Origin of the sequence: Lactobacillus gallinarum (genome assembly GCF_002160635.1) — a bacterium.
GTDB lineage: Bacteria > Bacillota > Bacilli > Lactobacillales > Lactobacillaceae > Lactobacillus > Lactobacillus gallinarum.
In genome coordinates this window covers 1-44,478 of the sequence record NZ_NFKZ01000011.1, presented here as the reverse complement: position 1 = coordinate 44,478, position 44,478 = coordinate 1, and the positions used below count along the sequence as shown (strand labels likewise).

At 37.7% G+C, this 44,478-nt stretch carries 46 protein-coding genes, 1 tRNA gene and 1 riboswitch; of the genes, 33 read left to right on the top strand and 14 right to left on the bottom strand.

Features of this window, described 5'->3' with window-relative positions:
* Positions 1-156: 156 nt before the first annotated feature.
* Positions 157-254, top strand: a riboswitch (purine riboswitch).
* Between the two features lie 77 nt (positions 255-331).
* From B5E95_RS05580 to B5E95_RS05530, 11 genes are all read left to right on the top strand, one after another.
* Entirely contained in the window at positions 332-1,642 is a 1,311-nt protein-coding gene (locus B5E95_RS05580; RefSeq protein WP_087235775.1) for an NCS2 family permease, read from the top strand.
* A gap of 126 nt (positions 1,643-1,768) precedes the next feature.
* Complete coding sequence (locus tag B5E95_RS10895) at positions 1,769-1,996, top strand: hypothetical protein (protein ID WP_223875999.1); 228 nt, start codon at positions 1,769-1,771, stop codon at positions 1,994-1,996.
* Positions 1,997-2,138: 142 nt separating this feature from the next.
* Positions 2,139-2,495: a helix-turn-helix domain-containing protein gene (locus B5E95_RS05570; RefSeq protein WP_060462121.1), complete on the top strand. Its 357-nt coding sequence runs from the start codon at positions 2,139-2,141 to the stop codon at positions 2,493-2,495.
* Positions 2,496-2,505: 10 nt separating this feature from the next.
* Complete coding sequence (locus tag B5E95_RS05565) at positions 2,506-2,763, top strand: hypothetical protein (protein WP_087235774.1); 258 nt, start codon at positions 2,506-2,508, stop codon at positions 2,761-2,763.
* A gap of 68 nt (positions 2,764-2,831) precedes the next feature.
* A complete protein-coding gene (locus B5E95_RS05560; protein ID WP_087235773.1) occupies positions 2,832-3,689 on the top strand; it encodes an IS982 family transposase in 858 nt (285 codons plus the stop codon).
* Positions 3,690-3,699: 10 nt separating this feature from the next.
* Positions 3,700-4,206, top strand: a complete 507-nt coding sequence (locus B5E95_RS05555) for a DUF4097 family beta strand repeat-containing protein (protein ID WP_241146320.1) — start codon at positions 3,700-3,702, stop codon at positions 4,204-4,206.
* Positions 4,207-4,322: 116 nt separating this feature from the next.
* Positions 4,323-4,763, top strand: coding sequence for a CopY/TcrY family copper transport repressor (locus B5E95_RS05550; RefSeq protein WP_054832713.1), 441 nt, complete (start codon positions 4,323-4,325; stop codon positions 4,761-4,763).
* A gap of 15 nt (positions 4,764-4,778) precedes the next feature.
* Complete coding sequence (locus B5E95_RS05545; protein WP_005726656.1) at positions 4,779-5,156, top strand: cupredoxin domain-containing protein; 378 nt, start codon at positions 4,779-4,781, stop codon at positions 5,154-5,156.
* A gap of 12 nt (positions 5,157-5,168) precedes the next feature.
* Complete coding sequence (locus B5E95_RS05540) at positions 5,169-5,456, top strand: cupredoxin domain-containing protein (RefSeq protein WP_005724722.1); 288 nt, start codon at positions 5,169-5,171, stop codon at positions 5,454-5,456.
* A complete protein-coding gene (locus B5E95_RS05535) occupies positions 5,456-7,378 on the top strand; it encodes a copper-translocating P-type ATPase (RefSeq protein WP_087235772.1) in 1,923 nt (640 codons plus the stop codon). Before B5E95_RS05540 ends, B5E95_RS05535 begins: the two co-directional genes overlap by 1 nt.
* A 127-nt stretch (positions 7,379-7,505) precedes the next feature.
* Positions 7,506-8,864: an MFS transporter gene (locus B5E95_RS05530; protein ID WP_087176526.1), complete on the top strand. Its 1,359-nt coding sequence runs from the start codon at positions 7,506-7,508 to the stop codon at positions 8,862-8,864.
* Between the two features lie 40 nt (positions 8,865-8,904).
* On the opposite strand, the gene B5E95_RS10710 is transcribed toward B5E95_RS05530, so the two are convergent.
* The 10 genes from B5E95_RS10710 to rpmH form a co-directional block, all read right to left on the bottom strand.
* Positions 8,905-9,057: an SPJ_0845 family protein gene (locus B5E95_RS10710; RefSeq protein ID WP_013642612.1), complete on the bottom strand. Its 153-nt coding sequence runs from the start codon at positions 9,055-9,057 to the stop codon at positions 8,905-8,907.
* A 64-nt stretch (positions 9,058-9,121) separates the two neighbouring features.
* On the bottom strand, positions 9,122-10,225 hold the full coding sequence (locus B5E95_RS05520) for a hypothetical protein (protein ID WP_087176523.1): 1,104 nt from the start codon (positions 10,223-10,225) through the stop codon (positions 9,122-9,124).
* Positions 10,226-10,320: 95 nt separating this feature from the next.
* The gene (locus tag B5E95_RS05515; RefSeq protein WP_087235771.1) at positions 10,321-11,880 is read right to left on the bottom strand and encodes a ClC family H(+)/Cl(-) exchange transporter; all 1,560 of its coding nucleotides are present in this window, start codon (positions 11,878-11,880) and stop codon (positions 10,321-10,323) included.
* A gap of 100 nt (positions 11,881-11,980) precedes the next feature.
* Positions 11,981-13,384 (bottom strand): NADP-dependent phosphogluconate dehydrogenase, encoded by a 1,404-nt coding sequence (gene gndA, locus B5E95_RS05510; protein ID WP_087176521.1) that lies wholly within the window; start codon positions 13,382-13,384, stop codon positions 11,981-11,983.
* 173 nt (positions 13,385-13,557) lie between these two features.
* Positions 13,558-15,366, bottom strand: coding sequence for a pyruvate oxidase (spxB, locus tag B5E95_RS05505; RefSeq protein WP_087176520.1), 1,809 nt, complete (start codon positions 15,364-15,366; stop codon positions 13,558-13,560).
* Positions 15,367-15,739: 373 nt separating this feature from the next.
* Positions 15,740-17,638, bottom strand: coding sequence for a tRNA uridine-5-carboxymethylaminomethyl(34) synthesis enzyme MnmG (gene mnmG / locus B5E95_RS05500; protein WP_087176519.1), 1,899 nt, complete (start codon positions 17,636-17,638; stop codon positions 15,740-15,742).
* A 9-nt stretch (positions 17,639-17,647) separates the two neighbouring features.
* Positions 17,648-19,033, bottom strand: coding sequence for a tRNA uridine-5-carboxymethylaminomethyl(34) synthesis GTPase MnmE (gene mnmE, locus B5E95_RS05495; protein ID WP_087176518.1), 1,386 nt, complete (start codon positions 19,031-19,033; stop codon positions 17,648-17,650).
* A 110-nt stretch (positions 19,034-19,143) separates the two neighbouring features.
* Complete coding sequence (locus B5E95_RS05490) at positions 19,144-20,040, bottom strand: YidC/Oxa1 family membrane protein insertase (protein WP_162606876.1); 897 nt, start codon at positions 20,038-20,040, stop codon at positions 19,144-19,146.
* Positions 20,021-20,389, bottom strand: a complete 369-nt coding sequence (gene rnpA, locus B5E95_RS05485; RefSeq protein WP_087176516.1) for a ribonuclease P protein component — start codon at positions 20,387-20,389, stop codon at positions 20,021-20,023. The genes B5E95_RS05490 and rnpA overlap by 20 nt, the downstream gene beginning before the upstream one ends.
* A 52-nt stretch (positions 20,390-20,441) precedes the next feature.
* A complete protein-coding gene (rpmH, locus tag B5E95_RS05480; protein WP_003549412.1) occupies positions 20,442-20,582 on the bottom strand; it encodes a 50S ribosomal protein L34 in 141 nt (46 codons plus the stop codon).
* Positions 20,583-21,056: 474 nt separating this feature from the next.
* On the opposite strand from rpmH, the gene dnaA reads away from it, so the two are divergent.
* From dnaA to B5E95_RS05395, 17 genes are all read left to right on the top strand, one after another.
* The gene (gene dnaA, locus B5E95_RS05475; protein ID WP_087235770.1) at positions 21,057-22,424 is read left to right on the top strand and encodes a chromosomal replication initiator protein DnaA; all 1,368 of its coding nucleotides are present in this window, start codon (positions 21,057-21,059) and stop codon (positions 22,422-22,424) included.
* 156 nt (positions 22,425-22,580) lie between these two features.
* Entirely contained in the window at positions 22,581-23,711 is a 1,131-nt protein-coding gene (gene dnaN / locus B5E95_RS05470) for a DNA polymerase III subunit beta (RefSeq protein WP_087235769.1), read from the top strand.
* A gap of 222 nt (positions 23,712-23,933) precedes the next feature.
* The gene (gene yaaA / locus B5E95_RS05465) at positions 23,934-24,158 is read left to right on the top strand and encodes a S4 domain-containing protein YaaA (protein WP_025006343.1); all 225 of its coding nucleotides are present in this window, start codon (positions 23,934-23,936) and stop codon (positions 24,156-24,158) included.
* Complete coding sequence (recF, locus tag B5E95_RS05460) at positions 24,158-25,285, top strand: DNA replication/repair protein RecF (RefSeq protein WP_087235768.1); 1,128 nt, start codon at positions 24,158-24,160, stop codon at positions 25,283-25,285. The genes yaaA and recF overlap by 1 nt, the downstream gene beginning before the upstream one ends.
* Complete coding sequence (gene gyrB / locus B5E95_RS05455) at positions 25,286-27,250, top strand: DNA topoisomerase (ATP-hydrolyzing) subunit B (RefSeq protein ID WP_087235767.1); 1,965 nt, start codon at positions 25,286-25,288, stop codon at positions 27,248-27,250.
* A gap of 10 nt (positions 27,251-27,260) precedes the next feature.
* The gene (gene gyrA / locus B5E95_RS05450) at positions 27,261-29,744 is read left to right on the top strand and encodes a DNA gyrase subunit A (RefSeq protein ID WP_087235766.1); all 2,484 of its coding nucleotides are present in this window, start codon (positions 27,261-27,263) and stop codon (positions 29,742-29,744) included.
* Positions 29,745-29,962: 218 nt separating this feature from the next.
* A complete protein-coding gene (gene rpsF / locus B5E95_RS05445) occupies positions 29,963-30,259 on the top strand; it encodes a 30S ribosomal protein S6 (RefSeq protein WP_025006345.1) in 297 nt (98 codons plus the stop codon).
* Positions 30,260-30,304: 45 nt separating this feature from the next.
* A complete protein-coding gene (gene ssb / locus B5E95_RS05440; RefSeq protein WP_087235765.1) occupies positions 30,305-30,826 on the top strand; it encodes a single-stranded DNA-binding protein in 522 nt (173 codons plus the stop codon).
* Between the two features lie 27 nt (positions 30,827-30,853).
* Entirely contained in the window at positions 30,854-31,090 is a 237-nt protein-coding gene (gene rpsR, locus B5E95_RS05435) for a 30S ribosomal protein S18 (RefSeq protein ID WP_003549366.1), read from the top strand.
* A gap of 135 nt (positions 31,091-31,225) precedes the next feature.
* Positions 31,226-33,247 (top strand): DHH family phosphoesterase, encoded by a 2,022-nt coding sequence (locus tag B5E95_RS05430; protein WP_087235764.1) that lies wholly within the window; start codon positions 31,226-31,228, stop codon positions 33,245-33,247.
* Positions 33,248-33,258: 11 nt separating this feature from the next.
* A complete protein-coding gene (gene rplI / locus B5E95_RS05425) occupies positions 33,259-33,714 on the top strand; it encodes a 50S ribosomal protein L9 (protein WP_014917990.1) in 456 nt (151 codons plus the stop codon).
* 31 nt (positions 33,715-33,745) lie between these two features.
* A complete protein-coding gene (dnaB, locus tag B5E95_RS05420) occupies positions 33,746-35,140 on the top strand; it encodes a replicative DNA helicase (protein WP_087176507.1) in 1,395 nt (464 codons plus the stop codon).
* A gap of 225 nt (positions 35,141-35,365) precedes the next feature.
* On the top strand, positions 35,366-36,313 hold the full coding sequence (locus B5E95_RS05415) for a phosphate/phosphite/phosphonate ABC transporter substrate-binding protein (protein WP_013436851.1): 948 nt from the start codon (positions 35,366-35,368) through the stop codon (positions 36,311-36,313).
* A 104-nt stretch (positions 36,314-36,417) separates the two neighbouring features.
* The gene (locus B5E95_RS05410) at positions 36,418-37,347 is read left to right on the top strand and encodes a DegV family protein (RefSeq protein WP_087176506.1); all 930 of its coding nucleotides are present in this window, start codon (positions 36,418-36,420) and stop codon (positions 37,345-37,347) included.
* Between the two features lie 117 nt (positions 37,348-37,464).
* Complete coding sequence (locus B5E95_RS05405) at positions 37,465-38,343, top strand: ROK family protein (RefSeq protein ID WP_087176505.1); 879 nt, start codon at positions 37,465-37,467, stop codon at positions 38,341-38,343.
* Positions 38,344-38,494: 151 nt separating this feature from the next.
* A complete protein-coding gene (locus B5E95_RS05400) occupies positions 38,495-38,665 on the top strand; it encodes a CsbD family protein (RefSeq protein ID WP_087176504.1) in 171 nt (56 codons plus the stop codon).
* Between the two features lie 51 nt (positions 38,666-38,716).
* Positions 38,717-38,977: a GlsB/YeaQ/YmgE family stress response membrane protein gene (locus B5E95_RS05395; RefSeq protein ID WP_087176503.1), complete on the top strand. Its 261-nt coding sequence runs from the start codon at positions 38,717-38,719 to the stop codon at positions 38,975-38,977.
* Between the two features lie 61 nt (positions 38,978-39,038).
* Here B5E95_RS05395 and B5E95_RS05390 read toward each other — a convergent pair whose 3' ends face one another.
* Positions 39,039-40,268 carry a DUF2974 domain-containing protein gene (locus B5E95_RS05390; protein ID WP_087176502.1) on the bottom strand — a complete coding sequence of 410 codons (1,230 nt, stop codon included), beginning with the start codon at positions 40,266-40,268 and terminating at the stop codon, positions 39,039-39,041.
* Positions 40,269-40,351: 83 nt separating this feature from the next.
* Positions 40,352-41,056: an MgtC/SapB family protein gene (locus tag B5E95_RS05385; RefSeq protein ID WP_087176501.1), complete on the bottom strand. Its 705-nt coding sequence runs from the start codon at positions 41,054-41,056 to the stop codon at positions 40,352-40,354.
* 163 nt (positions 41,057-41,219) lie between these two features.
* Here B5E95_RS05385 and B5E95_RS05380 point away from each other — a divergent pair.
* The 3 genes from B5E95_RS05380 to B5E95_RS05370 all read left to right on the top strand — a co-directional run bounded on the left by B5E95_RS05380 (position 41,220) and on the right by B5E95_RS05370 (position 41,768).
* Positions 41,220-41,292 (top strand) — tRNA-Thr (locus B5E95_RS05380).
* 99 nt (positions 41,293-41,391) lie between these two features.
* Positions 41,392-41,610, top strand: a complete 219-nt coding sequence (locus B5E95_RS05375; RefSeq protein WP_087176857.1) for a DUF3923 family protein — start codon at positions 41,392-41,394, stop codon at positions 41,608-41,610.
* A complete protein-coding gene (locus tag B5E95_RS05370; protein WP_087176858.1) occupies positions 41,568-41,768 on the top strand; it encodes a hypothetical protein in 201 nt (66 codons plus the stop codon). Before B5E95_RS05375 ends, B5E95_RS05370 begins: the two co-directional genes overlap by 43 nt.
* Positions 41,769-41,823: 55 nt before the next feature.
* On the opposite strand, the gene B5E95_RS05365 is transcribed toward B5E95_RS05370, so the two are convergent.
* Positions 41,824-42,648, bottom strand: coding sequence for an AAC(3) family N-acetyltransferase (locus B5E95_RS05365; protein ID WP_087176859.1), 825 nt, complete (start codon positions 42,646-42,648; stop codon positions 41,824-41,826).
* A gap of 341 nt (positions 42,649-42,989) precedes the next feature.
* Between B5E95_RS05365 and B5E95_RS05360 the strand changes: the two genes are divergently transcribed.
* On the top strand, positions 42,990-43,313 hold the full coding sequence (locus B5E95_RS05360) for a hypothetical protein (protein ID WP_087176860.1): 324 nt from the start codon (positions 42,990-42,992) through the stop codon (positions 43,311-43,313).
* Positions 43,314-43,468: 155 nt separating this feature from the next.
* Entirely contained in the window at positions 43,469-43,717 is a 249-nt protein-coding gene (locus B5E95_RS05355; RefSeq protein WP_087235763.1) for a hypothetical protein, read from the top strand.
* A gap of 207 nt (positions 43,718-43,924) precedes the next feature.
* Here B5E95_RS05355 and B5E95_RS05350 read toward each other — a convergent pair.
* Positions 43,925-44,478 (bottom strand): transposase (locus B5E95_RS05350; protein ID WP_143437556.1); only part of this gene is annotated, 554 nt, incomplete at its 5' end.

Below are 44,478 nucleotides of genomic sequence, written 5' to 3'. Positions count from 1 at the left end.
TCATGTGTCCAAAGCAGTCACGGCATTGGCTTCATCTCCACTTTACATAGTAAAAGAAAAAGTGTTGAACGACTACTCCGTCGAGTAATCATCCAACACTAGATTAGTATGTTTTGTTTCCCAGGAAATTTGCGTAGGCCACGTATTTCTGCTAGAATACTTAACAATCAAGTTATCTATATATCGTCGAAATAAGGTCGACAGTATCTACCCTGAGCCATAAATTCAGGACTATAGGTATCAGACGTCATAATTTTATTAAGGACATCTTTTACCCATGACTTTGGGTAAGCTATGTCTTTTTTCTTTTTGTTTTTATTTTGGAGGCGCAATGGATTTTTTAAATAAAGTCTTTCATTTAGAAGAAGCTAACACTAACGTTAAACGCGAATTAATTGCCGCATTAACTACGTTTGTCAGCCTCTCCTACATCTTGTTTGTTAACCCTAATATTTTACACGCAGCTGGTATTCCTAAAGGCGCAGCCTTCACTGTAACGGCCATCGCTACAGCAATTGGTTGTTTCCTGATGGGCTTTATTGCAAACTACCCTATTGCCTTAGCTCCAACTTTGGGTAGTGGTGCTTTCTTCGCATATAACGTTTGTGTAGGGATGCATATTTCCTGGGAAACAGCTTTAGCTGCCGTTTTAGTAGCATCTATTTTGTTTATCTTGATTACCGTTTTCAAATTACGTGAAATGGTGGTTAATGCGATTCCACAAGATATGAAATATGCTATTTCTGCTGGTATCGGTTTATTTATTGCTTTTATCGGTTTGAAAAATGGTCAATTAATCGTTAATAGCGATTCTACGTTGGTTACTTTGGGCAAGTTTAGCAACTCAGCTGTTTGGATTACGTTATTTGGCTTGGTTTTGACTGTGATCTTAATGGCTTTGAGAGTGCCTGGCTCAATTTTTGTGGGCATGATCATTACCGCTATTTTTGGCATGATTATCGGTCAAATTCCATTGCCACACGACATCATTGCGGGTGCACCAAGCATTGCCCCAACCTTTGGCCAAGCCGTCTTCCACTTAAAAGACATTAATACAGCACAGCTTTGGATGGTTGTTTTAACCTTCTTGTTAGTAACTTTCTTTGATACTGCAGGTACTTTAATTGGAATGACCGAACAAGCTGGCATGGTTGATAAAGATGGCAAGATTCCACGTATCGGTCGTGCGTTCTTAGCCGATTCAACTGCCATGGTTGAAGGTGCTGTCTTCGGTACCGCTCCACTTGGTACTTCTGTAGAATCAAGTGCCGGCATCGCTATGGGTGGTCGTACTGGTTTAACTGCTATTTTTGTTGGTATCTTCTTCTTGATCAGTATGATTTTCAGTCCGCTTCTTCAGGTTATTCCAACTACAGTTACAGCACCTGCCTTGATTATTGTTGGTGTGTTAATGGCAAGCAATTTAAAGAAAATCGATTGGGAGAAGTTTGAAATTGCTTTTCCTGCCTTCCTTACTGTTGTAGGGATGCCATTAACCTACAGTATTTCAGATGGTTTGGCATTAGGCTTGATTGCATATCCAATCACAATGATTGCTTCCAAGCGTTACAAAGAAGTTAGTCCAATGATGTATATCTTGTTTGTGATATTCGTCATCTTCTTCTTGGTTACTAATTTATAACATGATATTACGACTCATTCTTTTAATTAAGAATGAGTTTTTTCTTTATAATAAAATATAGGTAGTTTCACATGAAACACACATACGAGAGGTATAATCATGAAGTTAAACAAAAAAGCACTTTGAATCATCGGAACTTTAATATTATCTGCCATTACTGGTATCTTTTTCTATTTAAATGGACATAGTGCATCTGCCACCGCTATTGGAGTTATCTTAGCAGGATTAACTTTATATTTTCTATTTCAGACCGGCCAATTATATAATAAGATCTGGCTTAAGATCTTAGTTTATCTTATTGATGCAGTTTGGATTTTAATTGTCTTGCTCACAATTAGCTTATTTATTCATTAACTTCCTTTTTCACCCCCAAAAAATAGCCTAAGTTGACAAAAAGCAAACACCATTTGACAAGATTCAGCCAAGATTTGCTCGACATTTTTAGCTAAAAAAGCCAATATTAAACTATAAATTTTCAAACGAGGAGTGAAAATGAATGATAGATATTCAAGCAATTGGTCAACGCATTAAGAGTTACCGCGAAAATGCTAAGCTAACTCAAGATAATCTTGCACAAAAGTTAAATGTTTCTCGTCAATCAGTTTCTAAATGGGAAAAAGGTGGTTCTTTACCAGATATTGACCGTTTAGTAACTATGAGTGAATTATTTGACATCTCTCTAGATAAGTTGATCTTAGGTAAAGACAAAAATGTTCAAAAAGTCGTTCTGGAAAAATCGCCCTCTACCCATCTTAATTTTTGGGATTTTTTAGCAAAATATTGGTGGATCATTCTTATTCTTTTACCATTAATCGGTGATGCTATTTCTGAAATTATTGAAGCTTTTTCGTAGGAGTTAAAAAATGAAAAAACAAATCTTCTTAATTACCTTATTATTCACAATATTAGTTAGTTTATCTGGCTGTCAATTTATCCCACATCATTACACTAATATCGGACCTACAATCAAGAAAAACATGACTCAACAAAATTTCAATGAGATTGATGCCGATGTAAGTTTATTAGACTTCAATTTACAAGTAAGTGATCATCCTAAGGTCATCTATCATGGTGGTAAAAAAATAATGCCCATACGCGTGGTGCTAGTTAAATCGTTTTAGTTATTAAAAAAGTCCAATCTTGTTAGACTCGACTTGTAAACATAATCATAGAAAAGAGTCTGACTAGATTGAACTATCCTAAGCTTAAGCGTTTTTCTCATCATTTACAAGTTAGTTTTAGCCGTTTGAACATAATTTGTCGAACTTGGTATAAGCTTTACGCTTCTGATGAAATCAAGCATCGGCGAAATATTGCTCAGTGCAAAGTATCTGATAGCTCTATTTTAGCTATGCTTATTTGGCAGGCTTCTCTAGGAATTGAATCTCAAAGAAGATTTTGTGAGCATTTAGTTAATTTATCTCACTCTCGCTTTAATCGCAGAACTCGAATGCTTTTACCATTAATCTACCGAATTCGTCATGTCTTAAATGAAGAAGTAGATTTGTCAGGTGATATTTTAATCATTGATAGCTTTCCTGTTCCGGTCTGTCAGCCCGTTCGTAATTGTCAAGCCAAGATCTTTAGTGATTATGCCAATATAGGTTATAAAGCGACCAAAAAGACATTCTATTATGGATTTAAAGTTCACGCGATTGTTAGTGATGATGGGTATTTACTTGATTATGCAATTACTAAAGCTTCAGTTAATGATGCCAGAGAAACAATAGAATTGCTTGTCAATGCTCAGCCTAAAAATCGTTATCTTCTGGGTGACGAAGGCTATGTAGGCAAAGATCTACATCACCAACTTAAAAAGATGGGCTATATACTTTGGACACCTTATCGAAAGAATATGAAGAACGCTAAAAAGCATAATAACCATTATTTGATGGCACTTAGAAGAACAATAGAGAGTGATTTTTCGTTGTTAACATACTATAATGCCGAGAATAATCGAGCTAGAAGTTTAACCGGATTTCAAGAACGGCTTGAAGTCGCCATATTAGCTTACAACATGGCATATTGCCTAGAACGATTTAACTAGCACCACGCGTATGCCCATAGTTAAAGTTAGAAATGGGAAATTAATTATTCGTGATCACCACCATGTTTTAATTAATATTAACAGCAACGAAAATAACTATTTGACTATCTATCTACCTAAAAAGCAATTAACTAAAATCAAGATTAATACCGATGAGGGCGATATTACTTGTTACGGGCAAGTGAAAACCAAAAAGCTAGCCTTCCATAGTGATGACGGAGACATCAACGCTGACTACTTTAATGTGACAAATGGTTCTGTTAGTTCCGATGATGGTGATATACAAATTAAGGATTTACGTTCACTTGCCGGATTCAAAGCGACATCTAGTGATGGAGATATTTCAATCAAAAAATGTGATGCTTCAGGCGTAGATCTGAATTCCGACGATGGAGATGTTATCTATCATCGTCATAATTATAACAATGATGATGGTGGCTCTTACCAACACAACTTGCATAGTAAAAATGTCTTAATTGCAAATAGCGATGAGGGCGACATTAAAGTAAACAATTAATAATTACGATTCTAAAATGAGAAGCATGGATGAAAACATGCTTTTTTTGTTGCTTTATCGTTTACAACCGTAAATTTAAGTGGTATAGTTACATATGTAAACGATAGGAGGAAAAAATGGTTAAACTGCAAGAAAAAGAGAGCACAATTTCTGACAGTGAGTGGGAAATCATGCGAATTATCTGGACGATAGAACCCGTGAGCTCTACTAAAATAATTCAAGAACTTCAAGCTAAGAAAGATTGGTCTGAATCAACAATTAAAACCCTATTGCGTCGCTTAGTTAATAAAAACTTATTGAATACTACTAAGGAAGGTCGTCATTTCGTTTACTCGGCTAAAGTTAATCAGGCGCAAGTAATGACTGAAGCAGCACAAGAATTGTTAGATCGGATGTGCAATATGCATAAAGGAGAGGTAATCTTGCAACTCCTAGCAGATTCTCCTATTTCTAAAAATGACTTAGCTAAAATGAAGCAGATCATTGATCAAAAAGAAAAGACTGCCCCTGAAACAGTGCCATGCAACTGTTTACCAGGAAAAGAGCATCTGTGCTAAAGAGAGGTAAATAAAATGGAAATTTCACAAATTATTACACTAATTGTAGCCATTCTACTAATTGGCTTTATCCTCTGGTGGTTCTTTGGTAAACATACAGAAACTGTCGGGACCGCTAATGTAGGCCAAGGATCACAAGAAGCAGATATCGTTGTTAAGGGCGGTTACTCCCCTTCAACGATTGTTTTAAAGCAAGGCGTTCCCGCCAAAGTGAACTTCGACATGCAGGACTCAACTGCCTGTTTATCTCATGTCGTCTTTGAACAACTTGGCGTTGACAAAGATTTAACTAAGCAAAAAGTTACTACAGTTGATATTCCGACTGATAAGAAAGGTACATATAATTTTGCCTGCGGGATGGATATGTTCCACGGTAAAGTCATTGTTAAATAAGGAGTTTACAAAATGAGTATTTTTTCAAAGAATCAAACTAAAAAAGTTGTTGTTAATGCAGAAAATCATGGTTATAAACCAAACACAGTTACTTTCAAGCAAGGTAAACCAGCTCAATTAAAGTTTATTCCATCAGATAATATGGGCTGCATGAATGAAGTAGTCTCTAAAGATTTAAATTTTGACCAAAAATTAGATGGTAAAAAAGAAGTTACGATTGACATTCCAACTGACAAGCCAGGTACTTACACCTACGCTTGTGGAATGGATATGTTCCGCGGAAAGGTTGTTGTTAAATAATGAAACTTTCAAACATTAAGCGCTTCTGGATCTCATTTATTCTAGCTATTCCAATGCTAATCCAGATGTTCGCCATGCCGTTTCACTGGATGATGCCGGGATACAATTGGATCGCTTTTATCACGACCACTATTATTATGGCAATCTCGGCTGCGCCTTACTGGTCTAGTGCTTGGGCTGCTTTTAAGCATCACCAGGCAAACATGAACACTCTGGTTGCAGTTGGTACTTCTGTTGCCTATTTCTACAGTATTTTTGCCATGTTTACTGGCCGTGAAGTTTACTTTGAAAGTGCTGCGTTTGTAACGGTCTTCGTTTTACTTGGGGATGCAATGGAAGAAAAGATGCACAACAATGCATCTAATGCCCTAGCCAAATTGATCGATTTGCAAGCAAAGGATGCCGAAGTTGAGCGTAACGGTGAATTTGTTAAGGTGCCACTTGATCAGGTGAAGCCAGGCGACATTATTCGCGTTAAGCCAGGTGAAAAAGTTCCGGTAGATGGCGTGATTGTTGACGGTTCAACTACTATTAACGAATCAATGGTTACCGGTGAAAGCATGCCTGTTACTAAGAAAAAGGGTGACGAAGTTGTTGGTTCAACTATTAACACCAATGGAACTTTTACCTTTAAGGCAACTAAGGTCGGCAGCGATACTATGCTTGCTCAAATTGTCGATTTGGTGAAAAAAGCGCAAACTAGCCATGCACCTATCCAGAACTTAACAGATAAGATTTCTAACATCTTTGTACCGGCTGTTTTAATCATCGCGATTATTACCTTCGTTATCTGGTACGTATTCTTAGGCGCTACAATCGTTAATGCCATGCTCTTTGCCGTTTCTGTAGTAGTGATAGCATGTCCGTGTGCATTGGGTTTAGCAACTCCAACAGCTTTAATGGTTGGTACTGCACGTAGCGCTAAGATGGGCGTTTTAATTAAGAACGGTGAAGTCCTTGAAGAAGTTAGCGATATTGATACTGTTGTTTTTGATAAAACCGGTACGATCACTGTTGGTAAGCCTCAAGTTACCGATATCATTGGTGATGAAAACCAAGTATTAACGATCGCTGCTAGCCTTGAAGAAAACTCAGAACACCCTCTTGCTACAGCTATTGTTAAAAAAGCTAAATTAGATAATATTGCCCTAGCAGCCGTAAAGAATTTTGCTGCAATTGAGGGTAAGGGCGTTAAGGCTAATTATGGTAAGCAAGAAGCTTTTGTAGGTAGCGATAAGCTGCTTGAAGATATCATTATTTCCCAGGAAATGAAGAAAAAGGCTATCCAGTTACAAAAAGAAGCTAAAACTGTCGTTTACGTTGGTCTAGGTCAAGATATTATTGGCTTAGTTGCTATTCAAGATGTACCTAAGCCTAGTTCAAAAAAGGCCATTGCAGAACTTAAGAAGCGTGGTTTAAGAACCGTCATGCTTACCGGTGATAATCAAAATGTTGCCGAAGCCATTGGTAAAGAGGTCGGCATTGACCAAGTAATTGCTGGTGTTCTACCAACTGAAAAAGCTAATGAAATCAAGAAGCTGCAGGATGCTGGTAGAGTAGTAGCATTTGTTGGTGATGGGATCAATGATGCTCCTGCTTTGTCTACGGCTAATGTTGGTATTGCTATGGGATCAGGGACAGATATCGCAATTGAATCAGGTGGTATCGTCCTCGTCCAAAACGATTTAATGGGCGTTGTGAAGGCACTAGAGATTTCTAAGAAGACTTTCAATAGAATTAAATTAAATCTGTTCTGGGCCCTGATTTACAACACTATTGGTATTCCTATTGCTGCCGGCCTGTTTATGGGATTAGGTTTAACTCTTAGCCCAGAACTAGCAGGACTTGCTATGGCCTTCAGTTCAGTTTCAGTTGTAACTAGTTCATTGCTATTGAATAAAACAAAAATTGCAGGTGCTTAATGAACGAAAAACCAGATTTAACATCTGGTTTTTATTTTGTCTTTTTGCAGTTTTTTTAATTTTTTGTTAACATTATATTATTGTATTAATAAAGGAGTTGATGAATAAGCAAGCTGTGCTTGCTCTTATGGAAAATAATACCCAAACTACACGCGAAAAAATTATCAAAACTAAAAAGAATTATAAACGTGCTCCGTTGATGCCGGTTCATTTAAGAGTAATGATTGCTGTTATCTTAGGTCAAATAGCCTGTGGCTATGCCTTGGGCATCAGTGGTACGGCACTTTCAAATGCCGCTAAATATATTGACATTAGCGATTTATGGACCGGTTTAATCGGAGCTGGTTCATTGATTGGATTAGCTGGTAGTCTTTTAATAGGACGACTTTCTGATAAAATTGGTCGCCGTCAGTTATTAATGATCAATATGTATATTCTGGCAGGATTAACCCTAATTCACTTATTGACAGCTAATTTATTATTGACCTTCATCATTAGAATCGGAATCGGATTAATGATTGCTGTTGATTATACTGTTGGTAATGCTTTATTAACAGAATGGTTACCTAAAGGTGAGGATAGTAAGCGCCAAAGTCATTTATTGATCTATTGGACAATCGGTTTCATCTTATCCTATATAGTTGGTACTCTCATTACTGGCTTGGGCGCTTATACTTGGCAACTGATTATAGCTACCGGTGCCGTTCCAGCAATTATTACCGCTTTATTCCGAAGTTTCTTTCCGCTTCCCGCTTCTCCTACTTGGCTCGCAAGTAAAGGTAAAGTTAAGAAAGCAAACAAAATCATTAGTAAACACATGGGACACAAATGGCGCTTGCCTAAACGATTTATGAAAAAGAATGCGCCTAAAGATATTGCCTGGGGAATTTTATTCTCTAAGAAATATTTACGCCGCACTTTAGTTGGTGGTATCTTTTATGCTTGCCAAGCATTTTCATTCTTTGGTATTAGTATTTTCTTACCAATTTTGCTTAGCAGCATGAATATTACAGGTGGCAGCATCTCCGGAATCATTTACAATGGCGGTATGTTTGTCGGCGTTCTATTCGGTATCTTTATTTTTAATAAAATTAGTCGCCGTACATTTTTAGTTGGCAATTTTTTAACTTCAGCTGTTTTAATTGGTATTATGGCTTTAGTACCTGGGTTAGATTCAATGATTAAATTATCCATTTTCACTATTTTTGCGATTATCCTTTCATCAGGATTAGTGCTTGATTACCCATATCCCACTGAATTATTTGGCATTAAAGTACGTGGGACAGGAGTTGGTACGTGCATTACAATTAGCCGTTTTGGTGCAGCCGCTGGTACATTTTTATTACCGGTTCTAACCAATATTGGTGGTGCAAAATTAGCTATGTTAGTTTGTGCAATTGTATTGCTCTTCGCATTTATCGTTTGTCTTATCTGGGCACCAGAAACATCACCGAAATTTATTAAAGCTGAACAAAATAATAATTAATTATCATAAAAAGACAGATGCATCTTCGCATCTGTCTTTTTTACTTCTTATCTTTCTTCTTTTTATCTTTAGAATCCTTATCAAGCAATTCTTCTGGATCCTTGTGTTTTGGCGTCTTTTTTGGATCTGGAACGGTCGCAAAACGATCAAGCATCTTTTGTAAATTATTAGGGTTGTCAAAAGTTAATCCCATAACTCATCTTCCTTTCGTTTTCCTCATTATATAAAAATTAATAAGCTACTAGCAACTTATTTAATTATTTATGATCAATGAAACGCTGCATTTTTATCATTTCTGAGCCAGCCAAATCAACACTAATTAGATCATCATAATTATGGTCACTAATCTCGCCTAAATCATATTCAGTTAAGATTTTTAAATCAAAGCCTTCATCGCCACGATCAGCAATTAAGCCCAATCGATCTGGATAATGATAAATAGAATCACTGATTTTTATCACATGATCATCAGGCCAATTCTCAATTACCTCGGTGATTGACTTTATCGGGCCATTAAGATTAAGTGATCGTTCCAAATAGTCAGGATCAAAGCTATGATTTTTCTGTTGCCAATTTACTAAATAATTAAAATAGTTCAGTCTTTCTGATTCTTCCGTAACGTGCGCAACATGACTCCGAGCTATCACGGCAATAGATTCTACTTGTCCCAATTCATTTAAGCTCTCAAGCAAAATATTATCTTCATCATACTTAAGCACTTTGCCAATCACAAAATTACCAAATTGATCATCGAAAGTATAATCAAAATAAATTTCTACTAATTTTAATTCATTAAACTCATAATTTTGCTTTTGCTTCAAATAATGAATAAATAAATTATTATCTATGCTGTTTACGTCAACACAAACAATATCTTGAAGAGGAATAACCGTAGCAAAATGTTCAATAGAAGTGCCGTTCTTTTCTAAAATACGGACTTCTTTTTTATCAAGCTGTGTAATCAAACCAGTGTAAGTTACGCCGGTATCAACCTCAAAAGTTACAAAAGGCTGTGCATCAGCAACATTGATCAGTAAGTCATAAATATCAGTGAAATCCCAGTTCTTTACTGAACTATTTAAGTGCCTCATGTCAAATGGATCCTTAATTTCAGTTGTCGCATAATAATGCAACACTGGTGTGTCGTCCTCTATTTTGGCTATTTGATCTTCCTTGATAAAAACAATTCCGCCTTGATTGCCAGTTTGATCAATTGATTCTAAAACGATCCAACCATGTTCACGTGCCACAATTTGACCAATATAGTAGGAATTTGCATCAATAAAAGTAATGCTCTCATCCCCATCCAAATTATATTTTTCTTGATCAGCATTCAATGTAACTTGCACTAATTTGTTCACGTCTATCCCTCTTTTCTGTATAAGTTCAAGTATCCACTAAGAAACATTTTTCTGCAAGAAAAAAAGCGGCATCTATTGATGCCGCTTAATCTCATTTACCCATCAAGTTCAACGCCTTGCAGCTGTTTCATCTTACTATAAACTACACCACGTTGACTTGAGTCAAATTCTAGAATTAACATATCGCCACCGCGAATAACCGTTTGTCCATTAGGAATAATTTCATCCCCATCACGGCGAATAGTACTTACACGCGTATCTTCAGGCCACTTAATCTCGGATACCTTTTTGTCAACCAATCTAGAGCTCTCATAAACCGGTAGAACCATTCGATCAGCTTGGCCAGTATAATTAACCTTACGATCACTATGCTTGTCCATAGCGGCCGCTAAGAGGCCGTAAATTGGTTTTCCGCCAAGAAGTTCATCAACTAGCAGCGCAATAAATGCTACAACAGCAAGTGGCATTAAATGTAGCAATGAGCCAACCATTTCAGTAATCAAAATAATTGCGGTAAATGGTGCGCGAATAATTGCGGCGAAATAGCCAGCCATTGAAAAGATTACTAAGTTAACTACTAAACGCTGAGGCAATAGTCCAAGTTGAACCATGAACAAACCATAAGTAGCACCAATTAAAGCACCCATGGTCAAAATTGGCAAAAAGATACCACTTGGTAAACCAGAGTCATAGGCCACGATTGAAAAGATAATTCTCATGACATAATAGAACGCCAACAGGCCAACTAATCCCCATCCACTTTGTGTAATTATATGGGGCATTGCCAAAATCAAGCGATTACCAGGACCTGTAATTAATGGCCAGAAGTAGGCTATTGGAATTAAGATTGCCAAAGGGATTAAGCCATGAAGCCAGCGAGGCAAAAACGTGATTCTTGCATAAACTTTTTTCAAACTAAACAGTCCGACTTTGTATAAATGGCCTAGAACACCTAATAAGATCCCTAAAATAATCAAGTGCCAATAGAGCACAATTGGAAATGAATGATTATATAAAATTCCAAGCGCTGGATGGATACCGAATAAATTGGAAACCACAAAGTTGGAAGCAATTGCTCCAGCTAATGCATTCATCCAAACAAGTGGAGAGAAATTATGGAAAACTTCTTCTAATACAAACAATGCTCCACTAAGAGGTGCACCAAATGCAGCAGATAGACCACTAGCGGCACCGGTTGCTAACAAAATTCGTGAATTAAGCTTATTTTGCTTAAAGCCTTGGCCTACACCCTGGCCGATGGTTGAGCCGAGTTGTAATGAAGGGCCTTCTGGTCCCAAGAACAAGCCTGTACCAATTACCAGAATACCCCCTATTAGCTTACGCCATAAGATTGGGAACCATTGCAGAGATAACTTTCCTTGAAGCTGTAATTTTACTTCAGGAATACCTGATCCTCCAACATGAGGATATTGTTTTACAAAATACCCTGCAATTACGGCTACGGCGATAAAGCCTATAATAATCACAATAAACCATAATGGATTGCTGTGAGCTAATTGAAATAAATGCAGCCAAAAACCTGACGTTTTTTCAATTCCAAATCTAAATAGCCCAACTACTATACCAGTAAAGATACCAACTACTAACGCTTGTAAAAGTAGTTTTATATTGGTTTTATTTCCCTCGTCTTTCATATAACCCTCTCTTTAATTGAACAATCACGACAAACTCTATTGTACAATAAAAAACCAGCTAAGATTTAGCTGGTTTTTGGTTTCATGTGAAACAGATTTATTATTTTTCTTCATACCATTCAGTATGGAATGTACCTTCACGATCATTTCTTTGGTAAGTATGTGCACCAAAGTAGTCACGTTGACCTTGAATAAGGTTAGCTGGTAAATCTGGGTTAAAGATTGATTCTAAGTAGTTAAGAGCTGCACTTAAAGTTGGAGTTGGTACGCCAGCCTTAGTAGCGAATTCAACTGACTTTCTCAAAGCTGGAAGGTTTTCTTCCATTAACTTTCTGAAGTAGTCATCTTGGAACAAGTTCATGAGCTTGTTGCCTTTAGAATACGCATTTTCGATATCTTTAAGCATTGCAGAACGAATAATGCAGCCTGCTTCCCAATCTTGAGCAATTGACTTGTAGCGCAGGTCCCAATCATAAGCTTCGGCAGCCATGGTTAATTGTTGGAAGCCTTGTGCGTATGCGACAGCTTGAGCTAATTGCAAAGTCTTTTCGAATTCATCCACTAAATCGTCAGGAATTGCACCCTTGTACTCAAACTTAGCTTGCTTAATACCGCTCTTCACTGCTAAATGAGCTTGCTTACTCATGAAACGAGCCATAACAGCTTCAGCTACGACAGTTACTGGAGCGCCAAGTGCAACACCGTCTTCAAGCATCCAGTTACCGGTACCCTTGTATGAAGCAACATTTAAGATATGGTCGATAACGTGATCTGAAGTTAAATCATCCTTTTGAGCTAATACTTTAGAAGTGATTTCACTAAGGTATGCTTCAACCTTACCATGGTTCCACTTGTCAAAAATTGCGGACATCTCATCATCACTCTTATGAGCAACATCACGAAGTAAGTTGTAAACTTCTGAGAATTCTTGCATAATTCCGTATTCGATACCGTTATGTACCATCTTGACATAGTGACCAGCACCTTCAGGCCCCATGTAGTAGACACATGGCTTGCCTTCCTTGTTCTTAGCAGCAATTGCTTCAAGAATTGGAGCAACCTTTTCATAAGCTGCTTCATCACCACCGGGCATAAGAGCTGGACCGTTAAGGGCACCCTCTTCACCGCCGGACACACCCATTCCGATGAAGTGAATGCCATGCTTTTCCATTTCGTGGAAACGACGGTTAGTGTCGTGGTAATTTGAATTACCACCATCAATTAAAATATCACCTTTATCCAAAAGTGGCAGCAATTTTTGCAAGGTTTGATCCACTGGATCACCAGCCATAATTTGGATCAAAATCTTGCGTGGCTTTTCGAGTGAATTAACAAATTCTTCCCATGTATAACATGGCTTCAACTTATCATCTTCATATTTTGCAAAAGCATCAACTTCTGGTTTATCAATTGAAAAGCCAGAAACTGAGAAGCCGTGATTTCTAACGTTTAAAGCGAGGTTTTTACCCATAACGGATAAACCGATAACGCCGAATTGTTGCATATCTTTAACATCCTCCATTTAATCAAAATTCATCATGTTTTATTATACTTTTTAAAGACAAAAAAGCGAAATTAAAAGACCGCTCTTTAGTCATTCCCTGGGAAATATTGCTACAAAAAAAGCGAGATTTTCATCTCGCTTTTTTGGTCAATTGAATTAAAACTAATTAGAAATTAGTGTTGTGACGCACCGGAAACTGTATCAGGAGCAGTATCTTCTTCTGGTTCTGGTTCTTCATGTTGAGATGCACCTGTTGCAGCGTCAGCTTCCAAGCCATACTTTTCAGCAAAGTAGCTGAATGGCTTCAAGTCTTCGGCTTGATACTTCTTGACGAATGCAGGATCGTCAAGTGAGTTCAATTCAGTTGAGTAAGGCATTTCATGGGTGTACTTAACGTCAATTAACATTGGGCCATCCATCTTCTTGAATTCGTCAACTGCTTCTTCTAATTCTTTCTTAGTGCGTACAGTAACGCCTTTCACGTTCATACCTTCAGCAACCTTAGCCCAGTCGTTGTCAGGGATAATAACGCCTGATAATGGTTGGTTAGATTCATCCTCTTGTTCAGCTTGAATGTAACCTAAAGTTTCATTAGTGAAGATAATGTTCAAAACATGCATGTTGTAGCGTGCCATAGTGAGTAATTCTTGGTTCATCATAGCAAAGCCACCATCACCAGCTAATTGCCATACTTCACGGTCTGGGTAAACAGTTGCGGCCATTAAGGCAGCTGGAGCACCGTAGCCCATTGTTGCGTGCAAGCCTGAAGTAGTCCACTTTTGATTATCATGCAAGTTCAAAAGACGGCATGAGTCAACGTTAACGTTACCAACATCGATTGCAAAGATAGCATTGTCATCAGCCTTCTTGTTGATTACATCCCAGATTGGTTCTGGACGTACAGGCATTTCATCTGAATTCTTAAAGCTATCTTGCCAAGCATCCCAATTCTCACGGTCTGCAATAGCAGCCTTGTAAAGTGGTGATTCGCTTCTAGTTTCACCAGCGTCAATAATTGCTCTCAATGCCTTCTTAGCATCAGCTAACATTGATACATCAGTTGAGTGACGCTTGCCAAACTTAGCTGGATCAACATCAATTTGAATTACCTTGGCATCCTTAGGGAACCATAATACTGAGAATGGTGAGTTATTGCCAACCCAAACAACTAAGTCAGTTGCACCTTGAACTTCTTGTGCGGCCTTCGGTCCAATACGACCGATGGTACCCATGTATGCTGGAAACTTGTCTTCTACGATACCTTTGCCTAAGTATGATGACATAATTGGAGTCTTGAATTTTTCGGCAAATTCCTTAACTTCATCACCAGCATCTTTAGCGCCTAAACCAATGTACATGGTTGGGTTCTTAGCTTCCTTCAAAAGCTTAACAGCTTCATCAACTGAAGTCTTAGTTGGTGCTGGGTAGTTTGGCTCTGGATGAGCATCCTTGTTTACACGGAAGTTATCCTCAATCTTTTGCCAACCGTAGTCCTTAGGAATGATTAAAACTGCAGGACCTTTTCTTGCGTAGGCTTGACGGATAGCTTCGTCAGTCAATACTGGAATAAGCTCTGGAGTCTTAGCTGAAGCGCACCAAACGCTAGCGTCTAAGAACCATTTATCTTCATCAAAAGCTTGGAAGAAGTCGATATCTTGTCTGCTAGTTGGAACGTTAGCTACAATAGCTACCATTGGTGTCTTATCAAACTTAGCATCGTATAAACCGTTAAATAAGTGAGCAGCACCAGGACCAGCTGAACCGAAACATACACCCAATTTACCAGTAACTTTGTATTCAGATGAAGCAGCAAGTGCGCCAGCTTCTTCGTGACGTACTTCGATAAATTTCATCTTATCTCTGAAGTCATAGATGGCATTCATACTTGAGTCGAATGAACCACCTGGGAAACCATAGATGTGGTCAATTCCCCAATCATAAATAACTTTAAGCATTGCATCAGAACCATTAATTTTTGTCATTATAAGTACATCTCCTTAACTTTTCGTTTCTTTCATAATGTATTAAAACACATTTTTTCACATTTTTAAAACGTTAAAAGCGTTGTTATTATGCAAATGAAAACGCTTTTTAAAAATAATCATTTCACAAAGATAGATAAATTTAGACTTATATATCACTCGTTGGTAGCGTTTTCTATTGTGATTTCATAAACATTATTATACTAAAAATCATTTATTTTATATACATTTATTATTACTTATAGTCATAATTTAAAGAAAAATTTTTTTCTTTTTATTCAATCGTCCATTTTTTAGGTTGCGAGTTATTTCAAAAGGGCATGAAAAAAGCATAGTGGCAGTATTTGTCAACTATGCTTTTTACTTATTCATTTTATTTGTTTACTTTGGAATAGCGACCATTTTGAATATAAACACTCAAGATAGCTAAATCAGCTGGGTTTACCCCCGAAATACGTTCGGCCTGAGCTAAAGTCTCAGGACGAATCTTTTCAAATTTCTGACGAGCCTCAGTTGCTAAGCCCTCAATCATTTCATAATCAATATCAGCTGGAATCTTTTTAGCTTCTTGACGCTTTAAACGAGCAATTCTGGTTTCTTCTTTCTTGATATAGCCCGCATATTTAATCGCAATCTCTACTTGCTCTTTGACATAACGGTCACCATCGATCTTTTCGCCAGTGAGTCGTTCGATATCATCGATCTTAACATGTGGCCGGCGTAAGAAGACGTCTGCCTTTACGCCGGCTTTCATTGGTTCCTGGCCGATACTCTTCAGATATTGCTGAACATCATCAGTCAAGTGAACCGTAATTTCATGCAATCTAGCTTTTGCATCCCTAATAGCTTGTTTCTTTTCTTCAAACTTTTCGTAACGTTCATCAGAAATCAAACCAAGTTCGTGACCGTATTCGGTCAAGCGCAAATCTGCATTATCATGACGCAAAATCAAACGATATTCGGCACGACTAGTGAGCAAACGATATGGTTCATTAGTACCCTTAGTTACCAAATCATCAATCAAAACACCGATATAAGCATCGTTTCGTCCCAAGGTAAAGCCAGGCTTGTCTTGTGCGCTTAGTGCAGCGTTAATCCCAGCAATCAAACCTTGCCCAGCGGCTTCTTCATAGCCTGACGTACCATTCATCTGTCCAGCAGTAAATAAGTGCTTGATGTTCTTAGTCTCAAGAGTGTGCTTTAATTGCCATGGTTCAACCACATCATATTCAATTGCATAACCTGGGCGCATCATCTCAGCGTGTTCAAGTCCCGCAACTGAGTGAACCATTTTAAGCTGAATTTCTTCAGGCATTGAAGTTGAAAAGTCGCCTACATAAACTTCTTTAGTAGTTCTACCTTCTGGTTCAAGGAAAATTTGATGACGATCTTTATCGGCAAAACGAACCACCTTATCTTCAATAGAAGGACAATAACGAGGGCCCACTCCCTTGATAATCCCACTAAACATTGGTGCTCGATCAAGATTATCACGAATAATTTCATGGGTACCATTGTTGGTGTAAGTCATCCAGCAAGAGATTTGATTCTTTAAATAGTCAACGTCTTTACTTTCATATGAGAAATGACGAGGAGTTTTATCACCAGGCTCTTCTTCAGTCTTGGAGTAGTCAATCGTATTACCGTTAACACGTGGAGGAGTACCAGTCTTAAAACGACGAAGCTTAAAACCAAGTTTTTCAAGGTTTTCTGACAACTTGATTGAAGGAGTTGTGTTGTTAGGACCTGAAGAATAAGTAAGTTCACCAATAATAATTTTGCCGCGTGCTGCAGTACCGGTAGTCAACACAACGCTTTTAGCATGGTATTTTGCACCTGTATTGGTAATTACACCTTTGCAAACGCCGTCTTCTACTACTAATTGATCTACAATTGCCTGACGCAAAGTTAAATTAGGCGTATTTTCAATAGTATCCTTCATATGCTCATGATATTGCCACTTATCAGCTTGGGCACGAAGAGCACGTACGGCTGGACCCTTACCTGTATTCAACATTCTCATTTGAATATAAGTAGCGTCAATGTTTTTACCCATTTGTCCGCCCAAAGCGTCAATTTCACGAACCACAGTCCCTTTAGCAGGACCACCAACTGATGGGTTACATGGCATAAAGGCAACCATATCCAAACCAATAGTCACAAGCAAGGTCTTTTGCCCCATATGTGCACTTGCCAATGCTGCTTCACACCCTGCGTGACCTGCTCCAACAACAATTACATCATATTCATTTGAATCATATGTTTTAATCATATTCTTCCCCTACTTTCCTAAACAGAATTGACTAAACAATTGCGTTACCAGTTCATCTGGCGCGCTTTCTCCAGTGATTTCGCCTAAAGTATCCCAAGCTCCAGTGAAATCAATTTGCGCGATATCTACTGGGATGCCATCATCAACTGCTTGCACTACATCCTGCAATTCTTTTTTAGCCTTAGCTAAAAGTGATGTTTGACGCTGGTTAGTAACCATTACTTGATCATTAGAATTTTCGATACCAGCAAAGAATAGTTTATTGATTAATTCTTCTAATTTATCAAGATTTTGCTCTTTCAAAATTGAGGTTAAAATAACGTCGCTGCCAGTTTGCTTCTTCATTTCATCAACTGTTATCTTTTGTCCTAAATCAGACTTATTCAAGACAATAATTCTCTTTTTGTTCTTAGTTTCTTCAATTAAAGCTCTATCTTCAGCTGTTAATTCTTGACTAGCATCTATCAACAAAAGTACTAGATCAGCACGATCTAGCGCCTTCTTTGATCTTTCTACCCCGATTTTTTCAACCTTATCGTCTGTATGGTGAATTCCGGCAGTATCAATTAATTCTAGCGGTACTCCTTTTACAGACACATATTCTTCAAGGGTATCTCTAGTGGTTCCGGCTACATCGGTTACAATTGCTTTATCACTTTGAGTCAAATAATTAAGCAATGATGACTTACCCACATTAGGGCGTCCAACAATTGCAGTCGCAAGACCATTACGCAAGATTTTACCCTCTTGTGCAGTCTTCAATAGTCGATCTATTTTCTTAATTACTGATTTAGCAGTATCAGACATTTGCTTGGCAGTAACAGTATCGGCATCATACTCTGGATAATCAATATTTACCTCTACATTAGCCAGAGTATCCAAAATCTCCTGTCTCATAGCTTGAATTTTATGCAAAAGCCCCCCAGCAAGCTGCCCTACAGCGACCTGACGTGCTTTATCTGTTTTAGCACGAACAATGTCCATCACACTTTCAGCCTGAGTTAAATCAATTCTGCCATTAACAAAGGCACGCTTAGTAAATTCACCCGGATCAGCCATACGAGCGCCATGACTTAATAAAAGTTGCAAAATATGATTTGTAACTACGATCCCACCGTGACAATTGATTTCAACAATATCCTCACGCGTAAAAGTCTTGGGCGCACGCAATACTGTGACCATTGATTCATCGATAGTTTTACCAGTATCAGGATCAATAATATGACCATAGTGAATAGTATGTGTTGGTACTTTAGTCAAATCTGCACCTTTAAAAACTTCATTAGCAATTTTAACTGCATCTTCACCCGACATCCGTACAATGGAAATTCCGCCTTCGCCAATAGGGGTGGAAATTGCAGCAATTGTATCGAACTCTGTTAAAGTTTGAGCCATAATTTCACCTTTTCTTAATAAAAAAAGTGCATTATACCACCACGAATAAACATGATGGATAAAGCACTTTGACTACTTTATCTAAAAATCATTTTAGATTGATATTCTTTTTATCTCTTTTTGCGTCCTAAACGCTTGTAAGTTTTTCTTATCTTACGTTTACGTTCGCGCTCGGCTTCTGCCTTAGCCTCTTGCTCTCTCTTAAATTTAATAGGATTTTGCAAGATAAAGGTCTGAACTGCCTGGAACAAGTTAGAAATAACCCAGTAAAGTGTAATTGCTGATTGGAAACTTAGTGCCATTACACCTACCATGATTGCCATTCCGTAAGTCATTACCTTTGTCATCCCATTTTGAGCTGACTTAGGCGTAGCTAACTGACTAATGTAGGTAGACAAGAAAGTGAAAACCATTGCCAAGATCGGCATTATGTAATAAGGATCCGGTTTACTCAAATCCATCCACAAAAAGCGACCAGTTTGCAACTGTGGCGTACGTAAAATCGCGCCATACAAAGCATACATAACAGGCAATTGGATCAAAACGGGTAAACATCCAGTATACGGATTTACTCCTGCTTCCTTATATAGTTTATTAGTTTCTTGTTGTAATAGTGTCCTTGATTCAGTGTCACGTCCTGGATATTTCTTACGTAACTCATTAATTTGTGGTTGAATGCCTTGCATCTTTGTTGTGCTTCGAATAGAAATAGCATTCAAAGGCAACAAGATAACACGAACAATAATGGTAAAGACAATAATTGCCCATCCATAGCTATTGCCCATTAACTTAGCTAACCACAAAATGAAAGCTGACATGTAATAAACAATCCATCTGTCCCACCAATTGCCACTGTTATGTGAAACTGGTGCAACATGACCGTTTGCACCTTGAGTCGCACATCCTGTCAAAACGACAGCAAGTGTAATCAAAGCTAAAACGGCAATAAGACGTTTGACATTTCTCTTGGTCAGAATGTCCTTCAATCTAATTTTCCTCAACTTCATCTGGCATTTCTTCAATAATATGAGCCAAAGCTAATGCATGAAGCAAGTTTTTTCGTACTTTGACCATATCAAAATTACGAGCATAAGGCCGGGTAATGATTAAAAAATCAGCATGTGGATCAATCTCCAACTTTTTTTCATCAATTACGGCCCGAATATAACGCTTGAGTCGATTACGTGCAACTGCAGTATGCCCAACCTTCTTGCCAACAGAAATACCTACACGAAAGTGCCTGTTTTCTGCTTTTTCTACCTTATAGATGACAAAAGCACGGTTAGCTACTGAATTACCAGACTCGAAAACTTGCTGGAAATCTTTTTCAGATTTTACTCGATAAGACTTTCTCAAAACGTTTCATTCCACTCTATGTAGACTAAAAAAACCACTGGGATTCAGTGGTTTAAGCAGATAAGACTTTTCTACCCTTTGCGCGGCGTCTTGCTAAAACCTTACGGCCATTTGATGTGCTCATACGCTTCATAAAACCATGAACACGTGAACGGTGACGCTTCTTAGGTTGGTAAGTTCTCTTAGTTGTCATTGTAAACTGCACCTCCATAAAATCTTTGTGCTAAATACACAATTTCTTATTAAGAATAGCACGAATAGCCGCAAAAACCAAGTATTTATTTAAAAAAGCATTCATGATTCATTCAAAAATAAATCCCTTAAACAGCATTTTTATGTGGATAAAAAAATAAATATTTTTTCACACGAAATAATTCACAAGATAATTCCCAATGTTTTCCACATCCCACAGGGTGTTAAAAATTAAATTCACACCATGTGGATAACGCATATGGTAATGCGCTTAAATTATTGCTACAATAGCAAAAGTAATCCACATGTCAACTGTGCATAAATTAACCTTTTGATTTGTATCATGTCAAAATGTGCATATTAGTATTAAAATAATCCACAGGCTGTTAATCATGTTAATTACTTTTACTCTTGTGGAAAACTTTTATATAAAATGATACACTTAATGTGCTTTTTACTATTGGGGGAATGCACATTGTTCGACATTGAAAAATTCTGGCAACATTTTAACGATGAGATGCGGGCTCGTTTTAATGAAGTTGCTTATAATGCATGGTTTAAAAATACTAAGCCTATTTCTTACAATAAAAATACACATGAATTGAAAATCTTAGTTCAAAATCCTGTTGCAAAGGGGTATTGGGAGAAAAATTTATCTTCACAACTGATTCAATCGGCCTATGGTTACGCCGGAATTGAAATATTACCTGTATTTCAGATAACTGAAAATAACGAAAGTCCTGAACGGATCGTCACACCCGAGCCCAAACATGATATTCAACTACAACAAGAAAAAAGAGCACCTAGACAATTCACCAAAAATTTAAAATTAAACGAAAAATATACCTTTGATAATTTCGTTCAAGGTGAGGGAAACAAATTAGCTGCCGGCGCCGCATTGGCTGTAGCAGACAGTCCTGGTAGCTTTTACAATCCACTCTTTATTTTTGGTGGTGTTGGTCTTGGAAAAACACACTTAATGCAGGCAATCGGTCACCAAATGTTAGCCGAACGTCCTAATGCAAAAGTAGTCTATATACAGAGTGAAACTTTCGTTAATGATTTTATTAATTCCATAAAAAATAAAACGCAAGACCAATTCCGCGAAAAATACAGAACTTGTGACTTGCTGTTAGTCGACGATATTCAATTTTTTGCAAAAAAAGAAGGTATTCAAGAAGAATTCTTCCATACCTTTGAGACTCTATATAATGATCAAAAGCAAATCGTGATGACCAGTGATCGCTTACCAACTGAAATTTCCGATTTGTCCGAGCGTTTAGTTTCTCGATTTACATGGGGGTTACAGGTTGAAATTACACCTCCAGATCTTGAAACACGAATTGCAATTTTACGCAAGAAGGCAGAAGCAGAGGGCTTAGTCATTGATGACAACACTCTCGATTACATAGCCTCACAAGTAGACACTAATATTAGAGAACTTGAAGGTGCACTTGTTAAAGTTCAAGCATATGCAACTATTGAAAAAGCAGACATAAATACAAATTTAGCTCGAGAGGCTCTTGTTGATCTAAAATTAGTCCAAAAAAATCGCGGGTTACAGATATCTAAAATCCAGGAAGTAGTCGCAAATTATTTCCAAACTTCAACTGCCGAATTAAAGGGTAAAAAGCGTGTACGGCAGATTGTAGTACCAAGGCAAATAGCGATGTACTTATCTCGTGAGTTAACTGATGCTAGTCTACCAAAAATTGGACAAGAATTTGGCGGCAAAGATCATACCACGGTAATGCATGCATATGATAAAATCGATAAGCAAATAAAAACAGATACAGAAATAAAAAGTGCTGTGTTTGATTTGAAACAAATGCTTGAGCATTAATTATCCACTGTGGATAACTTTAAGAGTTTTACACATAGTTTTTAACCGTTTCAATTCCGTTATTTTAAGGCTTCTACTGAGTTTTCAACAAAATTCACAGGCCCTACTACTACTAATTAAATATATAATTAATATAAATAACTTAGGAGGACAACAATGAAATTCACAATTAATCGTAATCTGTTTATAGAAAACTTGAACAATGTAATGCGGGCTATTTCCTCAAGAGCAACTATTCCTATTCTTAGTGGTATTAAGTTGGACTTGACTGAAACAGAATTAACCTTAACAGGTAGCGATACAGACATTTCAATTGAAATAAAGATACCTGTAAACGAAGACTTAAATGTGGAATCTACAGGTTCAATTGTTCTGCCTGCTAGATTCTTCAGTGAAATTGTTAAGAAATTACCAGGTAAAGACTTTTCATTTGAAGTAAAAGAAAGTTTCCAAACTCAAATCGTATCTGAAAATAGTGAATTTACAATTAATGGCTTAGATGCAAATAATTATCCACGTTTACCTGAAATCCCTGATAATGCCTCATTTACTATTTCTGGCAAAACTTTCCGTGAAATTATTAATGAAACGCAATTTGCCACATCTAACGATCAAACGAGAGCTATTCTTACAGGTGTTCGTTTCTTCTTTAATCCAACCAACATTAAGGCAGTCGCAACTGATTCTCACCGTTTATCACAGAGAACTATTACTTTAGAAAACGGACCTCAAGCAGAAACCGATCTGATTATCCCTGGTAAAAGTTTGCAAGAATTAGCTAGAATTATTGGAGAAACTGATCCAGAAGTAAAAATTTGCCCTGGTGATAACCAAGCATTGTTTGTAATTGGCAATCTTTCATTCTATTCACGTTTGCTTGATGGCAATTATCCTGACACTGATCGTTTAATTCCAACTGAAAAAACTACTAGTGTTGAATTTGATATTTCAGAATTATCTAGTGCACTTGAACGTGCAAGTTTGTTAACACACGCGGGCCGCAATAACGTAGTAACTTTAACTTTGGATACTACGAACCAAACTGCAAAGTTATCTGGTAAATCCGCAGAAATTGGTAATGTAGAAGAAGATGTAAGTTTCAGGAACTTGGAAGGAAATGACTTACAAATTTCATTCAACCCTGATTACATGCGTGATGCACTTAGAGCTTCTATTACCGATTCTGTAGTAATGAGTTTTACTAAGCCACTGCGTCCATTCGTCATTAATCCAGATAAAGATGATATTGAATTTGTTCAATTAATTACACCAGTTAGAACCTACTAATTAAGTACACAAAATTTAGGTATTAAAAAACTGCCCCATCGTGGGCAGTTTTTATTTGTTTTTCTGTTAAATGCTAAAAATCGATGCTCTAGTATTTTTTATTCGGGATAGTGTGATCAGGTTATTTGCAAAAAAACCGCAGAAAACGCCTTAAATAGCGGTTTAAGTTTGTTATTTGTTATGAAAACTAATATAATTATATAGGTAAAAAGAGTATTGAAGGTGAACATCATCAAATATTTTACAATTGTTGGCGACTGTATAACTTTAGGGCAATTCCTTAAAGAAGAGAGCGTTGTTTCGTCAGGCGGACAAGCTAAATTTTATCTCCAAGATAATCCAGTAACTTTAAATGGAGCACTTGAGAATCGTAGAGGTAAAAAAATTCGCGTTGGAGATCATTTGCTAGTTAATGGGCAAGAATATGAATTTCGGCGGGAAGAGTAATGTATCTTGATCATTTTGTAGTTCAAAATTTTCGTAATTTAAAAAAGCTTGATATCAATTTTGATCCTAACGTCAATATTTTTATTGGCAAAAATGCGCAGGGAAAAACCAATCTTTTGGAAGCAATCTATTTTTTAGCGTTGACTAGATCCCATAGAACCAATTCTGATAAAGAATTAATAGGTTTTGGTGGCGAATACACCAATTTGCTTGGTCATGTGCAAAAAAGCCAGGTTGATTTAACATTGCGTGTTTTGATCACCCAAAAGGGTAAAAAAGTATGGATTAATCGTGTTGAGCAAGCTAAGTTATCGAAGTATGTTGGCCAATTAAATGCAATTTTATTTTCTCCGGAGGATTTGGAGTTGATAAAGGGTGCTCCAGCCTTGCGGAGAAGATTTATGGACCAAGAATTCGGTCAAATAAATGCGGAATATTTATACTTTGCTAGTAAGTATCGGCAAGTTTTGCTTCAAAAAAATAATTATTTAAAGCAACTTGCCAAAGGAAAAACAAAAGATCAGGTCTTTTTAGATGTATTGTCAGATCAGCTTGCAGGTATTGCTGCAGAAGTGATTTTTCGTCGTTTTAAGTTTTTGCGATATTTAAGTCACTATGCTAGCGATGCATATGCACATATCAGTTTGGGTGGTGAGAAGCTAGCAATAGCGTACCACCCATCTGTTTCTACTATTGAAGCGGATGATACTGTTGAAGAGATTTATCAAAAAATACTAGCAAACTTTGAACGCAATAAAGCGATTGAAATGCGGAAGGGTACTACTACGTCTGGACCGCACCGAGACGATATTGAGTTTAAGCTCGATGGTAAAAATGCCCATTTATATGCTTCCCAGGGACAGCAACGTTCCATTGCTTTAAGTGTAAAGTTGGCAGAAATTCAGTTGATCCATCAATTAACTGATGAATATCCATTGTTGTTATTAGATGATGTGATGAGTGAGCTAGATCACACTCGTCAAAGTGCACTCCTTAATTATATTCATGGAAAGACTCAGACCTTTATCACTACAACAGATCTGGAAGGAATTTCCTGGGAAATAATTAAGAAGCCACGTGTGTACCACATTCAATCTGGCAAAATTAGTTTTGAGAAGGAGAATTAAATGGCTGATAAGTCAAAGAAAAATCTTGATAAGGTCAAAAAATATGAAAAAGAGGCCGACAAGTATAATGCCAGTCAAATTCAAGTCTTAGGCGGCCTGGAGGCTGTTCGTAAGCGACCAGGTATGTATATCGGTTCGACTAGTTCTCAGGGATTGCACCACTTAGTGTGGGAAATTATTGATAACAGTATTGATGAACGACTTGCTGGTTTTGCTACCAAGATTGAAATTACTGTTAATGAGGATGGTAGTGTTACTGTTCAAGATGATGGTCGTGGTATCCCAGTAGATATTCAGAAAAAGACAGGTCGTCCAGCATTAGAGACTGTATTTACTGTACTTCACGCCGGTGGCAAATTCGGCGGTGGCGGATACAAGGTATCAGGTGGTTTGCACGGTGTTGGTGCATCTGTTGTAAATGCTTTGTCCACTAAGCTTGATGTAACTGTCATGCGTGATGGTAAAAAGTATTTCATTGATTTTGATCACGGCCGTGTTAAGGATGATATGAAACAAATTGGTACTGTGCCACTTGATCAACATGGTACTATTGTTCATTTCTATCCAGATCCTGATATTTTTACTGAAACTACTACTTTTGATGACAAGATCTTAAAGAATAGAATTCGTGAACTTGCATTTTTAAACAAGGGATTAAAGCTTACTTTTACTGATAAACGTAAAGATAGTGCTGAAACCGACGTATACAAGTACGAAGGTGGTATTAAAGAATACGTTGCCTTTTTGAACAAAGGACAAGAAGTATTATTTGATGAACCAATCTATGTTGAAAGTACTTATAACGGTATTGATGTGGAAGTTGCTTTGCAATATACAAATGGCTATAAGACCACTTTGATGACTTTCGCTAATAATATCCACACCTATGAAGGTGGGATGCACGAGGCTGGTTTTAAGACTGCTTTAACTCGTGTAGTCAACGACTATGCGCACAAGGCTAAGATCTTAAAGGATAAGGATGACAATCTTTCTGGTGAAGATATCCGTGAAGGAATGACAGCTGTTGTTTCAGTTAAGCACCCAAGTCCTCAGTTTGAAGGTCAGACCAAGACTAAGTTGGGTAACTCAGATGCTAGAACAGCAGTAGATAAGTCATTCTCTGAGACTTTTAGCCGTTTCTTAATGGAAAATCCATCTGTTGGACACAAGATTGTGGAAAAGGGACAACTTGCTGAACGTGCTAGAACAGCTGCTAAGCGTGCGCGTGAAGTTACCCGTAAAAAGTCCGGTTTGGAAATTGCAAACTTGCCAGGTAAATTAGCTGACAATACCAGTAATGATCCAAGTATTTCTGAATTATTTATCGTTGAGGGTAATTCAGCCGGTGGTTCAGCAAAACAAGGTAGATCTCGTTTGACCCAAGCAATTTTGCCAATCAGAGGTAAGATCTTGAACGTTGAAAAAGCTTCAATGGATCGTATTTTAGCTAACCAAGAAATCAGATCTTTATTTACAGCTTTGGGTACAGGCTTTGGTGCAGATTTTGATGTGTCTAAGGCTCGTTACCATAAGTTAATTATCATGACTGATGCCGATGTCGATGGTGCTCACATTAGAACTTTGCTTTTGACGCTGTTTTACAATTACATGCGTCCAATGATTGAAAAGGGATATGTATACATCGCTCGTCCACCTCTGTATCAGGTTCGTCAGGGTAAGGTAATTAAATATCTTGATACTGATGAAGAATTGCATGATTACTTAGGTAGTTTGCAACCAAGTCCTAAGCCAGTTGTACAGCGTTACAAGGGGTTAGGTGAAATGGACCCAGAACAATTATGGGAAACTACTATGAATCCAGAAAATAGACGTTTGGATCGAGTAAGTCCTGAATATGCCAAGGATGCGGATGCAGTCTTTGAACTTTTAATGGGTAATGAAGTTGCTCCAAGACGTGACTTTATTCAAAAGAATGCTAAATATGTTGAAAATTTGGATGCATAGGAGAGGTTAGATGGACGATAATCAAACTCAAGATCGTAGAATTAGAAACGTCGATTTAACTAGCATGATGCGTAGTTCATTCCTGGACTATGCAATGTCAGTTATTGTAGCTCGTGCTTTGCCTGATGTTCGCGATGGTTTGAAGCCTGTACAGCGTCGTATTCTTTATGGAATGAGCGAATTAGGTGTTACGCCTGATAAGCCATACAAGAAGAGTGCCAGAATTGTTGGGGAAGTTATGGGTAAATTCCACCCACACGGTGACTCATCAATTTATTTAGCTATGGCGCACATGGCACAAAACTTTTCATACCGTTACATGTTAGTTGATGGTCACGGTAACTTCGGTTCTGTTGATGGGGACGAACCAGCCGCAATGCGTTATACCGAAGCAAGAATGAGCAAAATCGCTGTTGAAATGCTTCGTGATATCAATAAAAACACAATCGACTGGCAAAGAAACTATGATGATACTGAAAATGAACCAGTAGTATTGCCAGCTAGAATTCCTAACTTGTTAGTTAACGGTGCTAATGGTATTGCTGTTGGTATGACAACTAATATCCCACCTCATAACTTGAGCGAAGTAATTAGTGGTTTGCACATGTTGATGAAAAATCCTGATGCCACTACTAAGGATTTGATGAAAGTTATTCCAGGCCCTGATTTCCCAACTGGTGGAATTATTATGGGTCGCGGTGGAATTTATCGTGCTTATGAAACTGGTAAGGGCAACATCGTTGTACGTGCCAAAACGAATATCGAAACAGAAAAGAGTGGCCGTGAAAGAATTATTGTTAGCGAAATTCCTTTCATGGTTAATAAGGCTGAATTAGTTAAGAAGATTGCTGACTTAGCACGTGAAAAGATCATCGATGGAATTACTGGTGTTCGTGATGAATCTGACCAGACTGGTATGCGAATTACTATTGATATTCGTAGGGATGCCAGTGCCAGTGTTGTTTTGAATAATTTGTTCAAACAAACTCAAATGCAGGCTAACTTCGGCATGAACATGGTTGCCATTGTTGATGGTGCACCACACTTCTTAACCTTGAAGCAAATGTTGCAATATTACTTGGACCACCAAGAAGATGTTGTAACTCGTAGAACCAAGTTCGAATTAGCTAAGGCTGAGGCTAGAGCCCATATTCTTGAAGGGTTGCGAATTGCTCTAGATAATATTGATGAAATTGTTCATATTATCCGTAACAGTCAATCAAGTGATATCGCTAAGGCAACTTTAATTAGTCGCTTCGGTCTTGATGATAAGCAATCTCAAGCAATTTTGGATATGCGTCTTGTACGTTTAACAGGCTTGGAACGAGATAAGGTTGAGGCCGAATATAGAGAGTTGCAAGCTAAGATTGCCGATTACAAAGATATTTTGGCTAAGCCTGAACGGATCGATAAGATTATTTATGATGAATTATTAGATATCCAAAAGCGCTTTGGTGATAAGCGTAGAACCGAAATTGGTGCTAGCGAAGTTGTTTCAATTGAAGATGAAGATTTAATTGAAAAACAAAATATTCTTTTGACTGTAACTCACAATGGTTACATCAAGAGAATGCCAATTCAAGAATTTAAGACCCAAAACCGTGGTGGTAAAGGTATTAAGGGTATGGGTGTTCAAGATGGTGACTTTATCGAACACTTAATTTACTCAAGTACACATGACATGCTTTTGTTCTTTACTAATGCGGGTAAAGTTTACTCAAAGAAGGCATATGAAATTCCAGAATATGGTCGTATGGCCAAGGGATTGCCAGTAGTTAACTTGCTCCAACTTGAAAAAGGCGAAAAAGTCCAAACTGTGATCAGCGTCCCAGAAGGAGCAGATGATAATTACTTATTCTTCATCACTAAGATGGGTACTGTAAAACGCACTCATGTCAGTGAATTCTCTAACATTAGAAATAGTGGTTTGATTGCTCTTACTTTGCGTGACGGGGATGAATTAAGCAATGTCCTTACTACGGACGGTAAGCAAAACATCTTAATTGGTACTCACTTAGGCTATGCAGTAACCTTTAACGAAAATGATGTTCGTACTATGGGTAGAACTGCTGCGGGTGTACGCGGAATTAACTTACGTGATCATGATTATGTAGTTGGTTCTGGTGTATTAGGTGCAGACGACCAGGTATTAGTCATTTCTGAAAAAGGCTACGGTAAACGTACTCCAGCTGCAGAATATCCAGTTAAGGGCCGTGGTGGTAAAGGTATCAAGACTGCTAATATCACTGAAAAGAATGGCCTACTTGCTGGCGTAATCGTTATTAGTAAGGGCAAGGACATCATGGTTATCACTACTGATGGTATTATGATCCGCTTTAAGACAAAGGATGTTTCTCAAACTGGACGTAGTACTATGGGTGTTCGCTTGATTAAAGTTAACGACGATAGTCAAGTCGCAAGTTTGACCATTGTTCCATCTGAAGCTGATCAAGATCAAGTTGATGATGAAGATGACAATGACGATAATGAGTAATTAATTAAAAAATCAAAAAATTTGAAGTTTTAAAAAAATTATCAAACTTTTTTGCGTAATAAATAGTGAACAGTAAAAAACTATTTAGGATCACGTGAAAAACTGTTTGGTAATTTTTTATTTATATGCTAGAATTAGAAATTGCGAGTAATATTTCAATTACTCCTTGTTCTTGATTTTAGCAAGAACCATATAGTCCAAAAGGAGGTGCATTAGTCATGGCAACTACAAAGTACGAAGTAACTTACATCATCAAGCCTGATGTTGATGAAGAATCAAAGAAGGCCCTCGTAGAAAACTACGACAAGGTTATCGCTGATAACGGTGGTACTATGGTAGAATCCAAAGACTGGGGCAAGCGTCGTTTCGCATATGAAATTGATAAGTATCGTGAAGGTACTTACCACATCATGACTTTCACTGCAGACAACGCTGACGCAGTTAACGAATTTAGCCGTTTGTCAAAGATTGACAACGCTATCTTACGTTCAATGACCGTTAAGTTAGACAAGTAATTTTAATTTATTGTTTTCGTGATTTAGGAAAGGAAGGACATAAGTATGATTAATAGAGTTGTACTTGTTGGCCGTTTAACACGTGATCCTGAATTGCGTACTACTGGGAGTGGAATCTCGGTTGCTACGTTTACTCTTGCTGTTGACCGTCAATTTACAAATAGCCAAGGTGAGAGGGGCGCGGACTTTATCAGCTGTGTAATTTGGAGAAAATCTGCGGAAAACTTCTGTAACTTTACTTCAAAGGGTTCATTAGTTGGTATTGATGGCCGTATTCAAACCAGAAGTTATGACAATAAAGATGGGCAAAGAGTATATGTAACTGAAGTTGTTGTTGATAACTTCGCATTGCTCGAATCACGCAAGGATCGTGAAGCCCGCGGTCAAAATGGTGGTTATACACCAAATACTGGAAATGCTGGTGCTCCAAGCACTAACAACTTCCAAAATAATGGTGGATCACAAAATACTACTCAGAATACTAATAATCAATCAAACAACGCTCAAGATCCATTCGCAGGATCTGGCGATCCGATTGATATTTCTGATGATGATCTTCCATTTTAAAAATATTTAAAGAAAGGATTCTAGAACATGGCTCAACAAAGAAGAGGCGGCCGTCGTCGTCGTAAGGTTGACTACATTGCAGCTAACCACATCGATTACGTTGACTACAAGGATGTCGATCTGTTGAAACGTTTTATCTCAGAAAGAGGTAAGATTTTACCACGTCGTGTTACTGGCACTAGTGCTAAGAACCAACGTAAAGTTGCAAATGCTATTAAGAGAGCTCGTATCATGGGCTTGTTACCATTTGTTGCTGAAGACTAATTAAAATTAGATCGAATACAAACCAAAAGGACAGGATTATTTCCTGCCCTTTTTTAGTGCCATTTTTTCATTCATAACGCGTAATAATGTATAATTGATACTGATATATTTTACCTTGTAATAGGAAGGATCTTCATGAAAGATTTTTTACGTAAGCTTGAATTGCCTGAATTTATTAAAGATTCGCGATTAACAGCTTCCGTAGTAATCATTTTAGTACTTTCTTTAGTGGGAAGTATTATTGCGATGATTATGAGTCCATTATTTGGTTTAGCAATGGTGCTAATTTTTATTATGTCTGTTGCTTTTGCCATTTATGGAACCTACATTTTGGCAGGTAAGGCAACTAATTTTGCCGTTAATCTGTCTTACCGAATAAAACGTAGTGAGCAAGAAGCCATGATCAAGATGCCACTCGGTATTTTGCTCTATGATTCTGATCATCAGATTCAATGGGTGAATCCTTATTTGCAATTGTATCTTAAAGATACGGATTTAGTAGGTCACACAATTGAAGCTGTAGATCCAGATCTGAATAAATTGTTGAATGAAGCGATTGAAGCTAAAACCTCAGAAAACCATATAGTTAATTGGGATGGACATCGTTTTGAAATGGTGGTCCAAGATGATTTGGGCGTAATTTATCTGCTAGATATTACGCGTTATGCAAAAATCGAAGATAAGTATGAAGCTGAGCGTCTGGCTATTGGACAGATCTTTATTGATAATTATGATGAGTTAAGCGAAACAATGCATGATCAGGAACTGACCAGCATGAGTTCATATGTACAAAACACGTTAAGTAATTATGCTAAGAAGTTTAAGGCATATTTAAAGCGGATCGATGAAGATCACTTTTTACTGCTAGTACATATGCAAGATTTAGCTGAGATGGAAAAGGATAAGTTCTCTGTCTTAGATAAAGTACGACAAGAAACTAGCCGTAACAACACTCCGCTTACCTTGTCAGTCGGGATTGCCTTCGGCTCCGATTCACTCTCTGAAATTGCCAACCAGGCACAATCTAATCTTGATTTAGCCTTAGGTCGAGGCGGGGATCAAGTTGTGCTTCGTCAACCGGGCAAGGATGCACGCTTTTATGGTGGTAAATCCAACCCAATGGAGAAGCGAACTAGAGTCAGAGCTAGAATGGTCTCTCAAGCAATTAGTGAACTATTCAAAGATGCGGACCGTGTTTTCGTCGTTGGACATCAGCGTCCAGACATGGACTCAGTTGGTAGTGGTATTGGTGTCGTAAAGTTGGCTCGCCTTCATGGCGTAAAAGCTAATTTTGTTTTAGATACTAATAAAACAAATTATGACGTAGGGCGCTTAGTGATCAGAATGCAACAGAAGAATCAGGATAAAGATATTTTTATCAGTCCTGAGGAGGCTCTAGCTGAAGCAACTGATAAATCAATGTTGGTTATGGTTGATCACTCTAAGTATTCAATTACTTATTCTCAAGCCTTGTATGATCGTTTGAAGAATAGAATTATCGTAATTGATCACCATAGACGTGGTGAAGAGTTTCCAGAGAATCCAATGCTTACCTATGTTGAACCATATGCTTCTTCAGCCTGTGAGTTGGTTACTGAAATGATCGAGTATCAACAGCCAGCGCAAGGCAAGCGAGTTTTAACAGATCTAGAAGCAACTGCAATGCTTGCCGGTATCGTAGTCGATTCTAAAGAATTCTCGCTTAGAACGGGGACTCGAACCTTTGATGCCGCAAGTTACTTGCGGTCAATCGGCGCTGATTCAGCTGTGGTAAGTTCACTGCTCAAGGAAGATATTGATAGTTTCCTTGAGAGAACACATTTGGTTGCTACATTGAAGATGGTAAAGCCGCATATGGCTGTTTTGTGTGGACCTGATGATAAGATTATCGATCCAATTATCACGGCTCAAGCAGCTGATACGGCACTTGATTTGGAAAATGTGGGTGCTAGTTTTGCCATTACTCGGCGCACTCCAGACACTATCGGTATTTCTGCACGTTCAATGGGTAAGATTAATGTGCAGATTATTATGGAAAAGCTGGGCGGTGGCGGCCATCTTTCTAATGCGGCTACTCAGATTAAAGGTGTTACTATTGAAGAAGCAAGGGCAAAATTGCTTCAAGCAATTGATGAATACGAAAAGGAAAATGAATAAAGGAGAACAAAATGAAGGTTATTTTTACACAAGACGTTAGAGGTCGTGGCAAGCGTGGACAAGTTAAGGAAGTTCCAGATGGATATGCACAAAACTATTTAATCAAGCGTGGCTTGGCTAAGGCAGCTACCAAGGGTAACATGAATACCTTAAAGCGTGTAGAAGCTAACGAAAAGGCTGCTTACGAAGCTGAAAAGGCAGAAGCTGAAAAGATTAAGGCAGAGCTTGAAAAAGACGATACAATCGTTAACTTCAAGTCAAAGGCTGGTACAGATTCACGTTTGTTTGGTTCAATTTCAAGCAAGAAGATTGTAGAAGGCCTTGAAAAGCAATATGGTATCAAGGTTGATAAGCGCAAGTTGAACTTGCCAGAACCAATCAAGACTTTAGGTTACACTAATGTTCACGCTAAGTTGTTCAAGGGTGTTGAAGCTACTATTCGTGTACACGTTACTGAACAAGACTAATTTTATTTTTGATAAAAAGTGGTTGTGATTGATGGATAATATTGTTTCTCAACAAATTCCACACGACTCAGATGCCGAAAAGGCTGTTCTGGGTGCGATTTTTATTGATCCAGAAGCAATTGCTGATGCGAGTGCGGTAGTTCAACCGGAAGATTTTTATGAAAGAGCAAATCAGATCATCTATCAAGCGATGCTGGATTTGTCAGATCGCGGGGATGCAATTGATCCGCTGACTCTTCAAGATGAACTAAATAAGAGAAATCAGCTAGATGACATTGGTGGGATTAGTTATGTTTCAGAATTAGCACTGGCAACGCCCACCGCTGCGCACGTTACTTACTATGCGCAGATTGTGCACCGAAAGGCGTTATTGCGCAGACTGATTTCTGCTAGTCAAAAGATTATTTCTAACGCAATTGATGGTTCAGATGATGTAACTGATATTCTTGATGACGCGGAAAGCGAAATTATGAATGTCTCATCAGAAAATAATAGTGGTGGTTTCAGAACAATCAAAGAAATCGTTAATTCCACTATTAAGGATATTAATAATATCCCTGATGACGGCAACATGGTTACAGGATTGCCAACAGGATTCGCTGAGCTGGACAAGATGACGACTGGTTTTCATGATGATGAATTGATCATTATCGCTGCAAGGCCTGGTGTAGGTAAGACGTCATTTGCATTGAATGTGGCACAGTTTGTGGGGCTGCATACGGATAAAACCGTGGCGATGTTTTCTCTAGAAATGAGTGGAGAACAGTTAGTTCAAAGAATGTTAGCATCCTTAGGACTAATAGATTCTCAGCATTTAAGAACAGGTCAGCTGGATGAAGAAGAATGGCGCAAGTTAGTAATTGCGTCAGGCTCGCTTGCTAACACGGATATTTTTATCGATGATACTCCGGGTATTAAAATGAGTGAAATCCGTGCAAAAGCCAGAAGATTAGCCAAAGAAAAAGGTAATCTGGGGCTAATTGTAATCGACTACCTGCAGCTGATTGAAGGTCCACGTAGTGAATCACGGCAACAAGAAGTTTCCGCAATTTCACGTCAATTGAAAAAGCTGGCTAAGGAGCTTCACGTGCCCGTTATTGCCCTTTCCCAGTTATCACGGTCGGTTGAGCAGAGGCAGGATAAACGCCCTGTATTGTCCGATATTCGTGAATCTGGATCAATTGAACAGGATGCCGATATTGTTTCGTTCCTTTATCGTGACGACTACTATCGTGATGAACCCGAAGACAATGAAAATAGCGGTAGCAGTAGTGAAGTCGGAGCAGAAGACGATAACGGTGAAGTTGAAGTAATTATTGAAAAGAACCGTTCAGGTAGTCGTGGGACTGTTAAATTAATGTTCTCGAAGCCATATAACCGCTTCTCGAACCTGGATTATGCTCATGATGATCCTGATGGCAATTAAGCACATGTTAAAAGCATGTGCTTTTTTATTTATTAAGAGTATTCAAAATCCGAATATTAAGTGATGAACGTTGATATCACAGCAAATATAAAATAAATATCAGAACAATGGCCATAAATATAAATAATATAATTCGTATTTTATATTGAAATCTAGCATTTTTTCTGTTATACCTATTTATGTGATGAAACCTATTAATTAATTTTTTGGAGGAATTTCAGGTTTATGAAGTTTAAAAAAGTATTAGTTGGAGCTTTAGCAGTTTTAGCTACTGTTTCACTTGCGGCATGTTCGAACAATCAAAAGAGTAGTTCATCTTCATCAAATGAACCAAAAGAATTGAATGTCGAATTCGTACCAAGTACTCAAGCTAACAAGATGGAAGCTAAGGCCAAGCCACTTGGAACGCTTTTACAAAAGCAATTGCATATTCCAGTTCACGTAACAGTTTCTACAGACTACAGTGGTTTGGTTGAAGCTATGTCATCTAAGAAAGTTGACGTTGGTTTCATGCCACCATATTCTTACATCCTTGCTCATAAACGCGGAATTGCGGACGTACTTTTACAAGCTGAACGTTACGGCTATGATGAACCATCTGGTAAGATGAACCACACTTTGATGCACAAATACCGCGGTATGATCGTGGTTAAGAAGGGTTCTAAAATCAAGTCATGGAAGGACCTTAAAGGTAAAAAGATTGCTATCGGTGATCCAAGTTCTTCATCCGGTTACGTTTACCCAGTTGCAGAACTTTACAAGAAGGGCTTAAATGTTACTAAGGAATGTAAGCTTGTTAACATCAAAGGTGATGATCAAGAAGTTCTTTCAGTATTGAACGGTGACGTTGATGCTGCATTCGTCTTCTCAGATGCACGTAACATCGCAGCTCAAGACGATAAGAAGGCAATGACTGACGTTGTGCCAATCTACTTCACTAAGTGGATTCCTAACGACACCATCGCAGTTAGAAAAGACATGCCTAAGAAGTTTAGAGCTAAACTTTCTAAGGCATTCAAGAACATTGCTAAGTCTAAGAAGGGTAAGCAAATCATTGAAAGTATTTACAACCATTATGGCTATGTAAGTGCCAAAGACTCAGACTTCGATGGCTTGCGTCAATACCAAAAGATTGTTAACAAAGCTACTGGCGGCAGTAGTAATAATAACTAAAGTTGATTATTAAAAAGACCTGCTTTTTTAAAAGCAGGTTATTTTTTTGCTAAAAGCCATCTGAAATCGGTTAAAATATAAGTAACAATCAAAGGAGAAAGATTATGAAAATTGCTGTTTTAACCGATAGCTCAGCTTACTTAACTAAAGAGCAACAAGAAAAGTATCATATCGATGTTTTGCCAATTCCAATTATGTGGGGCGATAAGACTTACCGTGATATGATCGATATTGGCTATGAAGAATTTTATAAAAAATTGGCTGATGAAAGTGAATTACCTTCAACTTCACAGCCATCAATCGGTAATTTACAAAAGAAGATTGATGAATATGTCCAAGAGGGCTACACCGATGTGATTGTAATTACCTTATCTAGTGGTATTTCAAGCTACTATTCTACTGTGCATAGTATCGCTGAAGCCGAAACTAGAATTAAGGTCCATCCTTTTGATAGCAAAATTACGTGTGCTGGTGAGGCAGATTATGCTATCCTTGCAGGACGCCTTGTCGCAGCCGGAGCAGACGTTGATTTAATCATGCATGATTTAACTGACTTGCAGAAAACAATGGATGTGCGCTTTATGGTGGACGATTTAAGCCACTTGAAGCGTACGGGCCGTCTTTCTAATGCAGCTAGTTTTGTAGGTGCTTTATTAAAAATCAAGCCGATTCTTTCAATGGATGTGCAAGCTGAAGGACACATTTCCGCAATTGCTAAAGAACGTCAAACCAAGCGAGCTTATAAGCATATCCAAACAGATTTTGATAATTTAACTAAGAATATGCCATATAAGATTCAATGCACGATTTTTGATTCGCTTGATCCAGATAAAAAAGCGGAGTGGGTCAAGGATTATCAAGCTAAGTTCCCTAAGTATGAATTCAATACTAGCATCATTGGCCCAGTCGTTGGAGTGCACGTTGGACAAGGAACTATGGCGATGATTTGGTGTCGTGAGTTGGATGATTATTTTGATGAAAATGGTCAACCCATCAAAGGAATTGACTCAAAAGAAGTCATAGATAATGCGTAAGTAAAGAAATTTAATTACATATGCATGAAAGCCTTTACACATAAGGGCTTTTTTCTTTATAATAGGTGCAGCACAAAACTATTTGGAGATAAAAATTTTTACGAAAAGGATGAGAATATGTCAGATAAGAAATATGTCGGCAGTATTGAAGCCGGTGGTACTAAATTTATCGTAGCAGTACAAGATGTTGAAACTGGTAAGGAAGTCGCAAGAGACCGTATTCCTACTACCACCAATAAGGAAACCTTAGAAAAGACTGCAGAATTCTTTAAAAAGCACCCAGTTGATGCATTAGGCATTGGTACTTTTGGTCCAATTGATATTAATCCTAAGTCAAAAACTTATGGTTATATTTTGGATACGCCAAAGCCAGATTGGTCAGGTACTAATGTTAAGGGCTTCTTTGAAAAAGAATTAGGTATTCCTGTAGTAATGACAACTGACGTTAATGCATCATGCTATGGTGAATATATTGCGCGCGGCCGTGACGATTCTAAGAGTTACTTCTATGCAACTGTAGGTACTGGTGTGGGTGCCGGTATCGTTCAAGGTGGAAAGATGCTTGGACTTAACAACCACCCTGAAATGGGACACATGCTTGTCCGTCGCTACCCAGGTGATGATTATGAAGGTCACTGTCCATTTCACAACGATGCTTGTGTAGAAGGGATGGCAGCTGGTCCAAGTCTTGAAGGCAGAACTGGTATCCCAGGTGAAAAGCTTTCTCGTGATAATAAGGTCTTCACTTATTCCGCATACTACATTGCACAAATGCTCTTTAACGTTTACATGACTGCTCGTCCAGATGTGATGATCGTGGGTGGTTCTGTATTAAACGAAGACGATTTGACTAAAGTAAGAAAGTTTTTTGACGAATTTAACAACAACTATGTAGCTACTCCAGATTTAAATGAATTAATTGTTCATCCAGCTGTAGCTAACAATGGTTCAGCTACCTTAGGCGACTTTGAATTAGCTAAGAATTTGCTCAAGTAAAAAACGAATCAAAAATAAATATGCAACAAAAAGGCTCAACTTGTTAAGAAAGACGTAAGGCGAGCCTTTTTTGACGTAATCGGATACAAATCAGTGTAATATTAAAAACATAGAAAACTATCACATTATTTTCCCGAAAGGAGTCCTACCTATGAAAAAAACAGATAGTGGCTTAAAAGACAAGGTTATCGGAAAAGTGAAAGAGGTCGAAGGTAAAGTTACCGGCGACAAGGCTCGCGAAGTACAAGGAAAAGCTCAACAAGCTAAGGGTAAAATAAAGGAAAAGGCTAAAAAGTTAAAGGGTGATCTTGAAGATCATTAAAATAGCAGTTTGTTTTATTAAACCTTACATGGAAAGAAAATAGGTGATCCTATGTTATATTGGATCTGGGTTTTAATAGTTGGTGCCATAATAGGACTAGCCGCTGGTTTCATAACTGGCAAAGGCGGGTCGATGGGCTTTATAGCTAATACGATAGCTGGGCTAGTTGGCTCAACTCTTGGACAAGCAATCTTTGGTGAATGGGGACCCCAAATGGCTGGCATGGCAATAGTGCCGTCCATATTGGGAGCAATAATATTGGTTGCTTTGGTTTCATTCATCATGAGTATTTTCAATCGACAAACTGAATAAAAACTTAATACTAAAAAAGGACATGCGCTTGCATGTCCTTTTTGTTTCATGTGAAACTTTTTTACTTTAATTTTTTGTTTTCCGCATCTTTTTCAGTCTTGAATCTAGTTTTAATTTCTTCAGGCAAAATGCTTGGAACTGAAGTGTCATAGAATTCGTAAAAGATCGGCTTCTTATTTGAGTCGTTGCTTTTTGGATATAGAGCAAAATCTGTTTCAGAAAATGGTAAGCTAATGTTTCCGCGAATTGCGTTAATAATCTCGTTGATCATGTGCAAAATATATTTTCGTGTATCAGGGGTAAGCGACATAATTACGCGGCTAAAGCGAACAGTTCCCAGTAACTTATGAGCAGTTATTTGGAAGACGTCAGTAATATTCAAATCTTCAAATGATTGAAACATAGTGTCCCACAATTCGCCTCGTTGAATATCAGGAATTGTGTGATTGAAATCAATTAGAGAATGGCGCAAAGATCTGGCTCCAGAAGTAAGACCATCAGCTAAAACGAAACTATCGCGACCAACGCTCCAGCGGCGCGGATCGTGTTGCTGAACCATAGAAGCATTGCTTTTAGTAATTAAAACTCGCTCAGGGTGATCTAACATTGCTCCAATAATAGATCCTTCAGGTAGGTATGTCTTCATTTTAGGTAGGGCACGAACAAAGCCGGGAGAACGCCATACTTCACCAAAGAAGCCGGGACCATCAAAACTGATGGCTTTAATAATGCGATCCTGCAATTCAGGTTCAACGACACTTAGAGCATATTCTGCGTAGTTGCCGCCCTTTGAATGACCAGTAAGATAAATTTTATCATTAGGAAATTCTTCGGCCATTTCTCTAAGATAATCGGTGGCGACATCTTGACCATAGATTTTAGGCATGTAATTCATAGTCATGTCTTCATTCCAGCCAATGATAGAACTATCGGTGCCGCGATAAACAATGAGAATAGTATTGGCATTTAGACGAAAAGTAGCGGCAGTAAATTGCAACGGATAAGGATCTTTTTCTAAGCGATTGGTCCAATTTAGGATTTCAACGTTGCCTAGGCGTGGACTTTTAGGTAAAAGCAAAATTTGTGCGCCTGTCTCATCGTGCATTTGTACTTGAAAAGATGGGAGAACGCGCAGTTTTTCTGCAACTTCAGCTAAAGTATGCCCCTTAGCTGATATGTCTACTGGTAAATAAATTAAAGAAGAAAATAAAGAGGCGTCAACGCTATTAAAAGGCTTTTCTTTGAAGGTTAAGTCACCGCGCCAGCGTAAATAATCAAGAGTGCCTGACATATATATGTCCTTTCTGTATTAATATTGATGTATTTTACAGGATCTTTCTTCAAAAGAAAATCTCAAGCAGAATTGCTCGAGATTTAGTTAAGTCCACCGCGTGTGTAACTAATTCGAGTAATATCGGGATACTTGCGCAGTGCCATCACAATGTTGTTTTCATTAATTTTATTATTGATAACGCCATCGACATAGAAGACAATTCTTTCATCGCTAACATCTAGAATTTTTATATTGATGTTTTCAACTTTGTTTTCCTCAAGTTCCTTTTTTATCTTAGATAAAATATGATGCTGGTTAATGGCTTCAATTTGGATATTAAAGCGAACATGAGGTGTGATCTTGCTGATGATCACATCATCGTGGAAGAGCATTTGAATCACGAAGAGAAGGGCTGTAGAAAGAATTCCAATGAAGTACATGCCAGCCCCGATAGCCATTCCGATAGCAGCAGTTGCCCAGACACCAGCCGCGGTGGTTAAACCAGAAATTTGTTCTTTTCTAACTAAAATTGTACCGGCACCAATGAAGGAAATGCCAGTAACGATTTGTGCGGCAATTCTGGAAGGATCAAGCGCAATATCGCGCATATTTAAAAGATCTGTAAATCCATACTTAGATACGATCATAAAGAGTGCAGAAGCAATTGCGACTACGATGTGTGTTCTGACTCCCGCGCTTTTTCGTTGAATAGCACGTTCATAACCAATAATCCCACCGCAAAAAGCAGCAACAATAATTCTAAGCAACCAATCTAATTCAGTTGGAATTGGTGCTAGAGTTTGCATAAAATCACTCCTTATTTCATTAAAACTACACATTCATTTTACCGTATAATCAGTGATTTGATAGTTTTGAAAACTTTTTTGAACTTTTTTGCAAAAAAGGCTTGCACAAGTCTAATTCATATGGTTTAATTAATACTGTTGTCGGGTGAGACAACGAAGAGTTGCTGACTTAGCTCAGTTGGCAGAGCACGTCACTAGTAATGATGAGGTCGGAGGTTCGAATCCTCTAGTCAGCATTAATAAATACGTTTAAAAGATCTGATTGAAAAATCAGATCTTTTTTTGTACTATAAATAAAACATTTATTAATAGCACAATTTTCTTGGAGGAGAATTATGAAAGCATGGAAAACTAGCGGATTAATTGTATTGCTGGTCTGGATAGCAATTGCAGCAATTATCTGGTTTAGGAATGTTGACGGAGCAGGAGTAGCTCAAACGGCTCAATTAAAAGAAATGACTTTGCTGATCTGGCTAATTTTTGCAATTCCTGTCATTATTGGCTATCCAATTTGGTTTATTGTTTTAAAAAGAAAGCAAGAAAATATAAACTAAGAGAAACAAAGGAATGGTCGATTGCTTTAGGGATACCGGTTGAAGAGCGTCATGGAAAACACTATGAAGATGGTGCGGTAACTCTTGACGATTTTGATTATTCAAAAACTGATGAGGTCAAGCCAGATGCGGAAAGTGGAGTTTCGCAAAAAGAATAGAAAATAAAGAAGAGCAACATGAGAAAGAATCTCGTGTTGCTCTTTTTGATCTTCATTAATCTACTGCATTACCAAATTGATGATCTTTTTTATTAAACCATTGACGGGCAAAATCGATCAAGGATTTGCTGTTGATTACTTTGATAATTCCTTGACCTAATTTTTGTGCTTTAACTTCATTAGGAAATTCTTTTTCAAAAACTTCACCTAATTCGTTGAAATCGTCATAAGAATCTAAATCTATGTTTTGATAATTTGTCCAAATCGTTTTTCCATCTTGGTCGATACTGGTTGCTGCAGAACAGGTTTCAGTTTTGCGATGAATCGTAGATTCTGCGTAGTGAAGTATTGTGCAGGTTTCGTAATCGGTACCTAAGAAAATAATTTTGCCATCGTTCTTGTACAAATAATCAAGTGGACTGTTGATCCCATATGGCAGGTTTAAAGGCTGACGTGCGGCAATTTCAGCCGCATTTTTACCCCAGATAGCAACTGGCAAATAGGGATGCGTGCTGCGAACTACATCAGGTAAATTCCTAAAGTATTCTGGCGTTATGCCCAGACCTTCTGTAGCTGAGGTCCTTGGATCATATGGTGGCATATTATCTCTAACCACCTGAATTAAATCTTGACGAACGGGTGGATACTCCCAAGTTGCTGGATCACAATTCGTTGAAACCTGTGACGGCATCATTAGTGTGCCAACGGATAAAGTTTCTTCAAGTGCTCTAACAATTGTTTTAGGCCCACCGGGTAAATATTGAAACTTACTCATGGCAGTATGAACCATGCAAGAATCTGTGCTTTTAACTCCCAATTTTGCGAAAGCTTCTTTTAAATCGTTTTTTGTAACAACAGTTTCGATTAAATTTTCAGACATAATTTATTCCTTTTCTAGATAAGATGTTATTGACTTGGTCTGAAAATAATTACTCTTGTCTTAATTTCAGCATTGTTAATTTTATTCTTTTTATTACTCATCTTAATTTACCTTTCGCATAATCAATAGTGGTATTTTAACATTTTTAAATAATAGATAAAAATAACTGAAACTGTCAAATCTTTTGTGTAAATAGATCTTTCTCATAGATTGATTTTTTATTCTTTATTTAGTCAAAGTAAGATTCTAAGGTGTTCTGAACCTGACCAAAGCCCGGTCCTAAACAGCCAACTTCAGTTCCTGAACCAAATAAACTAACATCGGAGCCCAACAAACCTAGTGTGAAAACTAATAATGACAATCACGGTAAATCAAAGAAAAATTCAGGTACTACAAAGCATTCAAGCAGAAACACGAATAATAATCCAAAGGCTAGAAGAAACGTAAAACGTCAATATAACTCAAATAATAATCCCAAAACAGAGACAGCTAGATTTGCTAAGCCACATGAATCTGCTGTAATTAGAAATGAACAGGCTCAAACTAAGCGAGAGATGTTACCAAATACTAGTAATAAGCGTCAAGCTTTAATAGCATTAGGAGCTGTTTTAGTAGGAGTAAGTGCAGTTTTACTTAGTGTGTTGGATAAGAAACGTAAGTCCTAAAGCTAAGCCTTCTAGTCAGCATAAATAAACTCGTTAAGACATGGTTTAAACGCCATGTCTTTTTTGTGATCTAAGCAATATATCAAAGTAAAAGTACGTTTTGCTATACCTTTCTATAAAACTAACTACAATGAAAGGTGAAGAAGGCGTTTTTTATGACAAAGCATTATGAAAAAGAAGTCAAAGAAGCAGAAAGTGTATTAGAGGATAAAAAATTAACTGATAGTGAAATCTCACAAGAGTTGATTTCCAAAGATAATCCAACTGAGAACGTTAAACCATCTGAGATTGATTTCTTGCGTAAAAAGCTATCTTTAGCAACTCAAATTGATTTTACCTTGTTAGGTGACCTTGCTGGATTGTCCAAGGAAGCTAAGGAAGAAGCAGCCGCTGCAGCTGAATAATGTTAATGAAAATAAATTAGCCATGGTTTAAGCACCGTGGCTTTTTTCTACGTAAAGTCAAGCATAATAAGAAGTTTGGCTTCATTTTTTGTTTAAATTTCAACTTAAACATCTTTTAGTGTCGATTTATTTTTTTAGTTAGACACGACAAATAAGCCCAGATCCATATCTGATTTTTGGGCTTAGCGTTATAATGTACTTGATCAATTAATTACGACTAAAGTCTTTTTGATTATGTGTGGCTACGTTGTAATCATATGGTTGATCATTGATAATCAGGGCATAAATGGTTCTGATTAGTTTATGAATTGAAGCAATAGCTATCTTTTTGAACCCTTTGGTTTGAGAGGATAGCTTTTTGCTTTCATAATAATCTGCTATATGACACGGATTTGTCTTAGCTGCATTATCAATTTGTCCAATAGCTCGATAAAGCAACTTACGTGCGACTGCATTGCCATGTTTAGTAATACTTAAATTAGATTCCATTTCTCCTGACTGATATCTGCCTGGATCAATTCCGATAAAAGCATTTATTTTATTAGGATTACTAAATCTGCGTAAATCTCCTAACTCTGCTAAAACTCTGACTGCAGTGGTCTGTGCAAAGCCTGGAATGCTTTCTAGGTTTTCTAAATCATAATTAGGCAAAGACTTCGCTAACTTAACCATTCTTGCGATTAAATTTTCTCTTTGATCACTTAAATTAAGCAATCTGTGTGCATAATACTGCACTTGCTCGACTTCTATGCTAGAGCAAG

Excerpts from the sequence above, each read along its gene's own strand:
- B5E95_RS05580 (WP_087235775.1), top strand. The coding sequence starts at position 332 with ATGGATTTTTTAAATAAAGTCTTTCATTTAGAAGAAGCTAACACTAAC.
- B5E95_RS05570 (WP_060462121.1), top strand. The coding sequence starts at position 2,139 with ATGATAGATATTCAAGCAATTGGTCAACGCATTAAGAGTTACCGCGAA.
- B5E95_RS05565 (WP_087235774.1), top strand. The coding sequence starts at position 2,506 with ATGAAAAAACAAATCTTCTTAATTACCTTATTATTCACAATATTAGTT.
- B5E95_RS05555 (WP_241146320.1), top strand. The coding sequence starts at position 3,700 with ATGCCCATAGTTAAAGTTAGAAATGGGAAATTAATTATTCGTGATCAC.
- B5E95_RS05550 (WP_054832713.1), top strand. The coding sequence starts at position 4,323 with ATGGTTAAACTGCAAGAAAAAGAGAGCACAATTTCTGACAGTGAGTGG.
- B5E95_RS05545 (WP_005726656.1), top strand. The coding sequence starts at position 4,779 with ATGGAAATTTCACAAATTATTACACTAATTGTAGCCATTCTACTAATT.
- B5E95_RS05540 (WP_005724722.1), top strand. The coding sequence starts at position 5,169 with ATGAGTATTTTTTCAAAGAATCAAACTAAAAAAGTTGTTGTTAATGCA.
- B5E95_RS05535 (WP_087235772.1), top strand. The coding sequence starts at position 5,456 with ATGAAACTTTCAAACATTAAGCGCTTCTGGATCTCATTTATTCTAGCT.
- B5E95_RS05530 (WP_087176526.1), top strand. The coding sequence starts at position 7,506 with ATGGAAAATAATACCCAAACTACACGCGAAAAAATTATCAAAACTAAA.
- B5E95_RS10710 (WP_013642612.1), bottom strand. The coding sequence starts at position 9,057 with ATGGGATTAACTTTTGACAACCCTAATAATTTACAAAAGATGCTTGAT.
- B5E95_RS05515 (WP_087235771.1), bottom strand. The coding sequence starts at position 11,880 with ATGAAAGACGAGGGAAATAAAACCAATATAAAACTACTTTTACAAGCG.
- gndA (WP_087176521.1), bottom strand. The coding sequence starts at position 13,384 with ATGCAACAATTCGGCGTTATCGGTTTATCCGTTATGGGTAAAAACCTC.
- spxB (WP_087176520.1), bottom strand. The coding sequence starts at position 15,366 with ATGACAAAAATTAATGGTTCTGATGCAATGCTTAAAGTTATTTATGAT.
- mnmG (WP_087176519.1), bottom strand. The coding sequence starts at position 17,638 with ATGATTAAAACATATGATTCAAATGAATATGATGTAATTGTTGTTGGA.
- mnmE (WP_087176518.1), bottom strand. The coding sequence starts at position 19,033 with ATGGCTCAAACTTTAACAGAGTTCGATACAATTGCTGCAATTTCCACC.
- B5E95_RS05490 (WP_162606876.1), bottom strand. The coding sequence starts at position 20,040 with ATGAAGTTGAGGAAAATTAGATTGAAGGACATTCTGACCAAGAGAAAT.
- rpmH (WP_003549412.1), bottom strand. The coding sequence starts at position 20,582 with ATGACAACTAAGAGAACTTACCAACCTAAGAAGCGTCACCGTTCACGT.
- dnaN (WP_087235769.1), top strand. The coding sequence starts at position 22,581 with ATGAAATTCACAATTAATCGTAATCTGTTTATAGAAAACTTGAACAAT.
- recF (WP_087235768.1), top strand. The coding sequence starts at position 24,158 with ATGTATCTTGATCATTTTGTAGTTCAAAATTTTCGTAATTTAAAAAAG.
- gyrB (WP_087235767.1), top strand. The coding sequence starts at position 25,286 with ATGGCTGATAAGTCAAAGAAAAATCTTGATAAGGTCAAAAAATATGAA.
- gyrA (WP_087235766.1), top strand. The coding sequence starts at position 27,261 with ATGGACGATAATCAAACTCAAGATCGTAGAATTAGAAACGTCGATTTA.
- rpsF (WP_025006345.1), top strand. The coding sequence starts at position 29,963 with ATGGCAACTACAAAGTACGAAGTAACTTACATCATCAAGCCTGATGTT.
- ssb (WP_087235765.1), top strand. The coding sequence starts at position 30,305 with ATGATTAATAGAGTTGTACTTGTTGGCCGTTTAACACGTGATCCTGAA.
- rpsR (WP_003549366.1), top strand. The coding sequence starts at position 30,854 with ATGGCTCAACAAAGAAGAGGCGGCCGTCGTCGTCGTAAGGTTGACTAC.
- B5E95_RS05430 (WP_087235764.1), top strand. The coding sequence starts at position 31,226 with ATGAAAGATTTTTTACGTAAGCTTGAATTGCCTGAATTTATTAAAGAT.
- rplI (WP_014917990.1), top strand. The coding sequence starts at position 33,259 with ATGAAGGTTATTTTTACACAAGACGTTAGAGGTCGTGGCAAGCGTGGA.
- dnaB (WP_087176507.1), top strand. The coding sequence starts at position 33,746 with ATGGATAATATTGTTTCTCAACAAATTCCACACGACTCAGATGCCGAA.
- B5E95_RS05415 (WP_013436851.1), top strand. The coding sequence starts at position 35,366 with ATGAAGTTTAAAAAAGTATTAGTTGGAGCTTTAGCAGTTTTAGCTACT.
- B5E95_RS05410 (WP_087176506.1), top strand. The coding sequence starts at position 36,418 with ATGAAAATTGCTGTTTTAACCGATAGCTCAGCTTACTTAACTAAAGAG.
- B5E95_RS05405 (WP_087176505.1), top strand. The coding sequence starts at position 37,465 with ATGTCAGATAAGAAATATGTCGGCAGTATTGAAGCCGGTGGTACTAAA.
- B5E95_RS05400 (WP_087176504.1), top strand. The coding sequence starts at position 38,495 with ATGAAAAAAACAGATAGTGGCTTAAAAGACAAGGTTATCGGAAAAGTG.
- B5E95_RS05395 (WP_087176503.1), top strand. The coding sequence starts at position 38,717 with ATGTTATATTGGATCTGGGTTTTAATAGTTGGTGCCATAATAGGACTA.
- B5E95_RS05390 (WP_087176502.1), bottom strand. The coding sequence starts at position 40,268 with ATGTCAGGCACTCTTGATTATTTACGCTGGCGCGGTGACTTAACCTTC.
- B5E95_RS05385 (WP_087176501.1), bottom strand. The coding sequence starts at position 41,056 with ATGCAAACTCTAGCACCAATTCCAACTGAATTAGATTGGTTGCTTAGA.
- B5E95_RS05375 (WP_087176857.1), top strand. The coding sequence starts at position 41,392 with ATGAAAGCATGGAAAACTAGCGGATTAATTGTATTGCTGGTCTGGATA.
- B5E95_RS05365 (WP_087176859.1), bottom strand. The coding sequence starts at position 42,648 with ATGTCTGAAAATTTAATCGAAACTGTTGTTACAAAAAACGATTTAAAA.
- B5E95_RS05355 (WP_087235763.1), top strand. The coding sequence starts at position 43,469 with ATGACAAAGCATTATGAAAAAGAAGTCAAAGAAGCAGAAAGTGTATTA.